The organism is Pseudomonas sp. MN1F, from assembly GCF_009391885.1.
GTDB lineage: Bacteria > Pseudomonadota > Gammaproteobacteria > Pseudomonadales > Pseudomonadaceae > Aquipseudomonas.
On sequence record NZ_VZII01000036.1, the window covers coordinates 1 to 45,964 of the forward strand.

Here is a 45,964-nt window from a genome sequence, read left to right on the forward strand (position 1 = left end):
CATGCAAGGCACGGGAATCAGCCCTCGCCTGCCAGAATGGCGGCATAGCCTTCCTTGTAGCTCGGATACGCCGGCACCCAGCCCAACGCCCGCACCCGGGCATTGCTGCAACGCTTGCTGCCTGTACGGCGCACGCGCTGTTCATCGGACCACTCGGTAACCCCCATGTACCCCCGCAACCAAGCCACCACATCGGCCAGCGGCGCCGGGTCGTCGTCGACGCCGATGTAGCATTCTTCCAGCGCCACACCATCGGCATCGGCCTGCATCAGGAACGCCATCAGGCTCGCGGCATCTTCGGCATGAATCCGATTGCCATACAGCGGCGGCTCCTCGGCTACCCGATAGCCTTGCCGCACCTGGCTCAGCAGCCACTCGCGACCCGGGCCGTAGATGCCGGTCAAGCGAATCACGCTGGCGGGAATGCCGCTCGCCAACGCCAACCCTTCGGCCTCAAGCATCACCTTTCCGGAATAACCCTCAGGTTCGGTGGCCGCAGTTTCGTCGATCCATTCGCCTTCCTTTTGCGCAAACACGCTGCTGCTGGAGACGAACAGCAACCGCCGCGGGCGCTGGCCACGCTCGCCCAGCCACGCCAGCACATGGCGCAAACCGTCGACATAAGCAGCCTGATAGCCCGCCTCGTCATGCTGGCTGGCGGCGACGCAGTACACCAGATAGTCCGGCGAACGCTGTGGCCATGCCTGTGGAATGGCCGGGTCGGACAGGTCGGCAGCGATGCGCGCGACGCCCTTGGGCAGTTGCTCGACCGAGCGACGCAAGCCACTGACTTGCCAGCCTTTGGCCAGCAGCTGGCGGGCCAAGCGGCCGCCTACATCACCACATCCCACGATAATTGCGGAAAGGTCTGACATCACAAAACTCCCTAGACCAAAGGATCAGGCTAGCCGTATTACACGATAGGCGGCTAGACCATGGGCGAAAAAAGCAACAAGATTGCTTTTGTTAACAAGAATTACTTGCAATAATGGCACCCCTATCTGTTCTCGGCCTATATCGAGGCCTTGGAGAACGCACACTTTCTTCTTCATCAGGTCCGGCCAGCATGACACGTACTCAACCTTCCGCTTCGCCAACACCGTCGCGCGCCTGGCGCGCCATCGCCGCGCTGATGTTCAGCCTGGTGCTGGCCCCAGTGGCCATGGCCGATGAGCCTAACGCCAACACCGCCACCCCGGCGGCTGCTGTCGCTCCGGCCACCCCCGCCACTTCAGCGCCCGCTGCTGTCGAAGGCCAGGCCGCCACTCCGGTCGAAGCACCTGTAGCCGCCGACCCGGCCGTTCAGGAACTGGTTGAAGACACCTCGCTGGGCATGGCCCACGACCTGTCCCCATGGGGCATGTACAAGAACGCTGACATCGTCGTCAAAATCGTGATGATCGGCCTGGCCATCGCCTCGATCATCACCTGGACCATCTGGATCGCCAAGGGCTTCGAGCTGATGGGCGCCAAGCGCCGCCTGCGTGGCGAGATCGCCGCGCTGAAGAAGTCGGTGAGCCTGAAAGAAGCCAGCACCGTCGCCAATAAAGAAGGCACCCTGGCACATACCCTGGTTCACGATGCCCTCGAAGAGATGCGCCTGTCGGCCAATGCCCGCGAGAAAGAAGGCATCAAGGAACGCGTCAGCTTCCGCCTGGAGCGCCTGGTAGCTGCCAGCGGCCGCAGCATGAGCAGCGGCACCGGCGTGCTCGCCACCATCGGTTCCACCGCGCCGTTCGTCGGCCTGTTCGGTACCGTGTGGGGCATCATGAACAGCTTCATCGGCATCGCCAAGACCCAGACCACCAACCTGGCCGTGGTTGCCCCAGGTATCGCCGAGGCCCTGTTGGCCACTGCTTTGGGCCTGGTCGCAGCGATCCCGGCCGTGGTCATCTACAACGTCTTCGCCCGCTCCATCGCCGGCTACAAGGCACAGGTGTCCGACGCCTCCGCCCAGGTGCTGCTGCTGGTCAGCCGTGACCTGGACCACCAGGGCAGCGACCGCGCCGCCCCGCACATGGTGAAAGTGGGGTAAACCATGGGCCTGCATCTCAACGAAGGTGGCGACGACCTCGCCGAAAATCACGAAATCAACGTTACGCCGTTCATCGACGTGATGCTGGTGCTGCTGATCATCTTCATGGTCGCAGCCCCGCTGGCCACGGTCGACATCAAGGTCGACCTGCCAGCCTCGACGGCCAAGCCGGCACCGAGGCCCGAAAAGCCGGTATTCGTCAGCGTCAAGGCCGACCAGAAGCTGTACGTCGGCGACGATCAGGTTGCTGCCCCTGAACAGCTTGGCCCGATGCTCGACGCCAAGACCAAGGGCGACAAGGAAACCACCATCTTCTTCCAGGCCGACAAGGGCGTGGATTACGGTGACCTGATGGAAGTGATGAACACCCTGCGCGCGGCCGGCTACCTCAAAGTCGGCCTGGTAGGTCTTGAGACGGCAGCCAAGAAATGACGAAACCGCGCTCAAACGTGGCGCGCTACGCTGGCAGCCTGGCGATCGTGCTGGGCGTGCACGTGGTCGCCGTGCTGCTGACGCTCAACTGGTCGGTGCCCCAGGCCATCGAGCTGCCCCCGGCAGCCATGATGGTCGAGCTGGCACCGCTGCCCGAGCCCGCGCCGCCGCCCCCCCCGAAAGCCGCCCCACAGCCACCGGCACCGGTCGAAGAACCGCCAATGCCAAAGCTGGCCGAGGCGCCGAAGCCGAAGATCGCCATCGCCAAGCCGCCCAAGCCGAAGCCCAAGCCTCAGCCGCCCAAGCCTGAGAAGAAGCCTGAGCCGCCGAAGGATGAGCCACCGGCCAAGGAACAGGTAGCCGATACGCCGCCAAGCAACACGCCACCGCAGAAGTCGGCGGCACCGGCGCCAAGCATCGCTTCCAACAGCCAGGCGCTGCCAACCTGGCAGAGCGACCTGCTGCGCCACCTGGCGAAGTACAAGCGCTACCCGGAGGACGCTCGCCGACGTGGCCTGCAAGGCATCAACCGCCTGCGCTTCGTGGTCGACGCCGAGGGCAAGGTGGTGTCCTACTCCATGGCAGGCGGCTCCGGCAGCGCAGCCCTGGACCGGGCGACCATGGAAATGATCCGCCGCGCCGGCACGGTACCCAAGCCGCCAGCCGAGCTGCTGACCAATGGCACGATCGAAGTAGTGGCACCGTTCGTCTACTCGCTGGACCGTCGCTGATACTTTTGGTTCTGTCACAAATCGGCAAGTCTGATAACGTGCGTCTATCAATTGCAGCCGCTATGCTGGGCCCGCAACTTCATGGACGCACGTTATGACCCTCACAGAATTACGCTACATCGTCACGCTCGCCCAGGAGCAGCACTTCGGCCACGCTGCCGAGCGCTGCCACGTCAGCCAGCCGACCCTGTCGGTCGGCGTGAAGAAGCTTGAGGACGAGCTTGGCGTGCTGATTTTCGAGCGCAGCAAGAGCGCGGTGCGCCTGACCCCGGTCGGCGAAAGCATTGTGGCCCAGGCGCAGAAGGTGCTGGAGCAAGCCCAGGGCATTCGCGAGCTGGCCCAGGCCGGCAAGAACCAGCTGACCGCTCCGCTCAAGGTCGGCGCCATCTACACCGTTGGCCCGTACCTGTTCCCGCACCTGATTCCACAGCTGCACCGGGTTGCGCCGCAGATGCCGCTGTACATCGAAGAAAACTTCACCCACGTGCTGCGCGAGAAGCTGCGCAACGGCGAACTGGACGCGGTGATCATCGCCCTGCCGTTCAACGAAGCCGACGTGTTGACCCTGCCACTGTACGACGAGCCTTTCTGTGCCTTGATGCCAGCCGACCACCCCTGGACGGCGAAGAAGACCATCGACACCGCCATGCTCAACGACAAGAGCCTGCTGCTGCTCGGCGAGGGCCACTGCTTCCGCGACCAGGTGCTGGAAGCCTGCCCGACGCTGAACAAAGGTGGCGAAGGCTCCAAGCACACCACGGTCGAGTCCAGCTCGCTGGAAACCATCCGCCACATGGTCGCTTCCGGCCTGGGTGTGTCGATCCTGCCGCTGTCGGCCGTGCACAGCCATCACTATGCGCCAGGGGTCATCGAAGTGCGCCCGCTTACCCCGCCTGCACCGTTCCGCACCGTGGCCATCGCCTGGCGCGCCAGCTTCCCGCGGCCGAAAGCGATCGAGATCCTTGCCGACTCGATCCGCCTCTGCTCGGTGGCCAAGCCGCCTGTGGAACAACCGGCCTGATCCATGACTGAGCTGTCGAAGGTTTCGGTCACGGCGCTCAAGGGCGTAGGCGATGCCATGGCGGAAAAGCTCGCCAAGGTCGGCCTGGAGAATCTGCAGGACGTGCTGTTCCACCTGCCCCTGCGCTATCAGGACCGTACCCGCGTGGTGCCCATCGGCCAGTTGCGCCCGGGCCAGGATGCGGTGATCGAGGGCGTGGTCAGCGGTGCCGACGTGACCATGGGCAAGCGCCGCAGCCTGGTGGTACGCCTGGGTGACGGCACCGGCGTGCTGAGCCTGCGCTTCTACCACTTCAGCAATGCGCAGAAGGAAGGCCTGAAGCGGGGCACCCACCTGCGCTGCTACGGCGAAGCCCGCCCCGGCGCCTCGGGGCTGGAGATCTACCACCCAGAGTACCGTGCGCTGAATGGCGACGAGCCGCCGCCTCCGGTCGAACAGACCCTGACGCCGATCTACCCGTCCACCGAAGGCCTCACCCAACAGCGCCTGCGCCTGCTCTGCCAACAGAGCCTGGGCATGCTTGGCCCGCGCAGCCTGCCCGACTGGCTGCCCGACGAACTGGCCCGCGACTACCACCTGGCGCCGCTGGACGATGCCATCCGTTACCTGCACAACCCGCCCGCCGACGCCGACCTCGACGAGCTCGCCGAGGGCCAGCACTGGGCCCAGCACCGCCTGGCCTTCGAAGAGCTGCTGACCCACCAGCTGTCACAACAACGCCTGCGCGAAAGCCTGCGCAGCCTGCGCGCGCCGGTGCTGCCCAAGGCCAAGCGCCTGCAGGCGCAATACCTGGCCAACCTGGGCTTCAAGCCAACCGGGGCGCAGCAGCGGGTAGCCAACGAAATCGCCTATGACCTCAGCCAGCACGAGCCCATGATGCGCCTGGTACAGGGCGATGTCGGCGCCGGCAAGACCGTGGTCGCCGCCCTTGCTGCACTGCAGGCCCTGGAAGCCGGCTACCAGGTGGCGCTGATGGCGCCGACCGAGATCCTTGCCGAACAGCACTACATCACCTTCAAGCGCTGGCTGGAGCCGTTGGGCATCGAAGTCGCCTGGCTGGCCGGCAAGCTCAAGGGCAAGGCCCGCGCCAGCGCCCTGGAGCAGATCGCCGGCGGTGCGCCGATGGTGGTCGGGACCCACGCACTGTTCCAGGAAGAGGTCCGCTTCAAGCACCTGGCCCTGGCGATCATCGACGAACAGCACCGCTTCGGCGTGCAGCAACGCCTGGCCCTGCGCAAGAAAGGCGTGGCCGGCGAGCTGTGCCCGCATCAGCTGATCATGACCGCCACGCCGATCCCGCGCACCTTGGCCATGAGCGCCTATGCCGACCTCGACACCTCGGTACTCGACGAGCTGCCGCCAGGGCGTACGCCGGTGAATACCGTGCTGGTCGCCGACAGCCGCCGCTTCGAAGTGGTCGAGCGGGTTCGCGCCGCCTGCGCGGAGGGGCGCCAGGCTTACTGGGTATGCACGCTGATCGAGGAATCCGAAGAGCTGACCTGCCAGGCAGCCGAGAGCACCTTCGAAGAGCTTGGCAGCGCACTTGGCGAGCTGCGCGTGGGCCTGATCCACGGCCGCATGAAGCCGGCAGAAAAGGCCGAGGTCATGGCCGAGTTCAAGCAAGGCAACCTGCAACTGCTGGTCGCCACCACGGTGATCGAGGTTGGCGTGGACGTGCCCAACGCCAGCCTGATGATCATCGAGAACCCCGAGCGCCTGGGCCTGGCCCAACTGCACCAGCTGCGTGGCCGGGTTGGCCGGGGCAGCGCGGTGAGCCACTGCGTGCTGCTGTATCACCCGCCACTGTCGCAGATTGGCCGCGAACGCCTGGGGATCATGCGGGAAACCAACGATGGCTTCATCATCGCCGAGAAAGACCTCGAACTGCGCGGGCCCGGCGAAATGCTCGGCACACGCCAGACCGGCCTGCTGCAGTTCAAGGTCGCCGACCTGATGCGCGACGCCGACCTGCTGCCGGCCGTGCGTGACGCGGCCCAGGCGCTGCTGGCGCGCTGGCCCGACCATGTCAGCCCGCTGCTCGATCGCTGGCTGCGCCACGGTCAACAATATGGGCAGGTGTGACGCCCGTCCCAGAATGGATCCAGCTTTGCCTGCAGGCTGGTTATACTTCGCGTTTAAAAGAACCTGTGGATACAGACCATGACTGAAGTTGCCCTGGACACTGCAACCCCACACGCACCGTCTGTTATCCGACTGTTGCTCGAAAAACTGCACGTTGCCTTTGAAGAGGTGGCGGAACATCCAGAGCTGCCAGCCGCGTCTCGGGTACAGGCGATCCTGCTTGATGACGAGATCGGCGCCCTGCTGGTGCTGTTCCCGCAGAGCAAGCTGCTGGACCTCAACCGTCTCGAAGAGCTGACCGGTCGCAAACTCAAGGCCGTGCCGTTGCCACGCCTCAAGCAGATGCTCGACAAGCATCAGCTCAAGGCCTTGCCGGCCATTCCGGCCCTGACCAGCTCACCTTGCCTGTACGAAGGCAAACTGCTCGATGCCGAACACCTGCTGATCCAGTCAGGCGAAGCCGGCCTGCTGCTCAAGGTTCATCGTAATGATTTCAAGCGCATGCTCGCCAAGGCCAGTGCCGGCAGTTTCGGCCAGCCCGTGCGCGACATCCGCCCCAACCTCGATCGCCCGGATGACGACCCCAAGGAAATCACGCTGGCGGTCCAGGCCTTTACGGCCCGGCGCATCCAGAAGCGCCTGGAAGAAACCATCGAGATCCCGCCACTGGCCGACACGGCGCAGAAGATCATCAAGCTGCGGGTCGACCCCAACGCCAGCATCGACGACATCACCGGCGTGGTAGAAACCGACCCGGCCCTGGCCGCCCAGGTGGTCAGCTGGGCCGCTTCGCCGTACTACGCGTCACCCGGCAAGATCCGCTCGGTGGAAGACGCCATCGTCCGCGTGCTGGGCTTCGACCTGGTGATCAACCTGGCCCTGGGCCTGGCGCTGGGCAAGACCCTGAGCCTGCCCAAGGACCATCCGCAGCAGGCCACGCCGTACTGGCAGCAGTCGATCTATACCGCCGCCATCATCGAAGGCCTGACCCGCGCCATGCCCCGCGCCGAGCGCCCGGAGGCCGGCCTGACCTACCTGGCAGGGCTGCTGCACAATTTCGGCTACCTGCTGCTGGCGCATGTATTCCCACCGCACTTCTCGCTGATCTGCCGCCACCTGGAGGTCAACCCGCACCTGTGCCACACCTACGTGGAACAGCACCTGCTAGGCATCAGCCGCGAGCAGATCGGCGCCTGGCTGATGAAGCTGTGGGACATGCCCGAAGAGCTGTCGACCGCGCTGCGCTTCCAGCATGACCCGGCGTATGACGGCGAATACTCGGCGTACCCCAACCTGGTGTGCCTGGCGACGCGTCTGCTGCGCTCGCGGGGCATTGGCTCGGGGCCACAGGAGCAGATTCCGGATGAGTTGCTGGAGCGCCTGGATATCACCCGGGACAAGGCGGAGGATGTGGTGAACAAGGTGCTCGAAGCCGAGGCCTTGTTGCGCGATCTGGCGTCGCAGCTCAACGCCCCGCATTGAGAACATCGGGGCCGCTTTGCGGCCCCGGCGATTTCAGCCTTTCTTCCTGGGTTTCAGGTACTTCATCAACCCCTGGAACCACATCACCAGCGCCGGATTGCCCTTGATCTGGATGTTCTTGTCCTGAATGCCCTGCATGAACGCCAGTTGCTTGTTCCCCGCTTGCATCGTGGCAAAGCCGTAAGCGGCATCCTTGAAGGCGATGGCAAAGGCCGGCTGCGGATGGCTACCGCCCTTGCTGCTGATGCGCTCACCGCTGACGATGAAGTGCCGCGCCACCTTGCCGTCCAGCGTCTGCATCTGGAACACCAGGTCCTTGTCCTTGAGTTGCTGCTGGAACGCCGGGTTGTTGCGGCTGGCCCTGGCCATCAGCAGCCCCATGGCCCAGAGAAGAAAGCGAAACTTCATCAACGCGCCTCGAATAAAAAATGACTGAGGCGCGCAGTTTATCCTTTTCCTGAACTATTTACGCAAGTTCGCAACACTTAGCCTCCAGAATGCATAACGGGCGCCCTGGGGCGCCCGCGTGGATGACACTGGGGGTCAGCAGTCGATCACTTTTTCTTGGCTGGCTTGGCGGGAGCGTTGACGCTGTCGCGCAGGTTCTTGCCAGGCTTGAAGGCAACAGTGTTGCTGGCCTTGATCTTCACCGGCTCACCGGTTTGCGGATTCTTGCCAGTGCGGGCACCACGATGACGTTTTTCAAAGGTGCCGAAACCGACCAGGGTGACCGTGTCCTTGTCCAGGGCTCCGGTGATACTGTCGAGAATCGCGTTCAGCACCAAATTGGCCTTTTCCTTGGTCAGATCAGCCTTTTCGGCGATGACGGCGGCGAGTTCTGGTTTGCGCATAGTGAAGCCTCTTTGACGGAATTTCTTGTTGTTATGCCGTGCTGCCATTGAAGCAGCGTTCAAGGCACCGCAGGCTCTAATCTGCGGCAGACGGAACTGAGAATGGCACGCCCACCGAGGCCGCGCCAGTATCTGGGCGGCCATTGTGCTGGCAACAACAGGATAAATCCGACAGAACACCCGCTATTTACGCCATCAGGGCGGGTAACTGCCGATTCAGCGCGAGTTTTTCCATCACGGCGCTGCCGGTCAGGGCGTAGCCGAGCAACTGGCCGTCCGGGGCATGGCAGAGCACTTTCAAGTCGCTGCCCTGCCCTTCGACCTGCCAGCTGCCTTCACGGCCTGCCGGCGGCGGTGACACCACCAGCGGGCAAGCCGGGGTCTTTACGGTGATCGGCATCGGCCCGTAGCTTACCTGGGTCGGGTTGCCGGCCAAGGTCTGTGCCAGGGCACGGGCGCAGGCCATCAATGGCATCACATAGAGCAGGTTGATGCCGTCGACTTCGGCGCAGTCGCCAAGGGCGAAGATGTGGCTGTGCGAAGTGCGCAGTTGGCGGTCCACTACCACGCCGCGGTTGGTCTGTAACCCGGCGGCAGCGGCGAGGTCGGTACGCGGGCGCAGGCCGATGGCCGAGACCACCAGGTCGCAGGCGATGACTTGCCCATCGGACAGATGCGCCTCAAGCCCCTCACCCGCCTGTTGCAGGCGAGTCAGCACGGGGCCGAGGTGGAAGCGTACGCCCAGCCCTTCCAGGCCGGCCTGCACGGCAGCGGCGGCAGCCGGGTGCAACAAGGTCGGCATGACCTGCTCGCAAGGCGCCACCACCTCGACCTCGAAGCCGCCCAGGCGCATGTCGTTGGCAAACTCGCAACCGATCAGCCCGGCACCGAGAATCAGCACGCGCTGCTTGCCCGCGGCAGCGGCACGGAAGCGCGCATAGTCTTCAAGGTCGTTGATCGGGAATACCCGCTCGGCACCATCGCCTTCGATCGGCACTCGCACGGTCTGCGCCCCCCAGGCCAGTACCAGGTCGCGATACGCGATCGCCTCTTCACCGATCCACAGGCGCTTGTGGCCCGGGTCGATACCGCTGATGCGCGTGTGGGTGCGGACCTCGGCCTTGAGCTGCTCGGCCATCACGCCAGGTTCGGCCATGCACAGGCCATCGGCGTCCTTCTGCTTGGCAAAACCGGTGGAGAGCATGGGCTTGGAGTAGGAACGGCCATCGTCGGCGGTAATCAGCAGCAGCGGCGTGTCGCCATCGAGCTTGCGAAATTCACGGGCCAGGTTGTAGCCGGCCAGGCCGGTACCAATGATTACCACGGGGGACGTCATGCGCTGCTTTCCTTCTATCAGCCGATGGAGATCATTTCGAAGTCGCTCTTGCCCACGCCGCAGTCAGGGCACAGCCAGTCTGCCGGCACGTCTTCCCAGCGGGTACCGGGCGGGATGCCGTCATCCGGCCAACCTTCGGCTTCGTCATAGATCAGGCCACAGACAATACACTGCCACTTTTTCATCAGGTCATTTTCCTCGGTGTCGCTCAGGCGTTGTTGTAGCCCGGCATTATGCAAGCAGTCGGGGCAATCATGCTAAGCTCGCCGCCTCTCTGGCTGTCATCAAGCATACCGACGTGTCGTACGAATCCCCGCAAGCAGCCGCTGTCGCGTGGCTGCCGTATTCACAGCTGGCCACTGAAATCGACCAGCCAACCCTGGACTGGCTGTTTGACGAAGGCTCCCTGACTCGCCGCCTCACCCAGCTGTCCCTGGACCACTTCAGTGTCACTCCCCTGTTCGAAGGCTGGCAACCGCTGCGCGATGACGAATGCCTGGCCCTGAACATCGCCCCAGGTGCCGAAGGCTGGGTGCGCGAGGTGTTCTTGCGCGGGCATGGCGAACCTTGGGTGTTCGCCCGCAGCGTGGCCAGCCGCAGCGCCCTGGAACGGGGCGGCCTGGACCTTGAAACCCTGGGCAGCCGCTCACTGGGCGAATTGCTGTTCTGCGACCAGGCATTCATCCGCCACCCGATCGAGGTGTGCCGTTATCCACAAGGCTGGTTACCAGCCGATGCCGCGCAAGACGGCCTGTGGGGGCGCCGCTCACGCTTCGCCCGTGGCGGCCTCGACCTGCTGGTAGCCGAGGTTTTCCTGCCTACACTGTGGCAAGCGGCCAAGGAGGAGAAGCGCTGATGTACCTGCAACTGCTCAAGTCGCTCAACCGTCTGCACCCACGGGCCTGGGACTTCGTCCAGCTCAGCCGCATGGACCGGCCGATCGGTATCTATCTGTTGCTCTGGCCGACCCTGTCAGCGGTATGGATCGCCGGGCACGGCTCGCCAACTCTGGCCAACGTGCTGATCTTCGGCCTGGGGGTGGTGCTGATGCGCGCCGCTGGCTGCTGCATCAACGACTTCGCCGACCGCAAGGTCGATGGCCACGTCAAGCGCACCGCCGACCGCCCGCTGGCCAGTGGCCGGGTCAAATCGCGCGAGGCGCTGGCGTTGTTCGCCATCCTGGTCGGGGTCAGCTTCCTGCTGGTGCTGTGCACCAACAGCCGGACCGTGTTGCTGTCGTTCGGCGCGGTGGCGCTGGCGTCCTGCTACCCGTTCATGAAGCGCTACACCTATTACCCGCAGGTGGTGCTGGGTGCAGCGTATTCCTGGGGTATCCCCATGGCCTTCACCGCTGCCGGTGGCGAGTTGCCGGCCAGTGCCTGGTTGCTGTACATCGCCAACCTGCTGTGGACGGTGGGTTACGACACCTACTACGCCATGGTCGACCGCGATGACGACCTGAAGATCGGGGTGAAATCGACCGCGATCCTGTTCGGCGATGCGGACCGGGCGATCATCCTGACCTTGCAGTTGCTGTCGCTCGGCTGCTTGCTGCTGGCGGGCAGCCGTTTCGAGTTGGGTGGCTGGTTCCACTTGGGTTTGCTGGGGGCGGCGGCGTGCTTTGCCTGGGAATACTGGTCGACGCGCAAGCTGGACCGCGAGTCGTGCTTCAAGGCGTTCCTGCACAATCACTGGGCGGGGTTACTGGTGTTCATCGGGGTGGTGCTGGATTACGCAATGCGCTGAGGTTCAGCGTCACTGTGGGAGCGGGTTTACCCGCGAATGCGATGGTGGCTCCACCGCAGCATTCGCGGGTGAACCCGCTCCCACAGGGGCAAGTGTCAGGCTTTACGGCTTGGCGACGTGCCAGACGTCCTTCATGCCGTCACCGGTCATGTCTCCGGCTTTCTTGTCCTTGACGAAGGTGTACAGCGGCTTGCCGTCATAGGCCCACTGCATCTTGCCGTCGTCACGCTTGATCTGCGTCCACTTTCCTTCGGCTTTTTCACCTTTTTCGACCATCAATGGCGGCCAGTTCGTTGCACATTCACCATTGCACATCGACTTGCCACCGGCGTCCTTGTCAAAGGTGTACAAGGTCATGCCTTTGTGGTCGACCCACATGCCGTCTTTTTCCATGGCATGGTGGGCAGACGCCACCCCCGGCAGCGCCAGTGCAGCGAAAAGGGCCATCCAGCTCAGCGTATGTCGTGTCATTGGAATCACCATGAATTCGGGGGTGGATTGCATGCTGTTTACCGCCGCAGCGGCCCTGTGAAGCCTAGCCCAGTCATGGAATGTCGCCAGAACGGCCAACACCCTGTCACACAGCTGCAATAATTCCGTTATCTAATGCGGGCCAAGACACGATTCCTGGGAGAGGTTTTGAGCATGGTTGGCAGAAACATTCTGATCGTCGACGACGAAGCACCGATTCGCGAGATGATCGCCGTTGCCTTGGAAATGGCCGGCTATGACTGCCTGGAAGCCGAGAACTCCCAGCAAGCCCACGCGATCATCGTCGACCGCAAACCGGACCTGATCCTGCTCGACTGGATGCTGCCCGGCACTTCCGGCATCGAGCTGGCACGCCGCCTCAAGCGCGACGAGCTGACCGGCGACATCCCGATCATCATGCTCACCGCAAAAGGCGAAGAGGACAACAAGATCCAGGGCCTGGAAGTCGGCGCCGACGACTACATCACCAAGCCGTTCTCGCCCCGCGAACTGGTAGCCAGGCTGAAGGCCGTGCTGCGCCGCACCGGCCCGAGCGACAGTGAAGCGCCGATCGAAGTCGGCGGCCTGCTGCTCGACCCGATCAGCCACCGCGTGACCATCGACGGCAAGCCGGCCGAGATGGGCCCTACCGAATACCGCCTGCTGCAGTTCTTCATGACTCACCAGGAACGCGCCTACACCCGTGGCCAGCTGCTCGACCAGGTGTGGGGCGGCAACGTGTATGTCGAGGAGCGCACCGTTGATGTGCACATCCGTCGCCTGCGCAAGGCACTGGGTGAAGCCTACGAAAATCTGGTACAAACCGTCCGGGGCACTGGCTACCGCTTCTCGACCAAGAGCTGATCGAGCCGCCAAGCGCCAAGCTGCAAGTCGTTGTACAAGGACCGTCAATTGAACCAGAACTGGCACGCGACCCTGATTCGCCACCTGTTGCTGCTGATCACTGTCTGCCTGATCGGCGGCCTGGTCAGTGGCTATTACGGCTGGAGCCTGGCCACCGGCCTGGCGCTCTATCTGGGCTGGACGCTCAAGCAGCTATTGCGCCTGCACGACTGGCTGCGCAACCACCAACCCGACGAAGCACCGCCCGATGGCTACGGCCTGTGGGGTGAAGTGTTCGACAGCATCTACCACCTGCAACGCCGCGACCAGCGCGTGCGCGGGCGCCTGCAGGCGGTGATCGACCGGGTGCAGGAGTCCACTGCGGCACTGCGGGATGCGGTGATCATGCTCGACAGCGACGGCAACCTGGAGTGGTGGAACCGAGCCGCAGAGACGCTGCTGGGCTTCAAGACCCCGCAGGACGGCGGGCAGCCGGTGACCAACCTGGTGCGCCACCCACGCTTCAAGGAATACTTCGAGGCGGAGAACTACGCCGAACCGCTGGAGATCCCCTCACCGATCAACGACCGCCTGCGCGTGCAGCTGCACATCACCCGCTACGGCAACAACGAGCACCTGATGCTGGTGCGCGATGTGACCCGCATTCACCAGCTTGAGCAGATGCGCAAGGATTTCGTCGCCAACGTCTCCCACGAACTGCGCACACCGCTGACGGTGATTACCGGCTACCTGGAAACCCTGCTGGACAACGTCGATGACGTGAACCCGCGCTGGGCCCGGGCGCTGCAGCAGATGACCCAGCAAGGCTCGCGCATGCAGACTCTGCTCAACGACCTGTTGCTGCTGGCCAAGCTGGAAGCCACCGACTACCCGTCGGACAACCAGCCGGTGGCGGTCGATGCCCTGCTCACCGCGATCAAGCAGGACGCCCAGGCACTGTCCGGGCCGCGTAACCAGAAAATCACCCTGGAAGCCGTGCCGGGCCTGCGCCTGAAGGGCAGCGAGTCAGAACTGCGCAGCGCCTTCTCCAACCTGGTGTTCAACGCCGTGAAGTACACCCAGGATGAAGGCACCATTCGCATCCGCTGGTGGGGCGACGAACACGGTGCGCACCTGTCGGTGCAGGATTCCGGGGTCGGTATCGACGCCAAGCACCTGCCGCGGCTTACCGAACGCTTCTACCGGGTCGACTCCAGCCGTGCGTCGAATACCGGCGGTACCGGCCTGGGGCTGGCGATCGTCAAGCATGTGCTGATGCGCCACCGCGGCAAGCTGGAAATCAGCAGCGTGCCGGGGCATGGCAGTACCTTCACCTGTCACTTCGGGCCCGCACAATTGGCCAACGGCAAGGCCTGACGGACCAGGGGCCGCTTTGCAGCCCTTTGCTTTTGCTGCCCCAGCCGCTACATTGGACCCCCTGTGCCAGCAAGAGCTGGCACTTTTTTTCTCTCTATCTCAAAGACGGACCCCGTAAAAACTCCATCATGGACCCTTCCCCTGGTATCAGCCTCGCCTCGTTATTCGCCGATTTCGGCATGATCATCTTTGCCTTCCTGCTGGTGCTGCTCAACGGTTTCTTCGTTGCCGCCGAGTTCGCCATGGTCAAGCTGCGCGCCACCCGCGTCGAGTCCATCGCCGAACTGCATGGCTGGCGCGGCAGCATCCTGCGCAAGGTACACAACCAGCTCGACGCCTACCTGTCCGCTTGCCAGTTGGGCATCACCCTTGCCTCGCTGGGCCTGGGCTGGGTCGGTGAGCCGGCATTCGCCCACCTGCTCGAACCGCTGCTGGCCTACCTGGGCGTGGACAGCGCCGAACTGGTCAAGGGGGTGTCGTTCTTCGTCGCCTTCTTCGTCATTTCGTACCTGCACATCGTGGTCGGCGAACTGGCGCCCAAGTCGTGGGCAATCCGCAAGCCCGAGCTGCTGTCGCTGTGGACTGCCGTGCCGCTGTACCTGTTCTACTGGACCATGTACCCGGCCATCTACCTGCTCAACGCCAGCGCCAACACCATCTTGCGCATCGCCGGCCAGGGTGAGCCCGGCCCACACCACGAACACCACTACAGCCGCGAAGAACTCAAGCTGATCCTGCACTCCAGCCGTGGCCAGGACCCGAGCGACCAAGGCATGCGCGTACTCGCCTCGGCCGTCGAAATGGGCGAGCTGGAAGTGGTGGACTGGGCCAATTCGCGTGAGGACATGGTCAGCATCGACGCCCATGCCCCGCTCAAGGAAATCCTCGCCCTGGTACGCCGGCACAAGTTCAGCCGCTACCCGGTGTACGACGCCGAGCGCGAGGAATTCACCGGCCTGCTGCACATCAAGGACTTGCTGCTGGAGCTGGCCGAACTCGAACACCTGCCCGAAACCATCGACCTGGACGACCTGGCCCGCCCGCTGGAGCGCGTATCGCGGCACATGCCGCTGTCGCAGCTGCTGGAGCAGTTCCGCAAAGGCGGCGCGCACTTCGTGCTGGTGGAGGAAGCCGACGGCAAGGTGATCGGCTACCTGACCATGGAAGACGTGCTGGAAGTGCTGGTGGGTGACATTCAGGACGAGCACCGCAAGACCGAACGCGGCATCCTCGCCTACCAGCCGGGCAAGCTGCTGGTGCGCGGCGATACGCCGCTGTTCAAGGTTGAGCGCCTGCTCGGTGTCGACCTCGACCACATCGAGGCAGAAACCCTCGCCGGCCTGGTCTACGAAACCCTCAAGCGTGTGCCTGAGGAAGAGGAAGTGCTGGAAGTCGAAGGCCTGCGCATCATCATCAAGAAGATGAAAGGGCCGAAGATCGTACTGGCCAAGGTGCTCAAGCTCGACTGACCCTACGGGTTGCCGGCAGTGAAGTCCGGCAACCCGCCAAGCGGACGGTCGAACTGGAACGGTATCGATTCCAGCGCCAGCCCCACATTGCGCTGCACCACGAAATGCAGATGGGGCCCGGTGCTGTTACCGGTATTGCCCGACTTCGCCAGGGCCTGCCCCACCACCACCTGTTGCCCTTCGCGCACCAGCACCGTACCGCGCATCAGGTGCAGGTACACGCCCATGGTGCCGTCGGGGTGCAGTATCCGCACGAAATTGCCCCCCGGGTTGCCACCTCGACCACTCTGGTCATTCTCGACCTTCACCACCATGCCGCCCCGCGCTGCAATGATCGGCGTACCCTCCGGCATGGCGATGTCCATCGCATAGCGGCTCCTGGGTCCGAAATGGCTGAAGCGCCCATTGGGCCCCTGGGTCAGGCGAAATGGCCCGCCCTTCCAGGGAAACGGATAGCGGTAGGCCAAAGAGCGCTGGCCAGGGTCACCCATGGCGTACTGGAAATGGGTGGCGTACTGCAACTTGCCACCTGGGGCGGCCAGCACCGAACTCAGCACCTTGCTCGAACGCGGCCCCACCACGGCGCGTATGTTGCGCGGCTGGTTGCCGCCGAAGGCATTGGTCAGCTTGTCGACGCGCAGCTCGACCTGCATCGGCACGTACAGATCGTTGCGCACCATGAAGCGCACACCGCCCGGGAAGGTTTCGGCCTGCAGGCGCACCTTGCCATCGATGTGATCGAGGATCGGCTCGCTCAGCTCGAAGGTTTTTGCCCCCGGGCTGTAGCGATCGGAGTACGAGACCACGCCGGTGTTGTCGACGGTCTTGTAGATCGTCATGCCCATGCTCGACGCCGAGGCCGAAAGCAAGGCACAGAAAAGCAGCAAGCGGGCGACGGCTGGCATGATGGTGGCTTTTTGACAGGTATGGTCTGTCGAAGACTAGCAGCGGGATCTGTAGGCGGTATTACAGCTGGTCGGAAGAACCTGGCAGATTGGCGCGGACCTTGTGAGCAAGCCCGAGCCCACAAGGTGCTGTGTATCGCCCAGATCAGGCGCCGGGGGTGAAATGCTTCTGCTGGGTCCCGCGGGCAATCAGGCGCGACAGGTAGTCGAGTTTCTGCGCATCCTGGTCGACGAACTTGAAGGTCAGCTGCAGCCAGTCACTTTCTGGCTTGGGCTCCAGCGCCGCGATGGCGTGCAGATAACCGTTCAGGCGCGCCACTTCGGCATTCTCACCCTGCTCCAGGTCGAGCACTGCGCCCTCCAGCACCTGTGGCAACGCGGCACTGCGACGTACCACCAGCAACGCTTCCTTCAGGCTCAGGGCCTTGATCACGCAGGGCTGGGTGCCGCTGGCCAGGCGCAACTGGCCCTGCCCCCGCCCGGCCTGGGCCGCAGCCGCCGCAGTCTGCGGCTTCGGCGCATTGAGCAAAGGCTTGGCCGGCGCGGCAGCAGGCGCCGCCACCTTGGCCGCTTCAGGCTTGCCACCGGTCAGTGCACTCAGCGAGTCGTTGGCGAATGCCGAATTCACCCGTGCCGGTGCACCGGCCATCAGGCTTTCCAGCTTGCCGATCTTGCTCAGGGCTTTCTTCACCTTGGTCAACAGCTGTTCGTTGGTGAACGGCTTGCCGACGAAGTCGGAGACGCCGGCCTGGATGGCCTGGATCACGTTCTCCTTGTCACCACGGCTGGTCACCATGATGAATTGCAGGTCCTTCATCTCAGGCTGCTGACGGCACCAGGTCAGCAACTCAAGGCCAGACATCTCCGGCATCTCCCAGTCGCACAGCACCAGGTCGAACGGCTCCTTGGCCAGCATGGCCATGGCCTTGCGACCGTTGACCGCATCTTCGATGACCATGCCCGGGAAGGCGTTGCGCAGGCACTTCCTGACCAGGTCACGAATGAACGGCGCGTCATCCACGACCAGCACATTGACTTTACTCATCGATACTCCTCTTGAACCCGACTAGCCTACCGCGCAAGGGTGGCCACTTGCCAACTCTAGGGTCACGCCGGGACTTCTTCGCATCGTTCGCGGGTGCCTGCTGATTGCTCTGCCACAAACGAAAACGCCCGGCACGGGCCGGGCGTCGATGCTCGGGAGCAATCTTATTTATCGTCAGGTTTGCCCGGAACATTAGCGCTTTCGGCCGCGTCACCGGCAGTGCCTTCGACTTCTGCCTTCATGCGCTTGAGGCCCATGTGCCGCACGTCGGTACCGCGCACCAGGTAGATCACCAGCTCCGAGATGTTGCGTGCGTGGTCGCCGATCCGCTCCAGCGAACGCAGCACCCAGATCACGCTGAGCACCCGCGAGATCGAGCGCGGGTCTTCCATCATGTAGGTGACCAGTTCACGCAGGGCAGTCTTGTACTCGCGGTCGATGGTCTTGTCGTACTGGGCCACCGCCAGTGCCAGGTCAGCATCGAAGCGGGCGAATGCATCGAGGGCGTCGCGCACCATGTTGCGCACCTGGTCGCCGATGTGGCGCACTTCGACGTAGCCACGCGGCGACTCGCCTTCCTCGCACAGCTGAATGGCGCGGCGGGCGATCTTGGTCGATTCATCGCCAATGCGTTCCAGGTCGATCACCGACTTGGAGATGCTGATGATCAGGCGCAGGTCGGAGGCCGCTGGCTGGCGGCGGGCGAGGATGCGCAGGCATTCCTCGTCGATGTTGCGCTCCATCTGGTTGATCTGCTCGTCGACTTCACGCACCTGCTGGGCCAGGCCCGAGTCGGCCTCGATCAGCGCGGTGACGGCATCGTTCACCTGCTTCTCGACCAGGCCACCCATGGCCAGCAAGTGGCTGCGCACCTCTTCGAGTTCGGCGTTGAACTGCTGGGAAATATGGTGCGTCAGGCTTTCTTTGTTGATCATCGTTTCGCTCCGCGAAGCAGCTGCAAGCTTCAAGTAGTTCGTATCGTTCCCTGGGCAAGCCGGGCTTAGCCGTAACGACCGGTGATGTAGTCTTCGGTCTGCTTCTTCGCCGGGTTGGTGAACAGGGTGTCGGTATCCCCGAATTCGACCAGTTTGCCCATGTACATGAACGCGGTGTAGTCCGAAACACGCGCCGCCTGTTGCATGTTGTGGGTCACGATGACGATGGTGTACTTGGATTTCAGTTCGTAGATCAGCTCTTCGACCTTCAACGTCGAGATCGGGTCCAGCGCCGAGCACGGTTCGTCGAGCAGCAGCACCTCAGGCTCGACGGCGATGGTGCGGGCAATCACCAGACGCTGCTGCTGGCCGCCGGACAGGCCCAGGGCAGATTCGTGCAGGCGGTCCTTGACCTCGTCCCACAGGGCGGCGCCCTTCAGTGCCCACTCCACGGCTTCATCGAGCACGCGCTTCTTGTTGATGCCCTGGATACGCAGGCCGTAGACCACGTTCTCGTAGATGGTCTTGGGGAACGGGTTAGGCTTCTGGAACACCATGCCCACCCGGCGACGCAGCTCGGCCACGTCTTCGCCCTTGCGGTAGATGTTGTTGCCGTACAAGTTGATGGCGCCTTCCACGCGGCAGCCGTCGACCAGGTCGTTCATGCGGTTGAACGTGCGCAGCAGGGTCGACTTGCCACAGCCGGACGGGCCGATGAAGGCGGTCACACGCTGTTTGGGGATGTTCATCTGCACGTCGAACAGGGCTTGTTTGTCGCCGTAGAACAGGCTCAGGCCCGGCACTTCGATGGCCACGGTTTCTTCAGCCAGGCGCAGGCCCTGCTTGTCGCGACCCAGGGCAGACATGTCGATGCCGTGGGTATGGGATTCGTTCTGCATGGTTGACTCCATTTGTAGCTGCAAGCTTCGAGCTGCAAGCTGCAAGTTAGGGCAAAGCGGCAATCTGCTTGGAGCTTGCCGCTTGTGACTTAAAGCTTCAATCAGCTGTCGAGCGCCTTGTACTTCTCGCGCAGGTGGTTACGGATCCACACCGCCGACAGGTTGAGGGTGGCAATCACCAGCACCAGCAGCAGCGCGGTGGCGTATACCAGCGGTCGCGCAGCCTCGACGTTCGGGCTCTGGAAGCCGACGTCGTAGATGTGGAAGCCCAGGTGCATGATCTTCTGGTCCAGGTGCAGGTACGGGTAGTTGCCGTCCAGCGGCAGCGATGGCGCCAGCTTCACCACACCCACCAGCATCAGCGGCGCCACTTCACCAGCGGCGCGGGCCACGGCGAGGATCATGCCGGTCATCATGGCCGGGCTGGCCATCGGCAGGACGATCTTCCACAGGGTTTCGGCCTTGGTCGCACCCAGGGCCAGGGAGCCTTCACGCACGGTCCGCGGAATCCGCGCCAGGCCTTCCTCGGTGGCCACGATCACCACCGGCACGGCCAGCAGCGCCAGGGTCAGCGAAGCCCACAGCAAGCCCGGGGTACCCAAGGTCGGCGCCGGCAGCGCTTCGGGGAAGAACAGGCGGTCGATCGAGCCGCCCAGCACGTAGACGAAGAAGCCCAGGCCGAATACGCCGTAGACGATCGCCGGCACGCCGGCCAAGTTGTTCACCGCGATGCGGATCAGGCGGGTTACGGGGCCTTGCCTGGCGTATTCGCGCAGGTAGACCGCAGCCAGCACGCCGAACGGCGTGACGATTACGGCCATGATCAGGGTCATCATCACGGTGCCGAAGATGGCCGGGAAGATGCCGCCCTCGGTGTTGGCTTCACGCGGATCGTCGCTGAGGAACTCCCAGACCTTGGCGAAATAGGTGCCCATCTTGCTGAAGCCGGACATGCCGTTCGGCTGGACGGCGTGCACCACCTTGCTCAGGTTGATTTCCACTTCGCGGCCGTTGCCGTCGCGGGCCACCAGGCTGTCGCGGGCAAAGGCCTGGTGCAGGCCCAGCAGGCGGTCCTCGATGGCCTTGTAGCGGCTGTTCAGCTCGGCGCGTTCGGCGTCCATGTCGGCCTGGGCGGTGGCGTCCAGCTTGCCGTCCAGTTCCAGCTTGCGGCCGTGCAGGCGCAGGCGCTCGAGGCCATGGTTGATGGCACCGATGTCCTTCTTCTCAAGGGTTTGCAGCTCGCTGTTGAGCTGGTTGGCGCGCTTCAGGCGGGCTTGCAGCTCGCTCCAGGCCGCCGGGCCTTGGGCAACCACGCGGCCTTCTTCCTTGACGCTGACCAGGTAACCGTAGAAGTTGCCCCACTCGCGGCGTTCCAGCGCGATCAGGTCGGCCGGGTGCTGCTGGTCGACCAGCCAGTCGCCGACCACCCAGGTGAAGTCGCTGCCGTTGAGGTCGCGGTTACCCACCTTGACCAGCTCGCGGGTCATGAACTCTGGGCCGTCGTCTGGCACCGGCAGGCCGGCGCCCTTGAGGCGGGCACGCGGGACTTCTTCCTTCTGCACCACTTCGCCGATGACAACGAGGTCGGCCTGGCCCGGCACCTTGTAGGTGGCCTGGATCAGGTCGGCTGGCCAGAAGTGGCCCAGGCCGCGTACGGCGATCACCGCCAGCAGGCCAACGGTCATGATCACCGCCATGGCCACCGCGCCACCGCTGATCCAGACGCCTGGGGCGCCGCTCTTGAACCAGCCTTTGAGGGAATCCTTTTTCACGGATCGCTACCTTTCTATCAAAGCGACGAGTATTTCTTGCGCAGACGCTGGCGAATCAGCTCGGCCAAGGTGTTCATGATGAAGGTGAACATCAGCAGCACGAGAGCGGCGAGGAACAGCACACGATAGTGGCTGCCGCCAACTTCCGATTCAGGCATTTCCACCGCCACGTTGGCGGCCAGGGTGCGCATGCCTTCGAACAGGTTCAGTTCCATCACCGGGGTGTTGCCGGTGGCCATCAGCACGATCATGGTCTCGCCCACCGCACGGCCCATGCCGATCATCAGCGCCGAGAAGATGCCCGGGCTGGCGGTGAGGATGACCACGCGGGTCAGGGTCTGCCATGGCGTCGCACCCAGGGCCAGGGAGCCCAGGGTCAAGCTGCGCGGCACGCTGAACACGGCGTCTTCGGCGATCGAGTAGATGTTCGGGATGACCGCGAAGCCCATGGCGATACCGACCACCAGGGCGTTGCGCTGGTCATAGCGCAGGCCGAGCGTGTGCTCGATCCACAGGCGCATGTCACCACCGAAGAACCAGCTTTCGAGGTACGGGCTGACCGACAGGGCGAACCAGCCGATCACCAGGATCACCGGGATCAGGATTGCCGCTTCCCAGCCATCCGGGATGCGCAGGCGGATCGACTCCGGCAGGCGGCTCCAGCTAAAGCCTGCCAGCAGGATGCCGAGGGGCATGATCAGGAACAGGCTGAACACGCCCGGCAGGTGGCCTTCCAGGTACGGTGCGAGGAACAGGCCGGCGAAAAAGCCGAGGATCACCGTCGGCATCGCTTCCATCAGCTCGATCACCGGCTTGACCTTGCGGCGCATGCCCGGGGCCATGAAGTAGGCGGTGTAGATGGCGGCGGCAATGGCCAGCGGGGCGGCCAGGATCATCGCGTAGAACGCGGCCTTGAGGGTACCGAAGGTCAGCGGCGACAGGCTCAGCTTGGGTTCGAAGTCGGTGTTCGAGGCGGTCGACTGCCAGACGTACTTGGGCTCGTCATAGTTCTCGTACCAGACCTTGCCCCACAGCGCGCTGAAGGAAATTTCCGGGTGCGGGTTGCGCAGGCTCAGCGGCAGCAGCTTGCCGCCTTCTTCGATGATGATGCGGTTGGCACGCGGCGAAAGGGCCAGGATGCCTGCACCTTCGGCAGCCTGCTCGACCAGCAGGGTGCGGTGCGCGGTGCTGTGGAACACGCCGAGCTTGCCGTCGGTATCCAGGGCGATGAAGCCCTTGCGACGCTCTTCGGCATCGATCTGGGCGATCGGCGCCTTGCCCAACTGGAAGGTACGGATCTGCTTGAAGCGCTGCTCGCCATCCGGGTCGCGGGCCATGAACCACTGGGCCAGGCCGCCCTTGGAATCGCCGATGATCAGCGAGATGCCACCCACCAGCTGGGCGGTGGCGGTGATTTCGGTGTCGGCGCTTTCGGCCAGCTTGTAGCGGCCATTGAGGCTCTTGTCGCGCAGGCTGAAGACATCGGCGGTGGCGCGACCGTTGATCACGTACAACCACTGCTGACGCGGGTCGATGAAGATGTTCTTCACCACTTCGGTCATCTGCGGCAATTCGATGCGGTTCTGCTCGGTGCTGGTCTCGCCGGTCAGCATGTTTTCGCTGCGCGACAGCTCGACCACCTGCAGGTGCGCACCCGTGGAGCCGGCCAGCACCAGGGTGTCGCCATTGACGTTGACGCTCACGTGCTCCAGCGCACGGCCTTGGTCGTCGAGCACGAACGGCGCCTGGCCGTACGGGTAGTCGATGGCTGGGGTGATGGTCTTCTTGTTGTCCGGGTAGGTGATCTTGTAGGTGTGGTGGAACACCAGTGCCTGACCATTGGACAGACCGAGCACGACCAGCGGGCTGCCCGGCTGGTCAGCGCCGATCGAAGCGACCTGGGTACCTGCCGGCAATGGCAGGTCGACGCGGCTGAGCGCGTTACCGCTCTTGGTGTCGAAGAAAATGGCCTGACCCTTGTCCGAAACGCGCATGCCGACCAGGTTCTGCTCTTCAAGGGCGATCATCAGTGGCTTGCCGGCATCCTGTTGCAGCCAGGTTGGCTCCAGGGCCTTCTTGCTGGTCAGCTCGGCGCCCTGGAACAGTGGCAGCACCACATAAGCCAGATAAAAGAAGATCAGCGTGATGGCTGCCAATACGGCAAGCCCGCCCACCAGTACATACCAGCGGGTCAGGCGATCCTTGAGGGCGCGCATGCGGCGCTTGCGTTGCAACTCGGGCGTATTGAAGTCAATCCGCACGGGCGGGGAATTTGGGGTCATTGTGGAATTGGCCAGATCATTCATGCGCACACCCTAGCGGTCCCGTATGACAAAAACATGACAGTGAGTTGACGCAAAAAAGCCCGCCGCTCAGGAACCCTGGCACCGGACTGGAAAGTCGTGGAAGAGGCCGGGCATCAGCACCGGCCTCATCCTCAATTACTTACTTCTTTGCAACGTTACCGGCGTGGGACAGGCCCAGGTCAGCCAGTGCCTTGTCGACCACTTTGGCCGGCAGCGGGATGTAACCATCCTTCACCACGATCTGCTGGCCAGCCTGCGACAGGACCAGCTTGACGAACTCGGCTTCCAGCGGGGCCAGCGGCTTGTTCGGCGCCTTGTTGACGTAGACGTACAGGAAGCGCGACAGCGGGTAGGTGCCGTTCAGGGCGTTGGTTTCGTTGTCTTCAACGAACTCGCCGCCTTCTTTCTTGGCCAAGGCCACGGTCTTGACGCTGGCAGTCTTGTAGCCGATGCCCGAATAGCCGATGCCGTTCAGCGAGGAGCTGATCGACTGCACGACCGAAGCCGAGCCAGGCTGTTCGTTGACGCTAGGCTTGAAGTCGCCTTTGCACAGGGCTTCTTCCTTGAAGTAGCCGTAGGTACCCGATACCGAGTTGCGACCGAACAGCTGCACCGGCTTGTTGGCCAAGTCGCCAGTCACGCCCAGGTCGCCCCAGGTCTTGACGTCGGCTTTGGCGCCGCACAGGCGGGTGGACGAGAAAATGGCATCGACCTGAGCCATGGTCAGGCCTTTGATCGGGTTGTCCTTGTGCACGAACACGGCCAGGGCGTCGACGGCGACCGGGATGGCGGTCGGCTTGTAGCCGTACTTCTGCTCGAAGGCCTGCAGCTCGACGTCCTTCATCTTGCGGCTCATCGGGCCGAGGTTGGCGGTACCTTCGGTCAGCGCGGGTGGCGCGGTGGAGGAGCCGGCAGCCTGAATCTGGATGTTTACGTTCGGATATTCCTTCTTGTAGGCCTCGGCCCACAGAGTCATCAGGTTCGCGAGGGTGTCGGAACCGACGCTGGAGAGGTTGCCCGAAACACCGGTGGTCTTGGTGTAGGTCGGGATCGCAGGGTCGACAGCGGCTACCGCGTTGGCGGTGGCAACGCCAGCGGCGGCAAAGGTGAGGGCCGCCATCAAACGCTTCAGTTTCATGCCTTGCTCCTAGCAGGAATATTGGGGTGTTGGATGGAACGGGGCCAAGTATCTGCAGGCCGCATGAATACGATATGACTCAATTGTGACAAATGGATGAAAGGCCATCACGAAAAGAGGTCTGGCCTCTTCTCGACTGAAGCCGCCCCCTCAGGTTTTGCACAGGCCTCAGGGCCTACACCGTACCTGCAGGAGCGGCTTCAGCCGCGAAGAGGCCAGTTGCCTTGGCGCAGATCAGCGCTTGTTGGCGAGCAGATACAGGCCCACGACCAGACCGACGGCGCACAAGCCAGCCACATAGTAGGCCGGTGCCATCGGGCTGACCTTGAGCAGCGCCGTCACCACCATCGGCGTCAGGCCACCGAAGATGGCGTAGGCGACATTGTAGGAGAACGACAACCCGCTAAAGCGCACAACCGCCGGGAACGCCTTGACCATCACATACGGCACCGCGCCGATCACCCCCACGCACAGGCCGGTCACCGCATACAGCGGGAACAGCAGCTCAGGGTGGGTTGGCAGGCTGTGGTAGAAGGTCCAGGAGCTGGCCAGCAGCAATAGGCTGCCAATCACGAACACCCGGCCCGCGCCAAAGCGGTCGGCCAGGCTGCCGGCAACGATGCAGCCGAAGCTGAGCAGCACGATCGCCAGGCTGTTGGCCTTGAGCGAATCGGTGGGGCTGACGTGGTAGATGCTCTGCAGCAATGCCGGGGTCATCAGGATCACCACCACGATGCCGGCAGACAGCATCCAGGTCAGCAGCATCGACAGGATGATCGGGCCACGGTGGTCACGCAGCACCGCGCGCAGCGGCAGCTCTTCGGCCAGCGCCTTGCGCTGCTGCATCTCGGCGAACACCGGGGTTTCATGCAGCCAGCGGCGCAGGTACACCGAGAACAGGCCGAACACACCGCCGAGCAGGAACGGGATACGCCAGGCGTAGTCGGCCACTTCTTCGGCGTTGTAGAGGGTGTTGATCAGGGTCGCCACCAGCGAGCCGAGCAGGATGCCCGCCGTCAGGCCGGCAGTCAGGGTGCCGCAGGCGTAGCCCGTGTTGCGCGCCGGCACGTGCTCAGAGACGAACACCCAAGCGCCCGGCACCTCGCCACCGATTGCCGCGCCCTGAATCACCCGCATCAGCAGCAACAGGATCGGCGCCCACAGGCCGACCTGTGCATAAGTCGGCAGCAGGCCCATGATCAGGGTCGGCAGGGCCATCATGAAGATGCTCAGGGTGAACATCTTCTTGCGCCCAAGCAGGTCGCCGAAGTGGGCCATGACGATGCCTCCCAGCGGCCGCGCCAGGTAGCCGGCGGCGAAGATGCCGAAGGTCTGCATCAGGCGTAGCCATTCGGGCATGTCGGCGGGGAAGAACAGCTTGCCGACCACCGTGGCGAAGAACACGAAGATAATGAAGTCGTAGAACTCCAGGGCTCCGCCCAGGGCGGACAGTGAGAGGGTCTTGTAGTCACTGCGGGTCAGCGGCCGCGAGGGCTGCTCGATACTGCTCGGCACGGAGGTCATCGCTCGTTGTTCTCTTGTAGGTCATGCAGGCCGCTTGGCACGCGGCTTCTGGATTGGGGCGAGGAGCGAAGATAGCAAATTGCCGAGCTGCGCTGAAAGCGATACAAAATCGATACAGATATTCGTGAATGTGCGGTCGTCGCCCGGCGATTGGCTATATATACTGGCCGTTCGTAGGAAAAGGTTGCTTTAACCTTGGGAAGTTGTGCGAAAACGCCGGTCATGATGTCAGACGGTTTCGCAGAGTTTCCCTATGGCCGCCCAGCGAAACGGAATCGGCGTAGTATGTTGTCAGCTGAATCGTTTTCCCGGCCTTGCGCCACACCAACGAAAGCGTCACGGGTCAGAGGCCCCATCGCATGATTGAGCTCGAACAAGAAGATCCTATCCCGCAAGGCGACCTGGCCTTGCAAATCACCGCGCTACCGCGCGAAACCAATGGCTTCGGCGACATCTTCGGCGGCTGGCTGGTCGCGCAGATGGACCTGGCCGGCACCGCCATGGCCAGCCGCGTCGCCGGCGGCCGGGTGGCCACGGTATCCATCGACCGCATGGCATTCCTCGTGCCGGTGGCCGTGGGCGCACAACTGTCGTTCTATACCCAGACCCTGGAAATCGGCCGCAGCTCGATCCGCATGATGGTCGAGGTGTGGAGTGATGATCCGCTGTCCAGCGAATGGCGCAAGGTCACTGAAGCGACCTTCGTGTTCGTCGCCATCGATGGCAGTGGCCGAACCCGCTCGGTGCCTCGTCGCTGAGCCTCGCGAGCGGTAAACTCATTGCACGTCACCGGGTCCAAGGGCCCACAGGCAATCAATGAGACGAGCGCAATGGCTACCTTCAAGGTCGAATCCGAGCAACACGGCGAACTCAACTGCTGGCGTATCAGCAGCGACCGCGCCGAACTACTGATCGCCCAGCAGGGCGCGCAGATCCTCAGCTACCAGCGTGTTGGCGAGCCACCGCTGCTGTGGCTGAGCGACCAGGCCATCTTCCGCCAGGGCAAATCGGTGCGAGCCGGTGTGCCGGTGTGCTGGCCGTGGTTTGGCAACTTGCAGCGCAATCCTGCAGCAGTGCAGGCCATGTACCGTGGCGAACAGGCCCCCGCCCATGGCTTGGCGCGCACGCGTGACTGGCAATTGCTGGGCGTCGAAGAAAAAGGCGATGAGTTGCACATCGAATTCCAGCTGCCAGAGGCCCAGGGCGAACTGCCGGGCTGGCCGCATGATGTCGAACTGAAGCTGCAGATCGTGCTCGGCGACACGCTCACCGTGTCCCTGAACAGCCGCAACATGGGCAACAGCCCCGTGACCATCAGCCAGGCCCTGCACAGCTACTTCGCCGTCAGCGACGTCCGCCAGGCGCGGGTCGAAGGGGTCGAGGGGCTGCAGTACATCGAGACCCTGGCCGACTGGCAACAGCGCCAGCAGCAGGGTGAACTGGGCTTTGCCGGGGAAACCGACCGGATCTACCTGGATACGCCGCAGAAGTTGAGCATCGTCGACCCGCACTGGCAACGGCGGATCACCTTGACCAGCAACGGATCGCGCTCGGCGGTGATCTGGAACCCTTGGACCGAGCGGGCCAAGGAGCTGGCAGACATGGCCGATGACGGCTGGCAGCGGATGCTGTGCATCGAGACGGCGAATGTCTGGGACGATGTGGTGGAGCTCAAGCCTGGGGCCAGCCGATCGCTGCAGGTCACAATTGGCAGCGCTGAGATCTGATTCCTGCATCAGCTTCTTCGCGGGCAAGCCCGCGAAGAAGCCGGTACAGGCGATCAGAGGTCGGCGTCTTCCACCACCCTCACCTTCCCCGCATCCAGCGCATAGGCCGCATCGGCCAGGTCATTGCTGACCTTCTCCACCTTCAGCTTGCCGCTGACCCAAAGCGGTGTGTAGATGTCGTCGATCTTCAAACCCTTCGGATACCGCACCAGCACCAGCTGGTTGGGCGGCGGCGGCGGCACGTGGATGCACGCGCCCGGGTAAGGCACGAGGAAGAACAAGGTACTGTTGCCCTTGGCATCGCTTTCCAGCGGCACCGGGTAGCCGCCCAGGCGGATGTCCTTGCCGTTCATGGCGGCCACAGTCTTGGTCGAATACATCACCGCCGGCAGGCCCTTGCTCTGCTTGAGGCCGCCCTTGGCAGTGAAGGTGCCATTGGCTTCCGGTGAGTTGTGGTCGATTTCGGGCATCGCTTCGAGGGCCTTCTGGTCCGACTTGGGCATCAGCTCCAGCCAGTCGGTTTCGGGCAGTTCGGCATGGGCCAGGGTGCTGGCCAGAAGCAACGGAATGAGAAAAAAGGCACGCATGAAAATGCTCGGCAACTCGGGATGAATTGCCGGGCATTCTAACCAGTATTCAGCGTTTCTTGATGAACCCGTAGATCACCAGAAGGATGATCGCACCCAACAGTGCACCGATGAATCCTGCAGCCTGGCCCGCCTGGTAGATCCCCAGTGCCTGGCCGCCATAGGTGGCAAGCAGGGAGCCGGCGATACCCAGCAGAATGGTCATGATCCAGCCCATGCTGTCGTCGCCCGGCTTGAGGAAGCGGGCCAGCAAGCCAACGATGAGGCCGATGAAGATGGTTCCAATGATGCCCATGGCAATCCCTCTGAAGTGAAGATGGAACAAGCCAAAGCCTAGACAGCGCTTTGGCTTGTTGCCATTTTCAGAGGGCAGACCCCGAGCAGAAGTTCGATCAGTTGCTGATCAGCGCTTCTACTTCGGCAATCTTGGCCTTCAGGCCGACCATGTCCTGGCAGCGCAGGGTGGCGTGGCCGACCTTGCGCCCGGCCTTGAAGGCCTTGCCGTAGTGGTGCAGGTGGCAGCCGTCGATGGCCACGACCTTGTCCACCGCCGGCACTTCACCGATGAAGTTGAGCATGGCGCTCTCACCGACCTTGGCAGTCGAGCCCAGCGGCAGGCCGGCCACGGCGCGCAGGTGGTTCTCGAACTGGCTGCACTCGGCGCCTTCGATGGTCCAGTGCCCGGAGTTGTGCACACGCGGGGCGATCTCGTTGGCCTTCAGGCCACCGTCGACCTCGAAGAATTCGAAGGCCATCACGCCGACATAGTCCAGTTGCTTGAGCACACGGCCGACATAGTCTTCGGCCAGGCCCTGCAACGGGTGCGCTTGGCTGGCCACCGAGAGTTTCAGGATGCCGCTCTCATGGGTGTTGTGCACCAGTGGGTAGAAGCGGGTTTCGCCATCGCGGGCACGCACGGCCACCAGCGATACTTCGCCAGTGAACGGCACGAAGCCTTCCAGCAGGCATGGCACGCTGCCCAGTTCGGCGAAGGTGCCCACCACGTCTTCAGGCGTGCGCAAAACCTTCTGGCCCTTGCCGTCGTAGCCCAGGGTGCGGGTCTTCAGCACAGCCGGCAGGCCGATGCTGGCGACCGCCGCGTCGAGGTCTACCTGCGAGAGGATGTCGGCGAAGGCTGGGGTCGGGATGCCCAGGTCGCGGAACATGCTCTTCTCGAACAGACGGTCGCGGGCGATACGCAGGGCCTCAGCGCTTGGGTAGACCGGGACGAACTGCGACAGGAAAGCCACGGTCTCGGCCGGGACGCTTTCGAATTCGAAGGTCACCAGGTCGACTTCGTCGGCCAGCTGGCGCAGGTGGTCCTGGTCGCCATAGTCAGCACGCAGGTGCTCGCCCAGCGCGGCGGCACAGGCGTCTGGCGCCGGGTCGAGGAAGGCGAAGTTCATGCCCAGCGGGGTGCCCGCGAGGGCCAGCATGCGGCCCAGTTGGCCGCCACCGATTACACCGATCTTCATGGGTTCAGCCTCAAGCCTGACGCGGGTCTGGATTGTCCAGCACGGTGTCGGTCTGCTCCGTGCGGAACTGCTTGAGCGCCGCGTGGTACTGCGGGTGCTTGGCGCCGAGGATGCTTGCCGACAGCAGCGCGGCGTTGACAGCGCCAGCACGGCCAATGGCCAGGGTGGCAACCGGCACACCAGCAGGCATCTGCACGATCGACAGCAGCGAGTCGACGCCCGACAGCATCGACGACTGCACCGGCACACCCAGCACCGGCAGGTGGGTCTTGGCGGCACACATGCCTGGCAGGTGGGCAGCGCCACCGGCACCGGCAATGATCACCTCGATGCCACGCCCTTCGGCCTCTTCGGCGTACTGGAACAGCAAGTCCGGGGTGCGGTGGGCGGAAACCACCTTCACTTCGTAGGGAATGCCGAGTTTTTCCAGCATATCGGCGGTGTGGCTAAGGGTGGACCAATCGGACTTGGAGCCCATGATCACGCCAACCAGTGCACTCATCGTCGAGCCTCTCCTGCAAGCGCCTTCTGGCGCGCTAAAAGCAACAAGCCACGCAGGTGGACCGGCGTGGCTTGTCATACGGATTCTGAATCGACCGGGTCGGCCGAAGGCGCGGGATTGTAGCGTATTTCTGGGCTGGCCGCCCACCCCCATAAGCACATGTCGGATCAAAGGGCAAGCTGTCTCGCGGGACAAGTTTTTCCACCCTGATACGCCAGTGCAAGTCCTTCCAAATTCCGAGCTTTGCGATTCCATCCGAGCATCGCGCAAACACTGCAAACGAAAAGGACTAAACCATGCCGTACATCAGGCGACTTGCCACATTACTGACGCTGTCGTGCACCCTGCACTTGCCGGCTGCGATGGCCAGAGAGCCCCTTAACATCCACATTTATCTGCACGATGAGCTGTCTTCCATCAGCGAGCAAGCAATGCACAACGACTACTTCAAGCATTGGGAAGACGAGATGCACGCATTTGCCACGCATCCCATCGAGGTAATCTTCCACCGCAACATCGCAGGTATCACCGACATCAACTACGCAGCCAGCAACAGTGCCTGGGCCACACTTGACGCCTTCCATCATGCAGTGGCTGACAAAACATTCAGCCATTACCCACGGGGTATCAATAAATCGCTTCTGGTCACCGAAAATGAATACGAAGCGTTGGACAGTGGCAAGGTTATCCAAGGCTTGGCGATGCTTGGCGGCAGCTTTGCAATCGCCTCACGCACCACCTACGCCAACCCTGCACATGAGATCGGCCATATGCTCGGGGCAACCCATGAGGATGCTGAAAAGCAGATAAAAATCTGGCCCCTCAAATGCGAAACCTACGTATACCCCGAACGAGCCTGGGACCGAGCGAATTGCTACCGCTACAGCGACGCCAACCGCGAAAACATCAAGGCGCACCTGCTGAGCCATTCACGCTGACGCTATCAAGCCTCGCCTTGCGCTGCAGCCGATTCCAGCTTGCGCCACAACAGGCGCACGTTGGCCTTGCGCACCAGTGCGCAACGATACAGCCGGATTTCCAGTGGCACGTGCCACTGGTTCCCGCCGCAGATCGCCAGTTCCCCGCGTTCCAGCTCACCACGCATGGACAGACGGGGCACCCAGGCGACGCCCATGCCTTCCAGCGCCATGCTCTTGAGACTGTCAGCCATGGCAGTTTCGTAAACGGTGGTGTAGCGCAGGTTGCGTTGACGCAGCAGCAGGTTCACCGAGCGCCCCAGGAAGGCACCAGCACTGTAGGCCAACAACGGCACGCTGCTGTCGGCTTCAAGGTCGAACAGCGGCTTGCCCTCGGCATCCACTGCGCACACCGGAAGCATTTCAGTGGTGCCCATGTGCAGCGACGGGAAGATCTCGGCATCCATCTGCAGGGCAGCGTCGGGGTCATAGAACGCCAGCATCAGGTCACACCCCCCTTCCCTTAATGCATGCACCGCGTCTCCGACGTTAGTCGCAACCAGGCGGGTGGCGATGTTCAAACCATCGTTGCGCAACTGCGCCACCCAGCGCGGGAAAAAGCCCGATGCCAGGGAGTGCGCGGCAGACACCTGGATCACCTCACCCTGACCACCTTCGAGGTGATGCAAATGGCGGAGAACTTCGCTCAACTGGTCGACAACGGTACGCGCAGTGACGAGAAACAGCTGCCCGGCCTCAGTCAGCTCTATCGGCGTGCGGGAACGATTCACCAAGGTCAGCCCGAGCGCCGCTTCCAGGCTGCGTATACGCCGACTAAAGGCCGGCTGAGTAACGAAGCGTCGCTCGGCCGCCTGGGAAAAACTGCGGGTGGAGGCCAGGGCACTGAAGTCCTCCAGCCACTTGCTTTCGAGGTTCATGAAGCAGATCTCCCGGCGTGCACCAAAATGGAACACGCTCGAATGTCAATTGGCGTCACATGAAACACTATGCCGTTTGTGCATAGGTTAGCGTGCAACAGCATTGGCCGCAAAATCTCGTTCAGGCCTAGGATTGGCGCCATTCCGGCATGTGCCGGGTCAAAATCGAGATGATATCCATCATGTCCTCCGCTGCATCGTTCCGCGTCGAAAAAGATCTGCTTGGTACCCTTGAAGTCCCTGCCGATGCCTACTACGGCATCCAGACCCTGCGCGCTGCCAACAACTTCCATCTCTCCGGTGTTCCGCTGTCGCACTACCCGAAGCTGGTCGTGGCCTTGGCCATGGTCAAGCAGGCTGCTGCCGACGCCAACCGTGAGCTGGGTCACCTGAGCGATGCCAAGCACGCTGCCATCAGTGCAGCCTGCGCCCGCCTGATCAAAGGCGATTACCACGACCAGTTCGTGGTGGACATGATCCAGGGTGGTGCCGGTACTTCCACCAACATGAACGCGAACGAAGTCATCGCCAACGTGGCGCTGGAGGCCATGGGCCACCAGAAGGGTGAGTACCAGTACCTGCACCCGAACAACGACGTGAACATGGCGCAGTCGACCAACGACGCCTACCCGACCGCTATCCGCCTGGGCCTGCTGCTGGGCCACGACGCCCTGCTGGCCAGCCTCGACAGCCTGATCCAGGCCTTCGCTGCCAAAGGCAAGGAATTCGACCACGTACTGAAGATGGGCCGTACCCAGCTGCAGGACGCCGTGCCGATGACCCTGGGCCAGGAATTCCGCGCCTTCGCCACCACCATGACCGAAGACCTGCAGCGCCTGCGCTCGCTGGCTCCGGAACTGCTGACCGAAATCAACCTGGGCGGTACCGCCATCGGTACCGGCATCAACGCCGACCCGGGCTACCAGGCCCTGGCCGTTCAGCGCCTGGCGACCATCAGCGGCCAGCCGCTGGTACCGGCTGCCGACCTGATCGAAGCCACTTCCGACATGGGCGCCTTCGTGCTGTTCTCCGGCATGCTCAAGCGTACCGCGGTCAAGCTGTCGAAGATCTGCAACGACCTGCGCCTGCTGTCCAGCGGCCCACGCACTGGCATCAACGAGATCAACCTGCCAGCGCGTCAGCCAGGCAGCTCGATCATGCCAGGCAAGGTCAACCCGGTTATCCCGGAAGCCGTCAACCAAGTGGCCTTCGCCATCATGGGCAACGACCTGGCCCTGACCGTCGCCGCCGAAGGTGGCCAGCTGCAGTTGAACGTGATGGAGCCGCTGATCGCCTACAAGATCTTCGACTCGATCCGCCTGCTCCAGCGCGCCATGGACATGCTGCGCGAGCACTGCATTGTCGGTATCACCGCCAACGAACAGCGCTGCCGTGAACTGGTCGAGCACTCGATCGGCCTGGTCACCGCCCTGAACCCGTACATCGGCTACGAAAACGCCACCCGTATCGCCCGCGTTGCCCTGGAAACCGGCCGCGGCGTACTGGAACTGGTGCGTGAAGAGAAGCTGCTGGACGACGCGATGCTCGACGACATCCTGCGTCCGGAAAACATGATCGCTCCACGTCTGGTTCCGCTGAAGGCGTAACTCAGGCCGCTGCAAACAGTCTCACCAGGTCGAGGGACTAGACACCTCTCAACCTTTCAAAGGCCCGAGCGCACGCTTCGGGCCTTTTTTTTTCGCCTCATGAATGCCGCGCCAGTCATGCCGTGCCGGTATAGGCACACAACTTGCTCCATAATGCCTCCCAGGCCCACGGGATGACCGAGCATGCTGCACAGCCACCTGACCACCCTCAACGCGGTTTCGCTGATCCTCAACCTGTTCCAGGAAGAAGGCTGCGAGGCGACGACGTTGCTCGCCGGCAGCGGCATAGGCCCGGCCGACCTGGGCCATAGCGATGCACGCATCACCACCCAGCAAGAGTTGCAGGTATGCGCCAATGCCGTGGCCCGGCGCGAGGAGATCGGCCTGGAACTGGGCCGGCGCATGCATGTGTCGTGCTACGGCATGCTCGGTTACGCCCTGCTCTCCAGTGCCACTTTGGGTGACGCTCTGCGCCTGGCGCTGCACTATCCGGCACTGCTGGGAACAGTCTTCAAGCTGCGCCTGGTCGACGATGGCCAGCGCGTCTGGTTCAGCGCCAGCGAATACCATGACAGCCCTGCCCTCGCCGCCTTCAATGCCGAGTTCTGCCTGGTGTCGCTGAAAGTGATCTGCGATGACCTGCTCGGCCGCACGCTGCCGCTGCTCGGCGCCCGCTTCGAGCACACCCGGCCCGGCTACCACAACCTGTACACCGGCGCCTTCCAGTGCCCACTGGCTTTCGACGCCGAGGACAACGCCTTTGCCTTCGAACGGCGCTGGCTGGACATGCCATTGCCGCTGGCCGACCCGATCACCCACAAGGCCATGAGCGAGCGCTGCCGGCGGCTGAACCTGGAGTTCACCGGGCGCCAGGCCTGGCTTGGGCGGATCCGCCAGCTCTTGCTGCAACAACTGGATGCGGCACCGGGCCTGGAGGGGCTGGCGCGGCAGATGAACTGTTCCTCGCGCACCTTGCGCCGGCATCTGCAGGCACTGGGCTGCAGTTATCAACAACTGCTCGATGAACTGCGCTTCGATCGCGCCAAGCAGTTGCTGGCCGATGAGCAGATGCCGATCTACCAGATTGCCGAGACCCTGGGGTTCAGCGAGACCGCGAGTTTCCGCCATGCATTCCAGCGTTGGAGCGGTGTCGCACCCAGCCACTTCCGCGGCTGACTTGCAGTGGCCAATGAGCTTGGCCACATCGATCCCCTTTTGGCCGTTTGCGTCGTTCTCCGCCACCGGGTCTCCCGTTAAAAATGGGCCCACGCCAGTAACCCGGAGAACAACAAATGCTGACGATCTATTCCGATGATCACCGCCTGCACCATGGCCGCTGCGAGCTGATCGACGGCAAGCTGATGCCTTGCTTCGAAATGCCCTCCCGCGCCGACCACGTCCTTGAACAAGTGAAAAAGCGCAACCTGGGCGACGTCCAGGGCCCAACCGATTTCGGCCGTGCGCCGTTGCAGCGCATCCACAGCGCCGACTATCTCGACTTCTTCCAAGGTGCCTGGGCACGCTGGGCCGCGCTCGGTCACGACGGCGACCTGCTGCCCTTCACCTGGCCGGCGCGCACCCTGCGCCAGGTCAAGCCAACCGGCCTGCATGGCGAACTGGGCTACTACAGTTTCGACGCCGGCGCGCCGATTACCGCGGGCACCTGGCAGGCTGCCTACAGCGCTGCGCAGGTCGCCCTGACCGCCCAGGCTGCCATCCAGCAAGGCGCTCACTCGGCCTTCGCCCTGTGCCGCCCACCAGGGCACCACTCCGCCGCAGAGGTCATGGGTGGCTATTGTTACCTGAACAATGCCGCGATCGCCGCCCAGGCCTTCCTCGACCAGGGCCGCGCCAAGGTGGCCATCCTCGACGTCGACTACCACCACGGCAACGGCACCCAGGACATCTTCTACCAGCGCAACGATGTGTTCTTCGCCTCGATTCATGGCGATCCACAAGATGAATTCCCGTTCTTCCTCGGCTATGCCGACGAAACCGGTGAAGGCGCAGGCGTTGGCTGCAACATCAACTACCCGCTGCCCGCCGGCAGTGACTGGGCGGCCTGGAGCGCTGCACTGGAAGACGCCTGCCAACGCATTGCTGCCTATGATGCCGACGTGCTGGTGGTCTCTCTGGGCGTAGACACCTTCAAGGACGATCCGATCTCGCAGTTCAAGCTGGACAGTCCGGACTATCTGGAAATGGGCAAGCGCATTGCCCAGCTCGGCAAGCCCACCCTGTTCGTGATGGAGGGTGGCTACGCTGTGGAAGAAATCGGTATCAACGCAGTCAATGTGCTGGAAGGCTTCCAGCGCGCCCAGCCAGGAGCCTGATCATGGTCCGACTCAAGCGTCTGCTCGCCCCGTTCATCGCTGCCACCCTGTTCACCGGTGCCCTGCACGCTCAAGCCGAGCAGCGCACCCTGCGTGTGTTTAACTGGTTCGATTACATCACCCCGCAGACCTTGAGCGACTTCCAGAAGGACAGTGGCACCAAGCTGATCTACGACATCTTCGACACCAATGAAGCGCTCGAGGCCAAGCTGCTCACCGGCAACTCCGGCTACGACGTGGTCGTACCGTCCAACGTGTTCCTCGCCAAGCAGATCGAAGCCGGGGTATTCCAGCCGCTGGACCGCAGCAAGCTGCCCAACTGGCAACACCTGGACCCGGCGCTGATGAAGCTGATCGAAGCCAACGACCCGGGCAACAAGTTCGCCGTGCCGTACATGTATGGCACCATCCTGATCGGCTTCAACCCGGACAAGGTCAAGGCCGTGCTCGGTGACCAGGCCCCGGTCGACAGCTGGGACCTGATCTTCAAGGAAGAGAACATCGCCAAGCTGAAACAGTGTGGCGTCGCGCTGCTCGACTCGCCGTCGGAGATCTTGCCGCTGGCCCTGCAGTACCTGGGCTTGCCACCCAACAGTGACAAGCCGGACGACTACAAGAAGGCCGAAGCGCTGTTGCTGAAGATCCGCCCGTCTATCACCTACTTCCATTCCTCGAAGTACATGGCCGACATCGCCAACGGTGATATCTGCGTGGCGGTGGGCTACAGCGGCAGCTTCTCGCAAGCCGCCAACCGCGCGAAGGAAGCGAAGAATGGTGTGGTGGTGGACATGCGCCTGCCCAAGGAAGGTGCACCGATCTGGTTCGACATGCTGGCAATCCCGAAGAATGCGGCGAACCCGGAGGATGCCCACGCGTTCATCAACTACCTGCTGCGGCCTGAGGTGATCGCGCCGATCAGTGATTTTGTCGGCTATCCGAACCCGAACAAGGATGCCACCGACAAGGTCAGCCCGGCGATTCGCAACAACCCGAACCTGTACCCGACGGCCGAGGCAATGGCCAAGCTGTACACCCTGAAACCGTTGACGCGTGAGGCCGAACGGGCGCGGACTCGGGCCTGGACGCGGATCAAATCCGGAACCTGATGTAGAGCAGGGGCTGCTTTGCAGCCCCATTCACTTTCTCCAGGCTTTGCGCAAACGCATCAAGGATTCGGCAATCTCCCCTTCAGGCACCGCCGCAAACCCCAGCACCAGCCCTGCCCGCTTATCCACAGGCACCTCGCTCTCTTCCAGCCAGTAACTGCTCAACGGGTTCACCTCCACACCCACCGCCTCAGCCGTTGCCACCAACGCCTGCTCCCGCGCAACGTTATCCACATCCACCTTCACATGCAGCCCGGCCGCCACCTCAGGCATCGCACCAAGCCCGGGCACATCCACCGGCCATCCGGCCTTGAGCACATTGCGCCGGCTCAGCGCCGCCTTGCGCATGCGTCGGATGTGCCGCTGGAAATGCCCTTGAGCCATGAATTCGGCCATCACGCACTGGGTGCCCACCTCGGAATGCCGCACCGCCAGTGCCCGGCCCTGGCTGAACGCCTGCACCAGCCGTGGCGGCAGCACCAGATAGCCCAGGCGCAACGCCGGGAAGGCGATCTTGCCGAAAGTGCCGACATACAACACCCGCCCCTGGCGGTCGAGCGTTGCCAGCGGGGTCAAGGGCGCGCCGCTGTAGCGGTACTCGCCGTCGTAGTCATCCTCGATGATCCAGCCATCGTTGCGCTCGGCCCAGGCCAGCAAGGCCAGGCGCCGGGGCAGGCTCATGGTCACGCCGGTCGGGTACTGGTGCGCCGGGGTGACATAAGCTAGCCGACAACCCGCCAGCTGCTCCAGGCGCTGGCAATCCAGGCCATCCTCGTCCACCGGCACACCGGTCACCTTGGCGCCGGCCACGGCGAAGGTATGCCCGGCGGCTCGATATCCCGGGTTTTCCACAGCCACGCCGTCGCCCGGTTGCAACAGCAACTGTGCACAAAGGCTGATGGCCTGTTGCGCACCACTGGTGATCACAATTTGTTCAGCCGCACAGGAGAGGCCGCGCGAACGGCGCAAGTAGGCGGCTATCAGCTCGCGAAGTATCGGTTCACCTGCGGGGTCGCCATAACCCAGCTTCGCAGGGGACGGATTACGCCAGAAACCCGCCTGCAGCTTGGCCCACACGTCAAACGGGAACAAATCGAACGCCGGAATTCCGACGCGAAATGCCCTGGGCGCGCCGCTTTTTGGCGGTGGAAGGTGGTTATTTTTCAGCCGCTCCAACGGCTCACTGGAAAGCTGGTTGCTGGATAAATCTTCAGTATCACTGAGGCAAAATGTGGATAAGTCTGTTGGTAACCCTAGGGATAACCCTGTGGATAGTTGTGTGGATAGTTTTGGCAGGCGATTTACATAAGTGCCATCCCCTACCCGGCTTTCGATGTAGCCCTCGGCATACAACTGGTCATAGGCACGTACCACGCTGTTGCGTGACAGCGCCAGCACCCTCGCCAGGTCACGCGTGGCCGGCAACCGGGTACCGCTGCTCAGGCGGCCATCCAGCACCCGTGCACGCAAGGCCTGGTAAAGCTGATGGCTGAGCCCGCGACGGCGATCGAGAACGATACCGGCAGGATCGAAAGGCAATACGAGGGGACGTTCACTCATGGCATTGGACCTATCAAAACAGCCATTAATGGCTCTTACGCAGAACCAATAGCCTGCCTAGGATGGAGCCATTCGACAAGGACCCGCGCATGTACAACAGCAAACCCCATCAGGAACATGACCTTGAGCGCTTGCACCAGCACATGCGCGACACCCGCCTGGCGGTGTTGGTCAGCCACGGCGAACAGGGCCTGCTGGCCACGCACCTGCCAGTGTTGCTCGACACCGACGAGGGCGGCTTCGGCACCGTCTACGCCCACCTGGCGCGAGCTAACCGCCAGTGGCAGGACCTGGAGCAAGGCGCCGAAGCACTACTGGTGTTCCCAGGTGCCGACGCCTACGTAAGCCCCAGCTATTACCCGAGCAAGGCCGAAAACCCCAAGGTGGTGCCGACCTGGAACTACCTTGCCGTGCATGCTTACGGCACTGCCGAAGTGATCCACGAAGCCGCGCCGCTGCTGCAGATTGTCAGCCGCCTGACCGACCGTCACGAACAGGGCCGCAGCGCACCCTGGAAAGTCGCCGACGCCCCCACCGACTACCTCGATGGCATGCTCCGCGCCATCGTCGGCATTCGCCTGCCGATTGCCCGCCTGCAAGGCGCGCGCAAGCTCAGCCAGAACCGCTCGGCCGAGGATATCGCCGGCGTGCGCGAAGGCCTGGGTGCCAGCCCGGATTACCAGGACAATCAACTTGCGGCGCACATGCGCCAACTCTGAAGGAAAAGCCCATGCCCAGCGTTACCCTGCGCCCTGTCGGCGCTCAAGACCACGCCGCCTGGCTCGCCCTGTGGCAAGCCTACCTGCGCTTCTACCAGACCGAACTGACCGAAGCGGTAAGCCTCAGCACCTGGCAACGGCTGCTCGACCCGAACGAACCGACCCATTCGACCCTGGCCTGGGTCGATGGCAAGGCCGTGGGCATGGTCAACTTCATCTACCATCGTTCCAACTGGAGCATCGAGAACGCCTGCTACCTGCAGGACCTCTACGTCGACAGCAGCCAGCGCGGCCTGGGCATCGGCCGCCAGCTGATCGAGCACGTGTACGCCACGGCCAAGGCCGCTGGCTGCATCAAGGTGCACTGGCTGACCCATGAAACCAATGCCACCGCCATCAGCCTGTACGAACAGGTTGCCGAGCGCCCGGGCTTCATCCAATTCCGCAAAGGGTTGTAGGCCACATGACTGACGCACTGAACTGGAAACCCGCCGCAGCGCCCAAGGCCGAGCCCATCGACGGCCGCTTCATCCGCCTGGAGAAACTCGACCCGGCGCGTCACGGCGACGACCTCTGGGCCGCCCTGCAAGGGCCCGATTCCGACCCACAGCTGTGGGCCTACCTGCCCTACGGCCCGTTCACCGAGCGTGCTGCCTTCGACCGCTGGCTGCAAGGTAACGCCGCCGGCCACGACCCGCTGTATTACACCGTGATCGACCGGGCCAGCGGCCAGGCCCAGGGCGTGCTCAGCCTGATGTCGATCGTGCCCGACCATGGCCGTATCGAGATCGGCCACGTCGCCTTCGGCGCCCCCATGCAGCGCACGCCCAAGAGCACCGAGGCCGTCTACTTGCTGGGCAAATTGAGCTTCGAGCTGGGCAACCGGAGGCTGGAGTGGAAGTGCAACAACGCCAACGCCCGCTCCAAGCGTGCAGCGGAGCGGTTCGGCTTCGTTTTCGAAGGGGTGTTCCGCAAGCACCTGGTGGTGAAGGACCACAACCGCGATACGGCGTGGTACTCGATTACCGATGATGAGTGGCCGCAGGTGGCAGCGGGGTTTGAGCGGTGGTTGAGTGAGGCGAACCAACAGCCGGAGGGCCAGGTAGAGACTCTGGAGGCCTGCCGCAAAAGCTGAGAGATTTATCGAGGCAGCCGGCCTCTTCGCGGGCAAGCCCGCTCCCACAGGTACTGCGCTGCTCTCAAGCTGTGCGCGGTACCAGTGGGAGCGGGCTTGCCCGCGAAAGGGCCGGTAAATCCAGCACAAAAAAAGGGGAGCACCCGCTCCCCAGAGGTAAACCGCTTGTAGATGAAGGCTTATCTCAACCTTCGATCTCGATCAGGATCTCGCCTGGCGTCACGCGATCGCCCTTGGCCACGTGGATGGCCACGACCTTGCCGGCGATGGCCGCCTGCACTTCGGTCTCCATCTTCATCGCCTCGGTGATCAGCACGGCCTGGCCGGCCTTGACCACGTCACCTTCCTTGACCAGCACATCGACGATGTTGCCGGGCATGGTGGTGCTGACATGGCCCGGTGCACTGGCCTGCTTGCGTTTGCTGCCGCCACCGCCGACAAACTCGTTGAGTGGCTCGAACACCACTTCTTCCGGCATGCCGTCGATCGACAGGTAGAAGTGACGCTTGCCTTCGGCCTTGACGCCGACACCGGTGATGTCGACACGGTAGGTTTCGCCGTGCACGTCGATGACGAACTCGGTCGGTACACCCTCGCCACTGTGGGAGGCCACTGCACCGGCTTCAGGAATCGGCAGCAGGGCTTCTGGGGTCAGGGTGCCGGCTTCACGTTCCTCGAGGAACTTGCGGCCAATGTCCGGGAACATGGCGAAGGTCAGCACGTCTTCTTCGCAACGGGCCAGGGCACCGATGTCGCCACGCAACTTGGCCATCTCTGGTTTGAGCAGGTCGGCCGGGCGTACGTCGATCACTTCTTCGTTACCGATCGCCTGGCGGCGCAACTGCTCGTTGATCACGCCCGGCGCCTTGCCGTAACCGCCTTGCAGGTACAGCTTCACCTCGTTGGTGATGGTCTTGTAGCGCTCACCGGCCAGCACGTTGAAGAACGCCTGGGTACCGACGATCTGCGAGGTAGGCGTCACCAGCGGCGGGAAGCCGAGGTCCTCACGTACACGCGGGATTTCTGCCAGCACTTCGTTCATGCGGCTCAGCGCGCCCTGCTCCTTGAGCTGGTTGGCCAGGTTGGAAATCATCCCGCCCGGGACCTGGTTGACCTGCACGCGGGTGTCCACGGCGGTGAACTCGCTCTCGAACTGGTGGTACTTCTTGCGCACGGCGTAGAAGTACAAGCCGATTTCCTGCAGCAGTTCCAGGTCCAGGCCGGTGTCAAACTCGCTGCCCTTGAGCGCGGCGACCATCGACTCGGTACCTGGGTGGCTGGTACCCCAGGCGAAGCTGGAGATCGCGGTGTCGATGTGGTCGGCACCGTTTTCCACGGCCTTGAGCTGGCACATGGCGGCCAGGCCGGCGGTGTCGTGAGAATGGATGAACACCGGTAGCGACTGCTCGGCCTTCAGCGCCCGCACCAGCTCACCGGTAGCGAACGGCGTCAGCAGGCCGGCCATGTCCTTGATCGCAACCGAGTCGCATCCCATGGCTTCCATTTGCTTGGCCTGGGCGACGAAGGCGTCGATGGTGTGCACGGGGCTGACGGTGTAGGCGATGGTGCCTTGGGCGTGCTTGCCGGCAGCCTTCACCGCTTCGATGGCGACACGCAGGTTACGCACGTCGTTCATGGCGTCGAAGATGCGGAACACGTCGATGCCGTTGACCGCAGCCTTGGCGACGAAGGCCTTGACCACGTCGTCGCTGTAGTGGCGGTAGCCCAGCAGGTTCTGGCCGCGCAGCAGCATTTGCAGACGGGTGTTGGGCAGCGCCGCACGCAGTTTGCGCAGGCGCTCCCACGGGTCTTCCTTGAGGAAGCGCACGCAGGCGTCGAAGGTGGCGCCACCCCAGACTTCCAGCGACCAGTAGCCGACCTTGTCGAGCTTTTCGCAGATCGGCAGCATGTCTTCGGTACGCATGCGGGTAGCCAGCAGGGACTGGTGGGCGTCGCGCAGGATCGTGTCGGTTACGTGAATTTTCTTGGACATTATGGGTTTCCTCACAGGCCTGCGTGGGCGGCGATGGCGGCGGCGATGGCCAGGGCCAGCTCTTCGGGTTTGCGCTTGATCGAGTAGTTGGTCAGTTCCGGGTGGCTTTCGACGAAGCTGGTATTGAACTGGCCGCTACGGAATTCCGGATTGCGCAGGATTTCCTGGTAGTACGCGGCCGTGGTCTTCACCCCTTGCACGCGCATGTCATCCAGGGCCCGCAGGCCGCGATCCATGGCTTCTTCCCAGGTCAACGCCCAGACCACCAGCTTCAGGCACATGGAGTCGTAGAACGGCGGAATGGTGTAACCGGTGTAGATCGCCGTGTCAGTACGCACGCCTGGGCCGCCGGGGGCGTAGTAACGGGTGATCTTGCCGAAGCTGGGCAGGAAGTTGTTCTTCGGGTCTTCGGCGTTGATACGGAACTGCAACGCGTAGCCACGGTGCTGGATATCTTCCTGTTTCACCGACAGCGGCAGGCCCGACGCGATGCGGATCTGCTCGCGGACGATGTCGATACCGGTGATTTCCTCGGTGATGGTGTGTTCCACCTGCACCCGGGTGTTCATCTCCATGAAGTACACCTCGCCATCGGCGAGCAGGAACTCCACGGTACCGGCGTTCTCGTAGTTCACCGCCTTGGCCGCACGCACCGCCAGGTCGCCAATGTAGGCGCGCTGCTCCGGGGTAAGCTGTGGGCTCGGGGCGATTTCGATGAGCTTCTGGTTGCGGCGCTGGATCGAGCAGTCACGCTCGAACAGGTGCACGACGTTGCCGAAGCTGTCACCGAGGATCTGCGCCTCGATGTGCTTGGGGTTGACGATGCACTTTTCCAGGAACACTTCAGCCGAGCCGAAGGCTTTGGTGGCTTCGGAGATTACCCGTGGGAAGTTCTGTTCCAGCTCTTCACGGCTGTTGCAGCGGCGGATACCCCGGCCGCCACCACCGGAAGTGGCCTTGAGCATCACCGGATAACCGATACGCTCGCCTTCGCTCAGGGCTTCATGAATATCGGCGACGTTGCCTTCGGTACCGGGAGTGACCGGCACACCGGCCTGGATCATGGTGCGACGCGCTTCGGTCTTGTCGCCCATGCGGCGGATGACGTCGGCGGCCGGGCCGATGAACTTGATCCCGCGTTCGGCGCAGATCTCTGCCAGTTCGGCGTTTTCCGAAAGGAAACCGTAACCCGGGTGCAGGGCATCACAGCCGGTTTCCACAGCAAGGTTGACCAGCTTGCGCGGGTTCAGGTAACCGGCCAGTGGCTCGGCACCAATGCTGTGAGCCTCGTCGGCGCGCTTGACGTGCAAGGCGTGACGGTCGGCATCGGAATAGATCGCGACAGAGCGAATGCCCATTTCGGCGCAGGCACGCACGATCCGAACTGCGATTTCACCCCGGTTGGCGATCAGGATTTTTTTTATCACTGGATTCTTCCCAAAGCCCGTAGGAACAGACGATCCGGTTGTACCGGTCGGCGCGTGACCAGAGGTTGCTGGCCAGTCGCACATTCACCCTAGCGCTGAAGGTCGATAAACAAAAATCAATATTTGTTAGGGCCTGTATTAGCAAAAGCTTATAGTTCGGTAACAAGGTATTGCCGAAGAGCCGATAAAAATGCGTAAGTCCTTGATGCGTATGACATTACGTCAATTGCAGATCTTCAACGAGGTGTGCGATTTGCGCTCGTACAGCCGCGCGGCCGAGGAGATGGCACTGACGCAACCCGCCGTTAGTCTACAGATCCGCCAGCTCGAAGAGCTGGTCGGCCAGCCGCTGTTCGAGTACGTCGGCAAGAAGCTCTACCTGACCGAAGCCGCCGAAGCACTGCAACGGGCCAGCCGCGACATCTTCGGGCGCCTGGAAAGCCTCGACATGCAGCTGTCGGACATGCAGGGCTCACTGCAGGGGCAACTGAAACTGGCGATCGAGTCCAGCGCCAAGTACTTCGTGCCACACCTGTTCGCCGCCTTCAAGCAGCGTCACCCGGAGGTCAACCTGACCCTCACGGTGGTCAACCGCGCCCAGGCAATCCGCCGGCTTTCCGATAACCGCGACGACCTGATCATCATGTCGATGGTGCCGCAGGACATGGGCCTGGAGTTTCTGCCGTTTCTCAACAACCCGATCATTGCCGTGGCCCCACCGGAACACCCGCTGTGCAAGCTCGAACAACTGCGCCTGCAGGACCTGGAGCCTCATACCCTGCTGGTCCGCGAGCAGGGTTCAGGCACGCGCAAGGCCTGCGAGGAATACTTCAAGGACAAGCGCGTGCACTTTACCCAGACGCTGGAGGTCGCTTCTGCCGATGCCCAGCGCGAATGCGTGATCGCCGGCCTGGGCATTGCCCTGCTGACCCGCCATGCCGTCAACCTGGAGCTGGCCACGGGTGTTCTCAGGGAGCTGCCGGTGGAAGAGTTACCGCTGTACCGCAGCTGGTGCGTAGTGCAGGCCAAAGCCAAGCGGCAATCGCCGGTGGCCTTGGCCTTTTTGGCGTTCATCCGCAGCGAACGTGCGCTGATCAGCGCACTGGTTGAGCGGTTTTCGGGGAAGATGCCGACGAAGCCTGCCACACCGTGAGCGCCTGCAGCTCAGGGTAGTCGACGAGGTCGCGGAGCAGTTGACGTTGGTCGCAATAGCTCTCGATCGCGCGGCGGTACTCCATGCGGCGCTGATCCTTTTCCTGCTGCTTGCGAGCCTTGGCGCTGGGTTGGTACGTACCTTCGAAGTCACGAGCCATTGCCTGTCTCCCAGATAGGATGCGGGAGTTTCAGACTGGCCTTGAGGGTTTACGGTTTGGCTGTGGATTGGTGACAAAACCGTGAAATTTGACAGCCTGCAGCGACCTCAGTCGTCGGTAGCCTTGATCGACTTGGGCGACAAACGCAGGCTACGCAAGCTGCGTTTTACGCTCTTGAGGTGATTGACCAGGCTCGGCCCACGGGCCATGGCCACGCCCATGGCC

The 45,964-nt window shown here is 62.9% G+C and carries 45 protein-coding genes and 1 pseudogene; 22 read left to right on the forward strand and 24 right to left on the reverse strand.

Features of this window, described 5'->3' with window-relative positions:
- Positions 1-17: 17 nt before the first annotated feature.
- Positions 18-875, reverse strand: a complete 858-nt coding sequence (locus tag F6X59_RS17630) for an NAD-dependent epimerase/dehydratase family protein (protein WP_152957315.1) — start codon at positions 873-875, stop codon at positions 18-20.
- Positions 876-1,066: 191 nt separating this feature from the next.
- Here F6X59_RS17630 and exbB point away from each other — a divergent pair, with 191 nt between their 5' ends.
- The 6 genes from exbB to F6X59_RS17660 all read left to right on the forward strand — a co-directional run bounded on the left by exbB (position 1,067) and on the right by F6X59_RS17660 (position 7,783).
- Positions 1,067-2,035 carry a tonB-system energizer ExbB gene (gene exbB, locus F6X59_RS17635; protein ID WP_152957316.1) on the forward strand — a complete coding sequence of 323 codons (969 nt, stop codon included), beginning with the start codon at positions 1,067-1,069 and terminating at the stop codon, positions 2,033-2,035.
- A 3-nt stretch (positions 2,036-2,038) separates the two neighbouring features.
- Positions 2,039-2,467, forward strand: coding sequence for a TonB system transport protein ExbD (gene exbD, locus F6X59_RS17640; protein ID WP_152957317.1), 429 nt, complete (start codon positions 2,039-2,041; stop codon positions 2,465-2,467).
- Positions 2,464-3,198: an energy transducer TonB gene (locus F6X59_RS17645; RefSeq protein ID WP_152957318.1), complete on the forward strand. Its 735-nt coding sequence runs from the start codon at positions 2,464-2,466 to the stop codon at positions 3,196-3,198. Before exbD ends, F6X59_RS17645 begins: the two co-directional genes overlap by 4 nt.
- Positions 3,199-3,292: 94 nt before the next feature.
- Entirely contained in the window at positions 3,293-4,219 is a 927-nt protein-coding gene (locus F6X59_RS17650) for a hydrogen peroxide-inducible genes activator (protein WP_054884745.1), read from the forward strand.
- A 3-nt stretch (positions 4,220-4,222) separates the two neighbouring features.
- On the forward strand, positions 4,223-6,301 hold the full coding sequence (gene recG, locus F6X59_RS17655) for an ATP-dependent DNA helicase RecG (protein WP_152957319.1): 2,079 nt from the start codon (positions 4,223-4,225) through the stop codon (positions 6,299-6,301).
- Positions 6,302-6,379: 78 nt separating this feature from the next.
- A complete protein-coding gene (locus F6X59_RS17660) occupies positions 6,380-7,783 on the forward strand; it encodes an aminoacyl-tRNA deacylase and HDOD domain-containing protein (protein ID WP_152957320.1) in 1,404 nt (467 codons plus the stop codon).
- Positions 7,784-7,816: 33 nt separating this feature from the next.
- On the opposite strand, the gene F6X59_RS17665 is transcribed toward F6X59_RS17660, so the two are convergent.
- The 4 genes from F6X59_RS17665 to F6X59_RS17680 form a co-directional block, all read right to left on the reverse strand.
- A complete protein-coding gene (locus tag F6X59_RS17665) occupies positions 7,817-8,191 on the reverse strand; it encodes a helicase (RefSeq protein ID WP_152957321.1) in 375 nt (124 codons plus the stop codon).
- 146 nt (positions 8,192-8,337) lie between these two features.
- Complete coding sequence (locus F6X59_RS17670) at positions 8,338-8,634, reverse strand: HU family DNA-binding protein (protein WP_152957349.1); 297 nt, start codon at positions 8,632-8,634, stop codon at positions 8,338-8,340.
- Positions 8,635-8,821: 187 nt separating this feature from the next.
- A complete protein-coding gene (locus F6X59_RS17675; protein WP_152957322.1) occupies positions 8,822-9,970 on the reverse strand; it encodes an NAD(P)/FAD-dependent oxidoreductase in 1,149 nt (382 codons plus the stop codon).
- A 17-nt stretch (positions 9,971-9,987) separates the two neighbouring features.
- Complete coding sequence (locus F6X59_RS17680; protein ID WP_027917042.1) at positions 9,988-10,155, reverse strand: rubredoxin; 168 nt, start codon at positions 10,153-10,155, stop codon at positions 9,988-9,990.
- Positions 10,156-10,268: 113 nt separating this feature from the next.
- Here F6X59_RS17680 and F6X59_RS17685 point away from each other — a divergent pair, with 113 nt between their 5' ends.
- Positions 10,269-10,826 (forward strand): chorismate lyase, encoded by a 558-nt coding sequence (locus F6X59_RS17685; RefSeq protein ID WP_346652365.1) that lies wholly within the window; start codon positions 10,269-10,271, stop codon positions 10,824-10,826.
- Positions 10,826-11,716, forward strand: coding sequence for a 4-hydroxybenzoate octaprenyltransferase (ubiA, locus tag F6X59_RS17690; RefSeq protein WP_152957323.1), 891 nt, complete (start codon positions 10,826-10,828; stop codon positions 11,714-11,716). Before F6X59_RS17685 ends, ubiA begins: the two co-directional genes overlap by 1 nt.
- 102 nt (positions 11,717-11,818) lie before the next feature.
- On the opposite strand, the gene F6X59_RS17695 is transcribed toward ubiA, so the two are convergent.
- Positions 11,819-12,187, reverse strand: a complete 369-nt coding sequence (locus F6X59_RS17695; protein ID WP_152957324.1) for a hypothetical protein — start codon at positions 12,185-12,187, stop codon at positions 11,819-11,821.
- 174 nt (positions 12,188-12,361) lie between these two features.
- Here F6X59_RS17695 and phoB point away from each other — a divergent pair, with 174 nt between their 5' ends.
- The 3 genes from phoB (at position 12,362) to F6X59_RS17710 (ending at position 15,876) form a co-directional block, all read left to right on the forward strand.
- Positions 12,362-13,051, forward strand: a complete 690-nt coding sequence (gene phoB / locus F6X59_RS17700) for a phosphate regulon transcriptional regulator PhoB (protein ID WP_003253341.1) — start codon at positions 12,362-12,364, stop codon at positions 13,049-13,051.
- 48 nt (positions 13,052-13,099) lie between these two features.
- The gene (gene phoR, locus F6X59_RS17705; RefSeq protein ID WP_152957325.1) at positions 13,100-14,407 is read left to right on the forward strand and encodes a phosphate regulon sensor histidine kinase PhoR; all 1,308 of its coding nucleotides are present in this window, start codon (positions 13,100-13,102) and stop codon (positions 14,405-14,407) included.
- A 128-nt stretch (positions 14,408-14,535) separates the two neighbouring features.
- Positions 14,536-15,876 carry a hemolysin family protein gene (locus tag F6X59_RS17710; RefSeq protein WP_152957326.1) on the forward strand — a complete coding sequence of 447 codons (1,341 nt, stop codon included), beginning with the start codon at positions 14,536-14,538 and terminating at the stop codon, positions 15,874-15,876.
- A 2-nt stretch (positions 15,877-15,878) separates the two neighbouring features.
- Here the strand turns inward: F6X59_RS17710 and F6X59_RS17715 are convergent, their stop codons facing one another.
- From F6X59_RS17715 to F6X59_RS17750, 8 genes are all read right to left on the reverse strand, one after another.
- Positions 15,879-16,781 carry a peptidoglycan DD-metalloendopeptidase family protein gene (locus F6X59_RS17715; RefSeq protein WP_152957327.1) on the reverse strand — a complete coding sequence of 301 codons (903 nt, stop codon included), beginning with the start codon at positions 16,779-16,781 and terminating at the stop codon, positions 15,879-15,881.
- A 145-nt stretch (positions 16,782-16,926) separates the two neighbouring features.
- On the reverse strand, positions 16,927-17,826 hold the full coding sequence (locus F6X59_RS17720; protein ID WP_152957328.1) for a response regulator: 900 nt from the start codon (positions 17,824-17,826) through the stop codon (positions 16,927-16,929).
- Between the two features lie 164 nt (positions 17,827-17,990).
- A complete protein-coding gene (phoU, locus tag F6X59_RS17725) occupies positions 17,991-18,761 on the reverse strand; it encodes a phosphate signaling complex protein PhoU (RefSeq protein WP_152957329.1) in 771 nt (256 codons plus the stop codon).
- Positions 18,762-18,826: 65 nt separating this feature from the next.
- Positions 18,827-19,660 carry a phosphate ABC transporter ATP-binding protein PstB gene (gene pstB / locus F6X59_RS17730; RefSeq protein WP_110638940.1) on the reverse strand — a complete coding sequence of 278 codons (834 nt, stop codon included), beginning with the start codon at positions 19,658-19,660 and terminating at the stop codon, positions 18,827-18,829.
- A 101-nt stretch (positions 19,661-19,761) separates the two neighbouring features.
- Positions 19,762-21,432: a phosphate ABC transporter permease PstA gene (gene pstA, locus F6X59_RS17735; protein WP_346652367.1), complete on the reverse strand. Its 1,671-nt coding sequence runs from the start codon at positions 21,430-21,432 to the stop codon at positions 19,762-19,764.
- A gap of 17 nt (positions 21,433-21,449) precedes the next feature.
- Positions 21,450-23,738, reverse strand: coding sequence for an ABC transporter permease subunit (locus F6X59_RS17740; protein ID WP_152957330.1), 2,289 nt, complete (start codon positions 23,736-23,738; stop codon positions 21,450-21,452).
- 139 nt (positions 23,739-23,877) lie between these two features.
- Positions 23,878-24,876: a phosphate ABC transporter substrate-binding protein PstS gene (locus tag F6X59_RS17745; RefSeq protein ID WP_152957331.1), complete on the reverse strand. Its 999-nt coding sequence runs from the start codon at positions 24,874-24,876 to the stop codon at positions 23,878-23,880.
- Positions 24,877-25,110: 234 nt separating this feature from the next.
- The gene (locus tag F6X59_RS17750; RefSeq protein ID WP_152957332.1) at positions 25,111-26,400 is read right to left on the reverse strand and encodes an MFS transporter; all 1,290 of its coding nucleotides are present in this window, start codon (positions 26,398-26,400) and stop codon (positions 25,111-25,113) included.
- Positions 26,401-26,759: 359 nt separating this feature from the next.
- Between F6X59_RS17750 and F6X59_RS17755 the strand changes: the two genes are divergently transcribed.
- A complete protein-coding gene (locus F6X59_RS17755) occupies positions 26,760-27,158 on the forward strand; it encodes an acyl-CoA thioesterase (protein ID WP_027917060.1) in 399 nt (132 codons plus the stop codon).
- Positions 27,159-27,230: 72 nt separating this feature from the next.
- Positions 27,231-28,127 (forward strand): D-hexose-6-phosphate mutarotase, encoded by an 897-nt coding sequence (locus F6X59_RS17760; protein ID WP_152957333.1) that lies wholly within the window; start codon positions 27,231-27,233, stop codon positions 28,125-28,127.
- A gap of 53 nt (positions 28,128-28,180) precedes the next feature.
- Here the strand turns inward: F6X59_RS17760 and F6X59_RS17765 are convergent, their stop codons facing one another.
- The 4 genes from F6X59_RS17765 to purE form a co-directional block, all read right to left on the reverse strand.
- Positions 28,181-28,714: a DUF3299 domain-containing protein gene (locus F6X59_RS17765; RefSeq protein WP_178120105.1), complete on the reverse strand. Its 534-nt coding sequence runs from the start codon at positions 28,712-28,714 to the stop codon at positions 28,181-28,183.
- Positions 28,715-28,763: 49 nt separating this feature from the next.
- On the reverse strand, positions 28,764-29,009 hold the full coding sequence (locus F6X59_RS17770) for a GlsB/YeaQ/YmgE family stress response membrane protein (protein ID WP_152957335.1): 246 nt from the start codon (positions 29,007-29,009) through the stop codon (positions 28,764-28,766).
- 97 nt (positions 29,010-29,106) lie between these two features.
- Positions 29,107-30,189: a 5-(carboxyamino)imidazole ribonucleotide synthase gene (locus tag F6X59_RS17775; protein ID WP_152957336.1), complete on the reverse strand. Its 1,083-nt coding sequence runs from the start codon at positions 30,187-30,189 to the stop codon at positions 29,107-29,109.
- 10 nt (positions 30,190-30,199) lie between these two features.
- Positions 30,200-30,691 (reverse strand): 5-(carboxyamino)imidazole ribonucleotide mutase, encoded by a 492-nt coding sequence (purE, locus tag F6X59_RS17780; RefSeq protein ID WP_152957337.1) that lies wholly within the window; start codon positions 30,689-30,691, stop codon positions 30,200-30,202.
- 296 nt (positions 30,692-30,987) lie between these two features.
- Here purE and F6X59_RS17785 point away from each other — a divergent pair, with 296 nt between their 5' ends.
- A complete protein-coding gene (locus F6X59_RS17785; protein WP_152957338.1) occupies positions 30,988-31,629 on the forward strand; it encodes a hypothetical protein in 642 nt (213 codons plus the stop codon).
- A 5-nt stretch (positions 31,630-31,634) separates the two neighbouring features.
- Here F6X59_RS17785 and F6X59_RS17790 read toward each other — a convergent pair whose 3' ends face one another.
- Positions 31,635-32,546, reverse strand: a complete 912-nt coding sequence (locus F6X59_RS17790) for a LysR substrate-binding domain-containing protein (protein ID WP_152957339.1) — start codon at positions 32,544-32,546, stop codon at positions 31,635-31,637.
- Between the two features lie 182 nt (positions 32,547-32,728).
- On the opposite strand from F6X59_RS17790, the gene aspA reads away from it, so the two are divergent.
- From aspA to F6X59_RS17810, 4 genes are all read left to right on the forward strand, one after another.
- A complete protein-coding gene (gene aspA, locus F6X59_RS17795) occupies positions 32,729-34,153 on the forward strand; it encodes an aspartate ammonia-lyase (protein ID WP_027917067.1) in 1,425 nt (474 codons plus the stop codon).
- 183 nt (positions 34,154-34,336) lie between these two features.
- Complete coding sequence (locus tag F6X59_RS17800; RefSeq protein WP_152957340.1) at positions 34,337-35,329, forward strand: AraC family transcriptional regulator; 993 nt, start codon at positions 34,337-34,339, stop codon at positions 35,327-35,329.
- A gap of 116 nt (positions 35,330-35,445) precedes the next feature.
- Entirely contained in the window at positions 35,446-36,486 is a 1,041-nt protein-coding gene (locus tag F6X59_RS17805) for a histone deacetylase family protein (protein WP_152957341.1), read from the forward strand.
- 2 nt (positions 36,487-36,488) lie between these two features.
- Positions 36,489-37,592 (forward strand): polyamine ABC transporter substrate-binding protein, encoded by a 1,104-nt coding sequence (locus tag F6X59_RS17810; RefSeq protein WP_152957342.1) that lies wholly within the window; start codon positions 36,489-36,491, stop codon positions 37,590-37,592.
- A gap of 30 nt (positions 37,593-37,622) precedes the next feature.
- On the opposite strand, the gene F6X59_RS17815 is transcribed toward F6X59_RS17810, so the two are convergent.
- A complete protein-coding gene (locus F6X59_RS17815; protein ID WP_152957343.1) occupies positions 37,623-39,152 on the reverse strand; it encodes a PLP-dependent aminotransferase family protein in 1,530 nt (509 codons plus the stop codon).
- A gap of 89 nt (positions 39,153-39,241) precedes the next feature.
- On the opposite strand from F6X59_RS17815, the gene F6X59_RS17820 reads away from it, so the two are divergent.
- From F6X59_RS17820 to F6X59_RS17830, 3 genes are read left to right on the forward strand one after another with little or no spacing between them, the layout of a single operon-like run.
- Complete coding sequence (locus F6X59_RS17820; protein WP_152957344.1) at positions 39,242-39,871, forward strand: FMN-binding negative transcriptional regulator; 630 nt, start codon at positions 39,242-39,244, stop codon at positions 39,869-39,871.
- Positions 39,872-39,882: 11 nt separating this feature from the next.
- On the forward strand, positions 39,883-40,329 hold the full coding sequence (locus F6X59_RS17825) for a GNAT family N-acetyltransferase (protein WP_152957345.1): 447 nt from the start codon (positions 39,883-39,885) through the stop codon (positions 40,327-40,329).
- A 5-nt stretch (positions 40,330-40,334) separates the two neighbouring features.
- Positions 40,335-41,006, forward strand: coding sequence for a GNAT family N-acetyltransferase (locus F6X59_RS17830; protein WP_152957346.1), 672 nt, complete (start codon positions 40,335-40,337; stop codon positions 41,004-41,006).
- Between the two features lie 184 nt (positions 41,007-41,190).
- Here the strand turns inward: F6X59_RS17830 and oadA are convergent, their stop codons facing one another.
- Both oadA and F6X59_RS17840 read right to left on the reverse strand, forming a co-directional pair.
- Positions 41,191-42,999, reverse strand: a complete 1,809-nt coding sequence (gene oadA, locus F6X59_RS17835) for a sodium-extruding oxaloacetate decarboxylase subunit alpha (protein WP_152957347.1) — start codon at positions 42,997-42,999, stop codon at positions 41,191-41,193.
- A gap of 11 nt (positions 43,000-43,010) precedes the next feature.
- Positions 43,011-44,426, reverse strand: coding sequence for an acetyl-CoA carboxylase biotin carboxylase subunit (locus F6X59_RS17840; protein ID WP_346652376.1), 1,416 nt, complete (start codon positions 44,424-44,426; stop codon positions 43,011-43,013).
- A gap of 205 nt (positions 44,427-44,631) precedes the next feature.
- Between F6X59_RS17840 and F6X59_RS17845 the strand changes: the two genes are divergently transcribed.
- Positions 44,632-45,579, forward strand: coding sequence for a LysR family transcriptional regulator (locus tag F6X59_RS17845; protein ID WP_178120106.1), 948 nt, complete (start codon positions 44,632-44,634; stop codon positions 45,577-45,579).
- Here F6X59_RS17845 and F6X59_RS28715 read toward each other — a convergent pair.
- Positions 45,521-45,739 carry a PA3496 family putative envelope integrity protein gene (locus tag F6X59_RS28715; RefSeq protein WP_256669364.1) on the reverse strand — a complete coding sequence of 73 codons (219 nt, stop codon included), beginning with the start codon at positions 45,737-45,739 and terminating at the stop codon, positions 45,521-45,523. The two genes, F6X59_RS17845 and F6X59_RS28715, sit on opposite strands and share 59 nt — an antisense overlap.
- Before the next feature lie 107 nt (positions 45,740-45,846).
- Positions 45,847-45,964 (reverse strand): annotated as a pseudogene (locus tag F6X59_RS17850) (transcriptional regulator); the annotation flags it as partial.

Coding starts and splice junctions, on each gene's coding strand:
- F6X59_RS17630 (WP_152957315.1), bottom strand. CDS start 875: ATGTCAGACCTTTCCGCAATTATCGTGGGATGTGGTGATGTAGGCGGC.
- exbB (WP_152957316.1), top strand. CDS start 1,067: ATGACACGTACTCAACCTTCCGCTTCGCCAACACCGTCGCGCGCCTGG.
- exbD (WP_152957317.1), top strand. CDS start 2,039: ATGGGCCTGCATCTCAACGAAGGTGGCGACGACCTCGCCGAAAATCAC.
- F6X59_RS17645 (WP_152957318.1), top strand. CDS start 2,464: ATGACGAAACCGCGCTCAAACGTGGCGCGCTACGCTGGCAGCCTGGCG.
- F6X59_RS17650 (WP_054884745.1), top strand. CDS start 3,293: ATGACCCTCACAGAATTACGCTACATCGTCACGCTCGCCCAGGAGCAG.
- recG (WP_152957319.1), top strand. CDS start 4,223: ATGACTGAGCTGTCGAAGGTTTCGGTCACGGCGCTCAAGGGCGTAGGC.
- F6X59_RS17660 (WP_152957320.1), top strand. CDS start 6,380: ATGACTGAAGTTGCCCTGGACACTGCAACCCCACACGCACCGTCTGTT.
- F6X59_RS17665 (WP_152957321.1), bottom strand. CDS start 8,191: ATGAAGTTTCGCTTTCTTCTCTGGGCCATGGGGCTGCTGATGGCCAGG.
- F6X59_RS17670 (WP_152957349.1), bottom strand. CDS start 8,634: ATGCGCAAACCAGAACTCGCCGCCGTCATCGCCGAAAAGGCTGATCTG.
- F6X59_RS17675 (WP_152957322.1), bottom strand. CDS start 9,970: ATGACGTCCCCCGTGGTAATCATTGGTACCGGCCTGGCCGGCTACAAC.
- F6X59_RS17680 (WP_027917042.1), bottom strand. CDS start 10,155: ATGAAAAAGTGGCAGTGTATTGTCTGTGGCCTGATCTATGACGAAGCC.
- ubiA (WP_152957323.1), top strand. CDS start 10,826: ATGTACCTGCAACTGCTCAAGTCGCTCAACCGTCTGCACCCACGGGCC.
- F6X59_RS17695 (WP_152957324.1), bottom strand. CDS start 12,187: ATGACACGACATACGCTGAGCTGGATGGCCCTTTTCGCTGCACTGGCG.
- phoB (WP_003253341.1), top strand. CDS start 12,362: ATGGTTGGCAGAAACATTCTGATCGTCGACGACGAAGCACCGATTCGC.
- F6X59_RS17710 (WP_152957326.1), top strand. CDS start 14,536: ATGGACCCTTCCCCTGGTATCAGCCTCGCCTCGTTATTCGCCGATTTC.
- F6X59_RS17715 (WP_152957327.1), bottom strand. CDS start 16,781: ATGCCAGCCGTCGCCCGCTTGCTGCTTTTCTGTGCCTTGCTTTCGGCC.
- F6X59_RS17720 (WP_152957328.1), bottom strand. CDS start 17,826: ATGAGTAAAGTCAATGTGCTGGTCGTGGATGACGCGCCGTTCATTCGT.
- phoU (WP_152957329.1), bottom strand. CDS start 18,761: ATGATCAACAAAGAAAGCCTGACGCACCATATTTCCCAGCAGTTCAAC.
- pstB (WP_110638940.1), bottom strand. CDS start 19,660: ATGCAGAACGAATCCCATACCCACGGCATCGACATGTCTGCCCTGGGT.
- F6X59_RS17740 (WP_152957330.1), bottom strand. CDS start 23,738: ATGAATGATCTGGCCAATTCCACAATGACCCCAAATTCCCCGCCCGTG.
- F6X59_RS17745 (WP_152957331.1), bottom strand. CDS start 24,876: ATGAAACTGAAGCGTTTGATGGCGGCCCTCACCTTTGCCGCCGCTGGC.
- F6X59_RS17750 (WP_152957332.1), bottom strand. CDS start 26,400: ATGACCTCCGTGCCGAGCAGTATCGAGCAGCCCTCGCGGCCGCTGACC.
- F6X59_RS17755 (WP_027917060.1), top strand. CDS start 26,760: ATGATTGAGCTCGAACAAGAAGATCCTATCCCGCAAGGCGACCTGGCC.
- F6X59_RS17760 (WP_152957333.1), top strand. CDS start 27,231: ATGGCTACCTTCAAGGTCGAATCCGAGCAACACGGCGAACTCAACTGC.
- F6X59_RS17765 (WP_178120105.1), bottom strand. CDS start 28,714: ATGCGTGCCTTTTTTCTCATTCCGTTGCTTCTGGCCAGCACCCTGGCC.
- F6X59_RS17770 (WP_152957335.1), bottom strand. CDS start 29,009: ATGGGCATCATTGGAACCATCTTCATCGGCCTCATCGTTGGCTTGCTG.
- F6X59_RS17775 (WP_152957336.1), bottom strand. CDS start 30,189: ATGAAGATCGGTGTAATCGGTGGCGGCCAACTGGGCCGCATGCTGGCC.
- purE (WP_152957337.1), bottom strand. CDS start 30,691: ATGAGTGCACTGGTTGGCGTGATCATGGGCTCCAAGTCCGATTGGTCC.
- F6X59_RS17785 (WP_152957338.1), top strand. CDS start 30,988: ATGCCGTACATCAGGCGACTTGCCACATTACTGACGCTGTCGTGCACC.
- F6X59_RS17790 (WP_152957339.1), bottom strand. CDS start 32,546: ATGAACCTCGAAAGCAAGTGGCTGGAGGACTTCAGTGCCCTGGCCTCC.
- aspA (WP_027917067.1), top strand. CDS start 32,729: ATGTCCTCCGCTGCATCGTTCCGCGTCGAAAAAGATCTGCTTGGTACC.
- F6X59_RS17800 (WP_152957340.1), top strand. CDS start 34,337: ATGCTGCACAGCCACCTGACCACCCTCAACGCGGTTTCGCTGATCCTC.
- F6X59_RS17805 (WP_152957341.1), top strand. CDS start 35,446: ATGCTGACGATCTATTCCGATGATCACCGCCTGCACCATGGCCGCTGC.
- F6X59_RS17810 (WP_152957342.1), top strand. CDS start 36,489: ATGGTCCGACTCAAGCGTCTGCTCGCCCCGTTCATCGCTGCCACCCTG.
- F6X59_RS17815 (WP_152957343.1), bottom strand. CDS start 39,152: ATGAGTGAACGTCCCCTCGTATTGCCTTTCGATCCTGCCGGTATCGTT.
- F6X59_RS17820 (WP_152957344.1), top strand. CDS start 39,242: ATGTACAACAGCAAACCCCATCAGGAACATGACCTTGAGCGCTTGCAC.
- F6X59_RS17825 (WP_152957345.1), top strand. CDS start 39,883: ATGCCCAGCGTTACCCTGCGCCCTGTCGGCGCTCAAGACCACGCCGCC.
- F6X59_RS17830 (WP_152957346.1), top strand. CDS start 40,335: ATGACTGACGCACTGAACTGGAAACCCGCCGCAGCGCCCAAGGCCGAG.
- oadA (WP_152957347.1), bottom strand. CDS start 42,999: ATGTCCAAGAAAATTCACGTAACCGACACGATCCTGCGCGACGCCCAC.
- F6X59_RS17845 (WP_178120106.1), top strand. CDS start 44,632: ATGCGTATGACATTACGTCAATTGCAGATCTTCAACGAGGTGTGCGAT.
- F6X59_RS28715 (WP_256669364.1), bottom strand. CDS start 45,739: ATGGCTCGTGACTTCGAAGGTACGTACCAACCCAGCGCCAAGGCTCGC.